Annotated in this window: 33 protein-coding genes (1 of these 33 only partly in view); 19 read left to right on the forward strand and 14 right to left on the reverse strand. The window is 45.4% G+C overall.

Annotated elements, in window-relative coordinates; genetic code table 11:
* A protein-coding gene (locus tag R8G66_29625; protein ID MDW3196573.1) for a polyprenyl synthetase family protein crosses the window boundary here: on the forward strand, positions 1-308 show its 3' end. It extends 778 nt beyond the left edge of the window; only the last 308 of its 1,086 coding nucleotides appear in the window; its start codon lies beyond the left edge, outside the window; the stop codon is at positions 306-308.
* A 7-nt stretch (positions 309-315) separates the two neighbouring features.
* Here R8G66_29625 and R8G66_29630 read toward each other — a convergent pair whose 3' ends face one another.
* Complete coding sequence (locus R8G66_29630) at positions 316-1,293, reverse strand: hypothetical protein (protein ID MDW3196574.1); 978 nt, start codon at positions 1,291-1,293, stop codon at positions 316-318.
* A gap of 290 nt (positions 1,294-1,583) precedes the next feature.
* A complete protein-coding gene (locus R8G66_29635; GenBank protein MDW3196575.1) occupies positions 1,584-2,285 on the reverse strand; it encodes a tyrosine-type recombinase/integrase in 702 nt (233 codons plus the stop codon).
* A gap of 198 nt (positions 2,286-2,483) precedes the next feature.
* Between R8G66_29635 and R8G66_29640 the strand changes: the two genes are divergently transcribed.
* From R8G66_29640 to hemB, 7 genes are all read left to right on the forward strand, one after another.
* Entirely contained in the window at positions 2,484-3,038 is a 555-nt protein-coding gene (locus tag R8G66_29640; protein ID MDW3196576.1) for an RNA polymerase sigma factor, read from the forward strand.
* The gene (locus R8G66_29645; GenBank protein ID MDW3196577.1) at positions 3,035-3,805 is read left to right on the forward strand and encodes a HEAT repeat domain-containing protein; all 771 of its coding nucleotides are present in this window, start codon (positions 3,035-3,037) and stop codon (positions 3,803-3,805) included. The genes R8G66_29640 and R8G66_29645 overlap by 4 nt, the downstream gene beginning before the upstream one ends.
* Before the next feature lies 1 nt (position 3,806).
* On the forward strand, positions 3,807-4,658 hold the full coding sequence (locus R8G66_29650) for a DUF4097 family beta strand repeat-containing protein (GenBank protein ID MDW3196578.1): 852 nt from the start codon (positions 3,807-3,809) through the stop codon (positions 4,656-4,658).
* A 172-nt stretch (positions 4,659-4,830) separates the two neighbouring features.
* The gene (locus R8G66_29655; GenBank protein MDW3196579.1) at positions 4,831-5,625 is read left to right on the forward strand and encodes a hypothetical protein; all 795 of its coding nucleotides are present in this window, start codon (positions 4,831-4,833) and stop codon (positions 5,623-5,625) included.
* A gap of 60 nt (positions 5,626-5,685) precedes the next feature.
* Positions 5,686-6,732: a hypothetical protein gene (locus tag R8G66_29660; protein MDW3196580.1), complete on the forward strand. Its 1,047-nt coding sequence runs from the start codon at positions 5,686-5,688 to the stop codon at positions 6,730-6,732.
* Positions 6,733-6,755: 23 nt separating this feature from the next.
* Positions 6,756-7,025, forward strand: a complete 270-nt coding sequence (locus tag R8G66_29665) for a hypothetical protein (GenBank protein ID MDW3196581.1) — start codon at positions 6,756-6,758, stop codon at positions 7,023-7,025.
* 7 nt (positions 7,026-7,032) lie between these two features.
* Positions 7,033-8,001 (forward strand): porphobilinogen synthase, encoded by a 969-nt coding sequence (hemB, locus tag R8G66_29670; protein MDW3196582.1) that lies wholly within the window; start codon positions 7,033-7,035, stop codon positions 7,999-8,001.
* 7 nt (positions 8,002-8,008) lie between these two features.
* On the opposite strand, the gene R8G66_29675 is transcribed toward hemB, so the two are convergent.
* The 5 genes from R8G66_29675 to R8G66_29695 form a co-directional block, all read right to left on the reverse strand.
* Positions 8,009-9,130 (reverse strand): pseudouridine synthase, encoded by a 1,122-nt coding sequence (locus R8G66_29675; protein ID MDW3196583.1) that lies wholly within the window; start codon positions 9,128-9,130, stop codon positions 8,009-8,011.
* Entirely contained in the window at positions 9,111-9,671 is a 561-nt protein-coding gene (gene scpB / locus R8G66_29680; GenBank protein MDW3196584.1) for an SMC-Scp complex subunit ScpB, read from the reverse strand. The genes R8G66_29675 and scpB overlap by 20 nt, the downstream gene beginning before the upstream one ends.
* A gap of 9 nt (positions 9,672-9,680) precedes the next feature.
* Positions 9,681-10,061: a TraR/DksA C4-type zinc finger protein gene (locus R8G66_29685; protein ID MDW3196585.1), complete on the reverse strand. Its 381-nt coding sequence runs from the start codon at positions 10,059-10,061 to the stop codon at positions 9,681-9,683.
* Positions 10,062-10,176: 115 nt separating this feature from the next.
* Positions 10,177-24,693 carry a lamin tail domain-containing protein gene (locus R8G66_29690; GenBank protein ID MDW3196586.1) on the reverse strand — a complete coding sequence of 4,839 codons (14,517 nt, stop codon included), beginning with the start codon at positions 24,691-24,693 and terminating at the stop codon, positions 10,177-10,179.
* A gap of 115 nt (positions 24,694-24,808) precedes the next feature.
* A complete protein-coding gene (locus R8G66_29695; protein MDW3196587.1) occupies positions 24,809-26,146 on the reverse strand; it encodes a DUF4249 domain-containing protein in 1,338 nt (445 codons plus the stop codon).
* Positions 26,147-26,318: 172 nt separating this feature from the next.
* Between R8G66_29695 and R8G66_29700 the strand changes: the two genes are divergently transcribed.
* From R8G66_29700 to rpiB, 4 genes are all read left to right on the forward strand, one after another.
* Positions 26,319-27,311 (forward strand): aspartate-semialdehyde dehydrogenase, encoded by a 993-nt coding sequence (locus R8G66_29700; protein ID MDW3196588.1) that lies wholly within the window; start codon positions 26,319-26,321, stop codon positions 27,309-27,311.
* 211 nt (positions 27,312-27,522) lie between these two features.
* On the forward strand, positions 27,523-28,797 hold the full coding sequence (gene glyA / locus R8G66_29705; protein ID MDW3196589.1) for a serine hydroxymethyltransferase: 1,275 nt from the start codon (positions 27,523-27,525) through the stop codon (positions 28,795-28,797).
* Between the two features lie 74 nt (positions 28,798-28,871).
* A complete protein-coding gene (tatC, locus tag R8G66_29710) occupies positions 28,872-29,669 on the forward strand; it encodes a twin-arginine translocase subunit TatC (protein MDW3196590.1) in 798 nt (265 codons plus the stop codon).
* A gap of 3 nt (positions 29,670-29,672) precedes the next feature.
* The gene (gene rpiB / locus R8G66_29715; protein ID MDW3196591.1) at positions 29,673-30,110 is read left to right on the forward strand and encodes a ribose 5-phosphate isomerase B; all 438 of its coding nucleotides are present in this window, start codon (positions 29,673-29,675) and stop codon (positions 30,108-30,110) included.
* A gap of 89 nt (positions 30,111-30,199) precedes the next feature.
* Here rpiB and R8G66_29720 read toward each other — a convergent pair whose 3' ends face one another.
* Positions 30,200-31,465, reverse strand: coding sequence for a hypothetical protein (locus tag R8G66_29720; GenBank protein MDW3196592.1), 1,266 nt, complete (start codon positions 31,463-31,465; stop codon positions 30,200-30,202).
* 251 nt (positions 31,466-31,716) lie between these two features.
* On the opposite strand from R8G66_29720, the gene rbfA reads away from it, so the two are divergent.
* The 3 genes from rbfA to R8G66_29735 all read left to right on the forward strand — a co-directional run bounded on the left by rbfA (position 31,717) and on the right by R8G66_29735 (position 36,351).
* Positions 31,717-32,091, forward strand: coding sequence for a 30S ribosome-binding factor RbfA (gene rbfA / locus R8G66_29725; protein ID MDW3196593.1), 375 nt, complete (start codon positions 31,717-31,719; stop codon positions 32,089-32,091).
* On the forward strand, positions 32,088-33,311 hold the full coding sequence (locus tag R8G66_29730; protein ID MDW3196594.1) for an FtsX-like permease family protein: 1,224 nt from the start codon (positions 32,088-32,090) through the stop codon (positions 33,309-33,311). Before rbfA ends, R8G66_29730 begins: the two co-directional genes overlap by 4 nt.
* Before the next feature lie 109 nt (positions 33,312-33,420).
* A complete protein-coding gene (locus R8G66_29735; protein MDW3196595.1) occupies positions 33,421-36,351 on the forward strand; it encodes a DEAD/DEAH box helicase in 2,931 nt (976 codons plus the stop codon).
* A gap of 18 nt (positions 36,352-36,369) precedes the next feature.
* Here the strand turns inward: R8G66_29735 and R8G66_29740 are convergent, their stop codons facing one another.
* Complete coding sequence (locus R8G66_29740; protein ID MDW3196596.1) at positions 36,370-36,741, reverse strand: hypothetical protein; 372 nt, start codon at positions 36,739-36,741, stop codon at positions 36,370-36,372.
* 3 nt (positions 36,742-36,744) lie between these two features.
* Positions 36,745-36,912 carry a hypothetical protein gene (locus R8G66_29745; GenBank protein MDW3196597.1) on the reverse strand — a complete coding sequence of 56 codons (168 nt, stop codon included), beginning with the start codon at positions 36,910-36,912 and terminating at the stop codon, positions 36,745-36,747.
* A gap of 286 nt (positions 36,913-37,198) precedes the next feature.
* Between R8G66_29745 and R8G66_29750 the strand changes: the two genes are divergently transcribed.
* Complete coding sequence (locus tag R8G66_29750; GenBank protein ID MDW3196598.1) at positions 37,199-38,431, forward strand: aspartyl protease family protein; 1,233 nt, start codon at positions 37,199-37,201, stop codon at positions 38,429-38,431.
* Here the strand turns inward: R8G66_29750 and R8G66_29755 are convergent.
* Positions 38,428-40,008 (reverse strand): glycosyltransferase family 39 protein, encoded by a 1,581-nt coding sequence (locus R8G66_29755; protein MDW3196599.1) that lies wholly within the window; start codon positions 40,006-40,008, stop codon positions 38,428-38,430. The genes R8G66_29750 and R8G66_29755 overlap by 4 nt on opposite strands.
* 105 nt (positions 40,009-40,113) lie before the next feature.
* On the opposite strand from R8G66_29755, the gene R8G66_29760 reads away from it, so the two are divergent.
* On the forward strand, positions 40,114-41,232 hold the full coding sequence (locus R8G66_29760; protein MDW3196600.1) for an NAD(P)/FAD-dependent oxidoreductase: 1,119 nt from the start codon (positions 40,114-40,116) through the stop codon (positions 41,230-41,232).
* Between the two features lie 85 nt (positions 41,233-41,317).
* Here R8G66_29760 and R8G66_29765 read toward each other — a convergent pair whose 3' ends face one another.
* The gene (locus tag R8G66_29765) at positions 41,318-42,178 is read right to left on the reverse strand and encodes a UbiA family prenyltransferase (protein MDW3196601.1); all 861 of its coding nucleotides are present in this window, start codon (positions 42,176-42,178) and stop codon (positions 41,318-41,320) included.
* A gap of 55 nt (positions 42,179-42,233) precedes the next feature.
* Here R8G66_29765 and R8G66_29770 point away from each other — a divergent pair, with 55 nt between their 5' ends.
* Both R8G66_29770 and R8G66_29775 read left to right on the forward strand, forming a co-directional pair.
* The gene (locus R8G66_29770; GenBank protein MDW3196602.1) at positions 42,234-43,334 is read left to right on the forward strand and encodes a type III polyketide synthase; all 1,101 of its coding nucleotides are present in this window, start codon (positions 42,234-42,236) and stop codon (positions 43,332-43,334) included.
* Positions 43,331-44,026: a methyltransferase domain-containing protein gene (locus R8G66_29775; GenBank protein ID MDW3196603.1), complete on the forward strand. Its 696-nt coding sequence runs from the start codon at positions 43,331-43,333 to the stop codon at positions 44,024-44,026. Before R8G66_29770 ends, R8G66_29775 begins: the two co-directional genes overlap by 4 nt.
* On the opposite strand, the gene R8G66_29780 is transcribed toward R8G66_29775, so the two are convergent.
* Both R8G66_29780 and R8G66_29785 read right to left on the reverse strand, forming a co-directional pair.
* Positions 44,020-44,607 (reverse strand): nitroreductase, encoded by a 588-nt coding sequence (locus tag R8G66_29780; GenBank protein ID MDW3196604.1) that lies wholly within the window; start codon positions 44,605-44,607, stop codon positions 44,020-44,022. The two genes, R8G66_29775 and R8G66_29780, sit on opposite strands and share 7 nt — an antisense overlap.
* Before the next feature lie 200 nt (positions 44,608-44,807).
* Entirely contained in the window at positions 44,808-52,841 is an 8,034-nt protein-coding gene (locus R8G66_29785; GenBank protein ID MDW3196605.1) for an Ig-like domain-containing protein, read from the reverse strand.
* Positions 52,842-52,868 lie beyond the last annotated feature (27 nt).

Below are 52,868 nucleotides of genomic sequence, written 5' to 3' on the forward strand. Positions count from 1 at the left end.
AATTCTATAATGATCGGAAGAATGTAATTGTTAGTTACATTTTTCAAATGTTGAATGAAAAACAGAGACAAAAACTACTAGAAATCCAGGACAAGGAAAAAGGCACTAAATTGTTAAAACAATACTTTTACCAGCTAGAAGTATGGCCGAACTTTAAGTTGGAATTTCAAGAAGTTGTTACTCAAATCGATCAAAGTATTGAAGTAATTGGAAATGAAGGAATCAGTGAATCTTGGTGCAAGAATTGTAAAAGCTTCGTTAGAGCACTTATAAAAATTGCAGAAGGAAGGCTCCATCTTCAAGTTTAGATAACCATTAATTTCCAGAGAGCTTCCAAACGTTTGGAAAGATCTTTAAAACGGCTATTAGCAAATTAATGAATACGGTTGCTGTGGATACAGCCACATTTATTTTGGTATTTACAGGATAGTTGGCAGATTCTATGATCTCCTTTACGATCTTAATGTACTCAATTTGTTTTTCGACTTTCAATTCTTTTAAAGCATTTTCATAGTATTGTGAACTCTTTGTTTTAAGGTTCATAACAATGTTTCTAATCGCCCTACTTCTTATATAACTTATAACTGGAAAACCCACCACTACGGCTAAGATGATGATTACCCACGATATGGTTAATATCAAGTCAGAGCTGTTACCAAAAGTCGCCGTTTTTAAAATTTTTAAGGTATCGTCGGGAGCATGAATCGTAAATAAGGTGACATACATGGTGCCAGCAATAAAGAAAGCATTTTGATAGAATGCAGAATTCTTTGTGATATCAACAAGCCAGTTAGTATAAGCTGGGTAGAATCTAGAATATTTTTCTATATCCGAACTTGAGAGACGAACAAGGAAATGCAACAAGTGAGCAAACAGCATGTATCCTATAATACTCAGCAGAATAGAGACAAATAAAGCTGTTAATGATGTTATTCCTAAGGCATCTATAGTTACGAATTCCAGAATGATCGATATAATCACAAAAAATGTAGCTATAGTAATTCCAATCCAGATGTTTTTTTTGGAATAAACTGCCTCTTTTAACTTACGACGTTCTGCACTTAATACAGGATCCCCAACAAAGTTTTGAAAGCCATTTTTCAATAAATCAGAGTACTGTTTAGCACAAATCATGATTGTATCAAAAATCCCTACAAGCAAGAAATATTTCAATAAGAATAGGTCAGTAGGGTAATAGAGGTTGAGAATAGAACTAAAAAACAGGAAAATTACTGACCCTGTAAATAGTAATGTATAAGAAGTTTTATCTGCAAAGGAGAAAAAGAAATTCATTCAGAACACAACTATAATCAATAGTTATCTTCAATACATTGCCTTGAAGAAGAATGGATCTCACCCCAACTCAAACAAATGCCGGGGGTGTTTCTGGGAAAGGATTTCTAGTTGCTTCTGTTTGCTGACGTGGGTATAGATCTGGGTCGTGTTAATGGAGCTATGTCCAAGAAAACTCTGGATGTATTTGATGTCTACGTCTTGTTCTAAAAGAAGCGTGGCAAAGGTGTGTCGAAACGTGTGTGGTGTAACTTTTTTCTGAATCTTTGCCTTTTGACAATACTTAGTGATCAGAAAACGAACCGATTGCGTAGATAACGGTGTGTCAAGCCGGCTGACAAAAAAAAACCAACCTGCTCGATTCGGTTTTGATATTCAGAGTGATACTCCAGTACTGTTCTCAATGTTTCCTGATTAACAATCTGGATGACTCTCTCCTTATTGCCTTTACCTCTTATTAGCACTCGTCCGGTTTCAAAATTCAGGTCAGGAACACGTAGTTTACACAATTCTGAAACGCGCAGACCAGTGGCAAATAGTAATTCCATTATGCATAGATCTCTAAGCTTTTCACCATAAGCATGGGTGGATTTCCTTTTGGCCATTTGCAATTCTTCCTTCACTAATAGAAACAGGCGTTTGATCTCTCCCAAATCCATCACAGTTGGCAATTGTTTGGGTTCTTTGATCTTAAGCTTCACTTTGCGGTAGGGGTTCACAGGAATGTAATCTTCGAACTCCAGGAAATTTAGAAAGGACTTAGAAGAGGCAATCTTTCTCTTAATCGTCCGGGGCTGAAAACTTGAGAGCTCCTGAATGTAACCTTTGATGTGGTGTTTCGTGATTTCTCGGACCAATTCTACCTTCGATTGAGACAAGAACTTTTCAAATTGGATGAGATCGATCTCATAGAATTGCAGGGTCTTGGCACTTAGGTTTTTTTCGTATCGGCAGTGGTCAAAAAAGAGTTGCTTTGACTCTTTAAGGTTCATAGGCGCTCCAGGTTTAGGTGGGCCGAATATCACGATAAATATCCATTTCCCCTAGTGCCCTACAATGGTGCCTTGTTGCTAATGGCACGGATAGCTTATCTTGTCAATAAGCGTCATTGAGGAAATTTCAAATATTTTTCCTCCCCTCTGCAACTATTCTCAAAAGTTGGAGTTTCACCGCCAAGAAAGCCAAAGAACTTGAATCAACCAAACGATAACGAGCTCATGCAGATGGTTCAGGATGGTGATCTCAGTAAGATGGGATTGCTATACGAACGCCATCATAGGTCCCTTTTTGGGTTTTTCTATCGACTGACCGATAGTGGATCCGAAAGTGAAGACCTGGTGCAGAATGTATTCTATCGGTTACTCAAGTATCGGCACGCTTTCAAAAATGATGGAAAGTTCGTGTACTGGCTGTACGCTGTGGCGCGAAACGTTTCCAAAGATGTCTACAAGAAAAAAGACCCCCTGATGCATTCGAGTGAGTTAGAAGATATAGGGGAACAGGAACCAGGAGAACAGAACGTGGAAGATCAAATCACACACGATGAACAGAAGGGCACACTAAATATGGCTCTTAAACGCCTCTCGGAAGAACAGAGAGAAGCCATTGTGATGAGCAAGTTTCAGGGTTTGAAATATCATGAAATCGCGGTGATTGCTAACTGTACAGAAAGTGCCATCAAGGCGAGGATCAGACGGGGGATCATGGAATTGAAGAAAATCATGGATAAAGCCGAGCAAGCATGAAGGAACAGATAGAAAAAAATTGGAATTGCGATATCGCCCTGGAGCACATGCTGCAGGAATTGGGTAATGGACAATTTGATGCTACGGATCTGGAAGCCATTTGTGAAGCACATCCTGATTGTGAAAAGACCATCCGGGAGTCTTACATCCTATGGCATGAAATGGATGCCATGGCCGTTCCTGAGCCCTCGGAAAACATGCGTGGTGCTTTTCTTGAAATGCTGGCCGAATTCGAAAAGGAGGAAAACTCTAAGCTTCAAAAACCTACAATCGCCATTAATTGGAACCAGGCATTCCGCTGGGCGGCTGTTTTTATCATTGGTTTGTTGATTGGATTACTGGTTCAACAGACACCCACCAACAATGTGCAGTTAGCGGATGAAAGTCCTGAAGTTTCTAAGCTTCTTGCGGTGAGTAATCCCACAACGGACCGTCTCCTGGCTATTCAGCAGATCAAAGAAATCCGTAATCCGCAAGATCCTGTTATCGAGGCCCTGAATGAAACGCTAATGAAGGATCCCAATGTCAATGTTCGATTGAGTGCCATTGAAGCAATGGTCCATTTCATTGATCATCCTAAGGCTCGGACTTCTTTAGTGGCTGCCCTGCCTTATCAGGATTCGCCGATTGTTCAACTCACGCTGGCACAATTACTGATCAACCTTCATTCGGACCAAAGCCTGGACGAACTGAATACCCTGATCAATTCCGCAGACCTTGATCATGACGTCAAACTCCATTTGAAAGAGACTTTAAACACATTATAACATGAAATTTCTACTAAGCACTTTTGTATTGTTTTCGATGGCGGTGTGTCTGGGACAAGATATGCCCGATCAACAAGCATTTGAAATTGATGTAAAAAACCTGGAAACGCTCAACCTACATAACCTTCGTGGGGATGTAGAAGTAAAAGGGACAGACACCAAAAAAATACGGGTGACGATCAAACGGCAATTAGACGCCAGAAGGCAAGCACTCATTGATGAGGCCAGGTCACAGTATTATTTTGATACACTGACCCGTGGAACTGGTATCTATTTTGTCATGCAATCGCCCCATCTTGATTTCAAGATTGACCGGGATGGATTTGGCTACTACAACTCACGCAATAGCTGGACCTGGAATGATCGCGAGTCGGTGAGTTACCGATTTGATATCACGGTTGAATTTCCGAAGCACATGAACCTCAATGTTTCCAGTCATCACGATGGGTTAAGCATTGAAGAAGTAGATGGAAACTTATATGCCAAGAGTCATCATAAGGACCTGTTTGCACAGGGAATTGGAGGAAATGCCATGTTAAAATCCCATCATGGTGACATTGAAGCCAGTTTTTCTAAAAACCCCAGTGATGAGTGTCGATTCAAAACCCATCACGGAGACATAAAAATCACTTATCAGGATAAGTTTTCAGCTGATGTCAAACTGAGCAGTCATCACGGAGAATTCTTCACAGAATTTGACTGGGAGCCTAAGCCGATGCGAGTCATCAAGGAACCATCTTCCAAAGGCACCAAGTACAAAATAGGTGATGGTACGTATGTGGCAATTAATAATGGTGGTCCACTGCAACAGTACAGCACCTGGCACGGGGATATTTATCTGGTCAAAAATTAAGAATACCGCAAAGGATTTTTCTGGAGACCTTCATTCTCACCCCAGCCCCTAAAGGGTGTAAAAGGCACTCTCCCTTAAGGGAATATAAGGGTCATTATTACAGGTTACCATGTAATTGAAAAATCTTTCACTAAACGTTTTAGCAATAATTGAATCATTAAAAGTATTAAACATGAAAAAGCAGATTTGGTTAGCAGTCGTTTGCTTGATAACAAACCTGGGGGTATTCGCTCAGGAAGAGCAAGAATTCACCGTTCCATTAAGTGATCCGGGAAAACCTGGTACCCTGGTGGCTAGTATGCATCGTGGTTCCATACGTGTAGAAGGTTACAATGGCAAAGAAGTGAAAATCAAGGTGGTTACTGCAGAAGAAGATGAGGACCGAGATACAAGAAGGAGTGGGCTTAGAAGAATCCCCAATGCGGCCGCTCAGTTTGACATTGAAGAAAGAAACAATGTGGTCACCATTTCTGGTATCAAAAGCAAAAGAGTGGATTTCATGATCATGGTCCCTGAAGCATTTTCACTGAACCTGAAAACGCACCACGATGGCTTCATTGGAGTAAAGAATGTGAAAGGCAATATTGAAGCCGACGGGCACCATGAAGACATTGAAATGTCTGGCATTTCTGGCTCAGTTGTTGCTGACACCCATCATGGTGAAATCACAGTAGCCTTTGATGACGTGGAAAGAGGTACACCCATGGCTTTCAGCACGTACCATGGTGACATTGATATCACACTGCCCGACGATGTAAACAGTTCGGCCAAAATCAAGACCACCAAAGGAGAGGTCTATACGGATTTTGACCTGGACCTGAAAGTGGAAGTAACCAACGTCGATTCCAGGCGAGGAGAAGGCACTAAAATTCAGGTAGGTGGATGGTTAAAAGGAGACCTGGGTTCCGGTGGAGCAGAATATATGTTCAGCAGCTACCACGGAGATGTCATCATTCGAAAGAATTGACATCAATAGGTGAAATAGAAAGCAGGCATATGCGTACATTTATCGCTTCAAATGTGCCCTATGCCTCGATTCTTTCCTCTACTTTTCCTCTTTTCTTTGGCGGCATGCCAAAGTCCTGAGAATACATCCATCAACTTTTCTTTAACGGAACAGCAAAGTGGTACCGACGCTTTGTTGATCGCCATGTCGATCCTGGATGGAGAAACCGTTTGGATGAGTGGCACCCAATCAACGTTCCTTCGTACAATGGATGGCGGGGAATCCTGGGAGTTGTTCTCACACCCTGAAATAGACACGTTTCAGTACCGGGACATTCACGCGTTTGATGACGAATCCGTGGCACTGTTGTCGATTGGAGAAGGGGCCAATTCACAAATTCATTTGTACTCGGAATCAGCGGGCTGGAAAGTGACATATGTCATGGACCATCCGAATGGATTTTTGAACAGCATCGATTTTTGGGATGACCAAATTGGGTTGGCATACGGAGATTCATTTGACGGCAAGCCATACCTGATGAAAACCGAAGATGGCGGCCATACCTGGAGCAGAATTGATCCTGAAGTATTGCCAGATGCGGAAGAAGGGGAAGGCGGATTTGCTTCCAGTGGAAGCTGTATTTCGGTTCAGTCGGGTGGGCTAGCCTGGATTGGAACAGGAGCCGGTGGAAGTGCACGGGTATTGAAAACGACCGATTATGGCGAAAGCTGGGCAAGCTATGAAACACCGATCATCAAAGGAGATGCGGCAGGTATCACCTCCATACATTTTCGTAATGACAATCATGGCCTGATTGCCGGAGGAGACCTGGCAATTACTGATATTTATACCGAAAATTTAGCGTTTAGTATCGATGGTGGCCAGAGTTGGGTGTTGACCGAACAACCAGAAACTACTGGGGCCTTTTACGGCAGCGATTTGATTAGCATGAAAGGAAAAACAGTGGTGGTGGCTTGTGGCCCCAAAGGGGCAGATATCACTTTTGATGCCGGCCTTACCTGGAATACCATTGCTACCGATAATCTTTGGGTAGCCGACCTGCATGCAGATGGTTACGGCTGGTTGGCAGGTAGAGCTGGGAAGATCTTGAAGCTTGAACTAAACTAGCCACTTCTTCGTAGTTTTGTTATATGGCAGAGAATGAGAAAAGGAGACTTTCACAACTAGAGGAACAACTGAGTAATACATTAAGTGCAGTCGACTCACTTCATGCAGATGTAGCAACATTTAAAGAGTATGCGGTAGAAAACAATAAAGTGGTCAATGGCATGCTCAATAAAATGGATGAGACTCAAGACATGATAAAAGACATTGTAACCGAGATGGTCGCAGAAAGAAAACAAAGAAATCTGGAAATCGATACCATCAACAGAAGACTAGATCGACTAGAAAATCAGTAAGCCCCTCATGAATCGCAGACCCAGAAGGAACCGCCAATCGGCCGCCATACGAGACCTGGTACAAGAAACACAAGTCACCACCAACGATCTGGTATTTCCCCTCTTTCTTTTAGAAGGCAATAATAAAAAATCAGAAGTGGCTTCCATGCCCGGCATCTACCGACATACCCTGGACCTGATGCTTCCTTTGATCGAGGAATGTCTGAAAGCAGGCATCAAGGGTTTTGACGTCTTCCCGGTAGTAGAAGAAAAACACAAAGATAAGACTGCTACCAATAGCTACGATCCTAATTTCTTCTATCTCCAGGCATTGAAAAAGATCAAGCAGGAATTTCCTGAAGCCTGGGTCATCACCGACGTAGCCATGGACCCTTATAGTTCCGATGGACATGATGGGCTGGTTGAAAATGGTGAGATCCTGAACGACGAAACGCTGGAAATACTGGCCAAAATGACACTTGCCCAAGCGGATACAGGAATTGACATGATCGGACCTTCTGACATGATGGATGGCCGGGTCGGATACCTTAGAGAAGCTTTGGATGATGCAAGGCACAAAAATGTCGGAATCATATCCTACACTGCAAAGTACGCAAGTGGCTTTTACGGCCCTTTCCGTGATGCATTGGATTCTGCGCCTAAGTTTGGCGACAAAATGACCTATCAAATGAATCCGGCCAACAGGTCCGAAGCATTACTGGAAGCAGAATTGGATTACAACGAAGGAGCAGATATTTTGATGGTGAAGCCAGGATTGCCTTACCTGGATATCATTGCCGACCTGAAAAGCCATTTCCCCATTCCCATTGCGGCTTATCACGTTTCGGGAGAGTACGCCATGATCATGGCTGCCGGAGAAAAGGGGTGGTTAGATGCAGACCGTACCATGTTGGAAAGCCTGACTAGCTTGAAAAGAGCCGGGTCCGATATTATCCTGACGTACTATGCATTGGAGTTCGCGAAAAGACAAGCGTGATTATCGACTAGCGCTTATTTCTTCCTGGTTTTCGTCCTCGACTTGCAGATGATTTCCTACTTTTTGGATTGGTGTTTGCCTTGTCTTCTTCCAAAAATTTCTTGCCTCTTGCTCCTTTAAGCGCCATGATTTCTTTGGCACTCAAATGACGCCAGTTACCGCGTGGTAGATCTTTTTTGGTTAGGTTGCCAAACATGACCCGGTCCAGCCTTTGTACCCGGTATCCTAACTTCTCAAAGATCCTCCGGACAATGCGATTTCTTCCGACATGGATCTCTATCCCCAGGATTTGGGCGTCATCGCCCACAATTGCCAGTTCATCTACAGGAGCAATCCCGTCATCAAGCTCTACCCCTGCTACAACTTTGTCAAAATCTTCCGCAGTGATCGGTTGGTCCAATTCTACCTGATAGATTTTTCGGATACGCTGACTTGGGTGGGTCAATCTTCGGGCCAGTTCCCCGTCATTAGTAAACAGCAGCAAGCCAGTGGTATGTCTGTCTAACCGACCTACTGGATAAATTCGTTCTTCACAAGCATTGTCCACCAAATTCATCACCGTTTTTCGGTCATGGGTGTCTTCCATGGTCGTGATGAAATCTTTCGGTTTGTTCAGCAATACGTACTGTGTTTTCTCAGGACGAAGTGTCTTGCCTTTGTACACTACCCGATCCTTGGGACCAACTTTCAATCCCATTTCCCGAACCACTTCCCCATTGACTTTAATCAGTCCTGATTGGATCAGTTCATCTGCATCACGCCGAGAACAAATGCCTGCGTTAGCGATGTAGCGATTGAGTCGGATCGGTGCATTATCAGTTTTTGGCTTAGGGTCAGCTGACTTTGACCTTGCTCCTCCGGGTCTTGGTGTGGGCCTTGGACGACTTGATTTGTTGTACTCATCATCCGGTCTTGACCGACGTTTAAAACCACCGGTTTTTCTTTCTCCACGTGCAGGCCGGGAGTCTTCCGTTTTATTGTATCGATTTCCCGAACCGGGTTTTGATCGGTTAGGACGACCATCCTCGGGTCCTTTCGAGCGATTTCCCGGACCTGATTTAGGTCTATTGGTGCGGTTATCGTTGGATCTATCGGGTCTTTTCCCGCCTCTATTCGGTTTCCTCTCCAATGCTATTCTCCTCCATTTTGAAATCCTTCGGAGTAGGCAGCTCTTTCAGATCGTTGATCCCGAAGTAATCCATGAACTTTTTGCTGGTACCATACAGCAATGGTCGACCAATGGCTTCGGACTTTCCTTTGATCTCAACCAATTCCTTTTCCAACAACTTTTGAACGGCATAATCGCAATTCACCCCACGTATTTGCTCCATTTCACCCTTAGTCATGGGTTGTTTGTAAGCAATAATGGCTAACGTTTCCAGCGATGAATTGGAAAGTCGTTTTTTGGATTGCTGTTTTAGTAGAATCCCGATACTTGCCTGATAAGCGGGTTTCGTCAGAAACTGATATCCGCCTCCACTTTTCACCAATGAGAAAGAAAATTCATCTTTTTCGTATTTCTGGGTCAGGGACTCAATGGCCTCCAAAATGTCTTTGACCGGAATATCCGCATCAAACATTTCTTTCAAACAGGCCGTAATTTCTTTTTCTGTAATAGGTTTTGGAGAGCAGAAAACCAATGCCTCCACATGATGTGAGAGAAAATCCATTGAATGACCTTACTTCTTCTTATTGAGTTTGGCCTCTATGGAATGCATGGTGTGTGGTACCGCCTTCAATCGCTCTTTGCTGATCAGTTTTCCCGTATCCACACAAATGCCGTAAGTACCGTTTTTGATTCTTATCAAGGCATTTTCCAGGTTATTGATGAATTTCTGCTGACGAGCGGCCAACTGACTGAGTTGCTCTTTTTCAGCTGTATCTGCACCGTCTTCCAGGGTTTTTACATTTCCATGGGTAAAATCCGTGCCTTCATCACTACTTCTGGTCAGAGACCGCCTCAGAACTGACAATTCATTCCTTGCTTTATCCAGCTTTTGATTAATCAAAAATTCGAATTCAGAGAGTTCTTCAGGAGAATATTTGTTTTTTTCAGCCATGACGAGTACAGTTCTATGGTTCAAAAAGTGGTGCAAAAGTAACGATTCGAAAGCTATTTAGCTAGTTGATTCGAAATACAAAGTTTATAGATCAGTAAACAAGGTACGATCAAGGTCAAAAATCCCTGCCTACCACGACGGTTTCTTTGATAATTTCCGACTGGCCATTGCTATTGAATACTTCGAAAACAACTACATAATAACCTACCCTAACCACACCACCATCAACACCGGTACCATCCCAACGGATAAACCCATCTGCCGCCAGGGAGACGCCCCTAGCCAGCTCTTTCACAAAACGGCCATTCTGATCAAAGAGTGTGATGTTGGCGAAATTGCCCGCGTTTTCGAATTCGTAATTGATTGTCGTAAAGGAATTTGTTCCACTTCCAGGCACAAATACGCGAGGTTCCGCTTCAACCGGATCATTGAACGCTGACAAGTCCAATGATTGGCTATTAGCCGCTCCAGGTGTACCAAAATTCACTGTACTGGCTGCTGAATTCCAATTATCAGCACCATTCGGAGCATCAAAAGAAATGCGCTCAAGCGTAACACCATCTACAGATCGCAGCAGATCACTATGAAAGTCTGCATCATAGAAAAGTGAATCCTGATCATTGCCCAACGCATCGATGAGATAAACATCGCCAAAGTCATTGGCATAGGTCGGTAGATCGTCAATTTCAATCAAGTTTTCCGTAGGTGCATCAGGGAAATCCAACTGCAAACGAGCTACATCTTCGGTAAATGCCAGATAAGATTGCGGTGAAATGATCAAGTCATCATCGGTGATGATACGATCCTGTGTAGCATTACCAAGAGACCAACCTTTCAAAGAAATAAATTGATCGGTCGTATTGTACACTTCTACAAAATCAACACCATCATCCAGTGGGTTAAATAAGATTTCACTCAATAAGATCTGGGAAAACTCAGCCTCAAAAGGTAAGACTAACTCAGCGGTATTGGCCCGCACTGCGTTCCCAAGACAATCCTGCACCAATACTGCGGTCACCGTATATACCACCCCCCTTTCCAATGGTTGATTCAAGGAGAGGGTGACGGATGTAAGATCACCTTCAACAATGGTGGTATTTCCTACTTCAATTCCTCCGGAAATCTCAATGACAGGTTTCAGTGTGGGAATCAGCGCTTCGTCAAATTCAACCAGTATAGAGTCCGCATTGATGGCTATGGCATTGATCAGATTAGGTCCAAAATTGTCGGGAATATCTTCTCGGATAGAATTGGTCAATCCCGGCGTTCCCCCAGCCTCAGCTATGCTACTGCCCCAATTATTGGAAATGCCGCATGGATTGTTGGTGTCACGCATTTCCAGGGAATAACCCCCGTCGCTTTTATCGGTATCATGCCAATCAGCCAGATAATCTATTTGAAAGATGAGTTCTCCCCGGTAAATCAAGGACAATTGCTCGCCACTGTTACTCAAACCAGGGAAGCTACCTACGCCATTCACATTTACTCCACTGAAATCAGCTATTCCTGAAGTACTCACCAATACCTGATATTCTCCAGGAAGGATCGCGCCACCGATAGGAGCAGAAAACCCAGAGCCATCCTGAATCAACATTTCGTTCAAATCCAGAATACCTTCAGAACGGTTGAAAATCTCCAAATACTCACGATTAGGTAAGCCCACTTCAGGATCAGGATCAGACATGATCTCGGTAATGATGATGTCATTGAAAGTAGGTGCAATCGCCTGTAGAAACACAAAGGTCGTATCATTCATGACGTTGCCAGAGCAATCCGCAATGTTGGAGACAGCAAAGTCAATTTGCTGTAATGCAGAAGTCTCCTCATTAAAAGTCAACTGTAACTCTTTTAATGTTTCATCATAACTTGATGCCTCAATGATTGCCGCTTGACCAGCGGCAAAATCTAATACTGATGCAGCTAACATCTCCTCCGAAAAGGTTATCGTCAATTGACCTGAAGAAAAAATGCTTTCGACGATGGTCGGCTTTTCTGTTTCGACGGTGATATTATTGGCCATACCTGGAGTTCCTCCAATCTCCGAGGTAGAGGCCCCCCAGCTATTAGCTGGTGAGCAGGCACTATTCCGATCAATCAGCTCCAGGCTGTAACCGCCACCATCGCGATCCGGATCGCCGTACCAGCTATCTTCATAATGAATTTGATCAATGACCAGGTTCCCCGAAGTTCTTAATACAACAGAATCTTCATCATTAGTAAAGCTGATCAGATCGCTAACGCCTACTACGTTAAATCCAGACATCAAATCCAGGTCACTTTCATCGACGATGGCTACATATTCATTTGACTTCAGAAAATAAGTTTCAAGTGTGGATGTGGCATTCGCTTTAGACAGGATCAGGCCTTGCAAGTCTACAATGGAATCCGAGGCATTGAAGAGTTCAATGTATTCTACTTCGGGTAAACCTACGGCTGGACTTGGATCAGCCATGATCTCATTGATGATCAGGTCCCCCGGTTGCGGAGCTGCAGCGATTGTGAAAGTCAAGGTTATGTCTACCATTGCATTTCCTCTACAATCAGTAAGGCCACTGATCTCCAAGTCAAACATCTGACCCATGTCAAGTTCTCCGGAAAAAGTAATGGTCACCGATTCACTTGCAGGAGTTACCGTAGCAATGGTCAACCCATTCGTAATCGAGAAGGCTGATGATACCATCGTCGACTCATTCATCTCTTCACTGAAGGTCAGGGTGATGGTCTCATCTTCCAATGAACTGGAAGCTACGGTTGGAGGATCGGTTTCGGGAACAAGAGAATTGGCTAAACCAGGTGTTCCACCAGAAGTATCTTCAGAAGCAGCCCAGTTGTTTTCATCGGTACAGCTACTTTCCGGATCAATTAATTCTAAACTGTAGCCACCATCATCCCTGGTCTCATCACCATACCAGCTGCTTTGATATTCAACCCGATCGATGATTTGATCGTCCGCATCTTTCAGGACAATCGAATCAGCGTTGTTAGAAAAGCTGATCAAATCCGACACACCAATTGTGGTGAAGCCCGTCATCAAATCCAGGTTATTTTCATCGACGATCGCTACTTGTTCATTTGAGCCCAAGAGATAGGTTCCTATCGTTGTTGATGAGCTTTCCTTCGACAGGATCAAGCCTTGCAAATCGATGATAGAATCAGATACATTCAACAGCTCGATGTATTCTATTTCAGGAAGGCCAACCACCGGACTCGGGTCGGCCATGATTTCGTTGATCCTTAAATCTCCAGGCTGAGGAATTGCAGGAATGGTAAAGGACAAGGAAACATCCGCCATCGCATTTCCTCTACAATCAGTAAGGCCACTGATCTCCAAGTCAAAGGTCTGACCCATGTCAAGATCTCCCGAAAAAGTAATGGTCACCGATTCACTTGCAGGGGTTACCGTAGCAATGGTCAACCCATTGGAAATGGTAAAAGCACCGGACACAATCGTCGACTCATTCATCTCTTCACTGAAGGTCAGGGTGATGGTCTCATCTTCCAATGAACGGGAAGCTACGGTTGGAGGATCGGTTTCGGGAACAAGAGAATTGGCTGAACCAGGTGTTCCACCAGAAGTATCTTCAGAAGCAGCCCAGTTGTTCTCATCGGTACAGCTACTTTCCGGATCAATTAATTCTAAACTGTAGCCTCCATCATCCCTGGTCTCATCACCATACCAGCTGCTTTGATATTCAACACGGTCGATGATTTGATCGTCCGCATCTTTCAGGACAATCGAATCAGCGTTGTTAGAAAAGCTGATCAATTCCGACACACCAATTGCGGTGAAGCCCGTCATCAAATCCAGATTGCTTTCATCGACGATCACTACTTGTTCATTCGAGCCCAAGAGATAGGTTCCTATCGTTGTTGATGAGCTTTCCTTCGACAGGATCAAGCCTTGCAAATCGATGATAGAATCAGATACATTCAACAGCTCGATGTATTCTATTTCAGGAAGGCCAACCACCGGACTCGGGTCGGCCATGATTTCGTTGATCCTTAAATCTCCAGGCTGAGGAATTGCAGGAATGGTAAAAGTTAGCATTGTGTCAGCCATTGCATTTCCTCTACAATCAGTAAGGCCACTGATCTCCAAGTCAAACATCTGACCCATGTCAAGTTCTCCGGAAAAAGTAATGGTCACCGATTCACTTGCAGGAGTTACCGTAGCAATGGTCAACCCATTCGTAATCGAGAAGGCTGATGATACCATCGTCGACTCATTCATCTCTTCACTGAAGGTCAGGGTGATGGTCTCATCTTCCAATGAACTGGAAGCTACGGTTGGAGGATCGGTTTCGGGAACAAGAGAATTGGCTAAACCAGGTGTTCCACCAGAAGTATCTTCAGAAGCAGCCCAGTTGTTTTCATCGGTACAGCTACTTTCCGGATCAATTAATTCTAAACTATAGCCTCCATCATCCCTGGTCTCATCACCATACCAGCTGCTTTGATATTCAACCCGATCGATGATTTGATCGTCCGCATCTTTCAGGACAATCGAATCAGCGTTGTTAGAAAAGCTGATCAAATCCGACACACCAATTGTGGTGAAGCCCGTCATCAAATCCAGGTTATTTTCATCGACGATCGCTACTTGTTCATTTGAGCCCAAGAGATAGGTTCCTATCGTTGTTGATGAGCTTTCCTTCGACAGGATCAAGCCTTGCAAATCGATGATAGAATCAGATATATTCAACAGCTCGATGTATTCTATTTCAGGAAGGCCAACCACCGGACTCGGGTCGGCCATGATTTCGTTGATCCTTAAATCTCCAGGCTGAGGAATTGCAGGAATGGTAAAAGTCAGGGAAACATCCGCCATCGCATTTCCTCTACAATCAGTAAGGCCACTGATCTCCAAGTCAAACATCTGACCCGTATCCAGATCCCCGGAAAAAGTAATGGTCGCTGATTCACCTAAAGGGGTTACCATGGCAATAGCCAACCCATTGGAAATGGTAAAAGCACCGGACACAATCGTCGACTCATTCATCTCTTCACTGAAGGTCAGGGTGATGGTCTCATCTTCCAATGAACTGGAAGCTACGGTTGGAGGATCGGTTTCGGGAACAAGAGAATTGGCTGAACCAGGTGTTCCACCAGAAGTATCTTCAGAAGCAGCCCAGTTGTTCTCATCGGTACAGCTACTTTCCGGATCAATTAATTCTAAACTGTAGCCACCATCATCCCTGGTCTCATCACCATACCAGCTGCTTTGATATTCAACACGGTCGATGACTTGGTCGTCCGCATCTTTCAGGACAATCGAATCAGCGTTGTTAGAAAAGCTGATCAATTCCGACACACCAATTGCGGTGAAGCCCGTCATCAAATCCAGATTGCTTTCATCGACGATCACTACTTGTTCGTTCGAGCCCAAGAGATACGTTCCTATCGTTGTTGATGAGCTTTCCTTCGACAGGATCAAGCCTTGCAAATCGATGATAGAATCAGATACATTCAAGAGCTCGATGTATTCTATTTCAGGAAGGCCAACCACCGGACTCGGGTCGGCCATGATTTCGTTGATCCTTAAATCTCCAGGCTGAGGAATTGCAGGAATGGTAAAAGTTAGCATTGTGTCAGCCATTGCATTTCCTCTACAATCAGTAAGGCCACTGATCTCCAAGTCAAACATCTGACCCATGTCAAGTTCTCCGGAAAAAGTAATGGTCGCTGATTCACTTGCAGGGGTTACCGTAGCAATGGTCAACCCATTGGAAATGGTAAAAGCACCGGACACAATCGTCGACTCATTCATCTCTTCACTGAAGGTCAGGGTGATGGTCTCATCTTCCAATGAACGGGAAGCTACGGTTGGAGGATCGGTTTCGGGAACAAGAGAATTGGCTGAACCAGGTGTTCCACCAGAAGTATCTTCAGAAGCAGCCCAGTTGTTTTCATCGGTACAGCTACTTTCCGGATCAATTAATTCTAAACTATAGCCTCCATCATCCCTGGTCTCATCACCATACCAGCTGCTTTGATATTCAACCCGATCGATGATTTGATCGTCCGCATCTTTCAGGACAATCGAATCAGCGTTGTTAGAAAAGCTGATCAAATCCGACACACCAATTGTGGTGAAGCCCGTCATCAAATCCAGGTTATTTTCATCGACGATCGCTACTTGTTCATTTGAGCCCAAGAGATAGGTTCCTATCGTTGTTGATGAGCTTTCCTTCGACAGGATCAAGCCTTGCAAATCGATGATAGAATCAGATATATTCAACAGCTCGATGTATTCTATTTCAGGAAGGCCAACCACCGGACTCGGGTCGGCCATGATTTCGTTGATCCTTAAATCTCCAGGCTGAGGAATTGCAGGAATGGTAAAAGTCAGGGAAACATCCGCCATCGCATTTCCTCTACAATCAGTAAGGCCACTGATCTCCAAGTCAAAGGTCTGACCCGTATCCAGATCCCCCGAAAAAGTAATGGTCACCGATTCACTTGCAGGAGTTACCGTAGCAATGGTCAACCCATTCGTAATCGAGAAGGCTGATGATACCATCGTCGACTCATTCATCTCTTCACTGAAGGTCAGGGTGATGGTCTGTTCTGCTAGCGAACTGGAAGCTACGGTTGGAGGATCGGTTTCGGGAACAAGAGAATTGGCTGAACCAGGTGTTCCGCCCGAAGTATCTTCAGAAGCAGCCCAGTTGTTTTCATCGGTACAGCTACTTTCCGGATCAATTAATTCTAAACTGTAGCCTCCATCATCTTTGGCCTCATCACCATACCAGCTGCTTTGATATTCAACCCGATCGATGATTTGATCGTCCGCATCTTTCAGGACAATCGAATCAGCGTTGTTAGAAAAGCTGATCAAATCCGACACACCGATTGCGGTGAAGTCCGTCATCAAATCCAGGTTATTTTCATCTACGATGGCGACTTGTTCATTTGATCCCAAGAGATAGGTCCCTAGCGTCGTTGATGAGCTTTCCTTCGACAGAACCAAGCCTTGTAGATCGATGATGGAATCAGATACATTCAAAATCTCGATGTATTCTATTTCAGGAAGGCCAACCACTGGACTTGGATCGGCCATGATCTCATTAATTCTTAAATCTCCAGGCTGGGGAATTGCAGGTATGGTTAGCGTAATGGTGGTATCTACAATGGCATTGCCAATACAATCGGTAAGGCCACTGATCTCCAAGTCGAACGTCTGACCCGTATCCAGGTCTCCGGTAAAAGTAATAGTCGCTGATTCACTTGAAGGAGTTACAGTGGCAATAGCTAACCCATTCGTAATCGAGAAGGCTGATGATACAATCGTAGACTCATTCATCTCTTCACTAAAAGTCAGGGTGATGGTCTGTTCTTCTAGCGAACTAGCAGCTATGGTTGGGGGATCGGTTTCAGGAACCAGAGAATTGGCTTCACCAGGAGTTCCTCCTGAAGTATCATCAGAAGCAGCCCAGTTATTTTCCTCTGCACAGCTACTTTCCGGATCAATTAATTCCAGGCTATATCCTCCATCATCCCGGTCTTCATCTCCGTACCAGCTGCTTTGATACTCAACCCGGTCGATGATTTGATCATCCGCATCTTTTAGCACTATTGAATCGGCATTATTGGAAAAGCTGATCAAATCTGACACACCAATCACCGTAAAGCCTGTCATCAGATCCAGGTTGCTTTCATCTACGATGGCGACTTGTTCATTTGATCCCAAGAGATAGGTCCCTAGCGTCGTTGATGAGCTTTCCTTCGACAGAACCAAGCCTTGTAGATCGATGATGGAATCAGATACATTCAAAATCTCGATGTATTCTATCTCAGGAAGGCCAACCACCGGACTAGGATCGGCCATGATTTCGTTGATCCTTAAATCTCCAGGTTGGGGTATAGCAGGAATGGTTAACGTGATGGTGGTATCTACAATGGCATTACCAATACAATCGGTGAGGTCACTGATCTCTAAGTCGAACGTCTGTCCTGAATCAAGATCTCCGGAAAAAGTAATGGTCGCTGATCCGCTTGAAGGGGTTACCGTAGCAATGGTCAACCCATTCGTAATCGAGAAGGCTGATGATACAATGGTGGACTCATTCATCTCTTCACTAAAAGTCAGGGTGATGGTCTGTTCTTCTAGCGAATTGGAAGCTACGGTTGGGGGATCGGTTTCAGGAACCAGAGAATTGGCTTCACCAGGAGTTCCTCCTGAAGTATCATCAGAAGCAGCCCAGTTATTTTCATCTGCACAGCTACTTTCCGGATCAATTAATTCCAGGCTATATCCTCCATCATCCCGGTCTTCATCTCCGTACCAGCTGCTTTGATACTCAACCCGGTCGATGATTTGATCATCCGCATCTTTTAGCACTATTGAATCGGCATTATTGGAAAAGCTGATCAAATCTGACACACCAATCACCGTAAAGCCTGTCATCAGATCCAGGTTGCTTTCATCTACGATGGCGACTTGTTCATTTGATCCCAAGAGATAGGTCCCTAGCGTCGTTGATGAGCTTTCCTTCGACAGAACCAAGCCTTGTAGATCGATGATGGAATCAGATACATTCAAAATCTCGATGTATTCTATCTCAGGAAGGCCAACCACCGGACTAGGATCGGCCATGATTTCGTTGATCCTTAAATCTCCAGGTTGGGGTATAGCAGGAATGGTTAACGTGATGGTGGTATCTACAATGGCATTACCAATACAATCGGTGAGGTCACTGATCTCTAAGTCGAACGTCTGTCCTGAATCAAGATCTCCGGAAAAAGTAATGGTCGCTGATCCGCTTGAAGGGGTTACCGTAGCAATGGTCAACCCATTCGTAATCGAGAAGGCTGATGATACAATGGTGGACTCATTCATCTCTTCACTAAAAGTCAGGGTGATGGTCTGTTCTTCTAGCGAATTGGAAGCTACGGTTGGAGGATCTGTCTCTGGAACCAGGGAATTGGCTGCCCCGGGTGTTCCACCCGAAGTATTATCGGAAGCAGCCCAGTTGTTTTCATCCGTACAGCTACTTTCCGGATCAATTAATTCCAGGCTATATCCTCCATCATCCCGGTCTTCATCTCCGTACCAGCTGCTTTGATACTCAACCCGGTCGATGATTTGATCATCCGCATCTTTCAGCACAATCGAATCGGCATTGTTGGACAAGCTGATCAGGTCTGACACGCCAATTGCAGTGAAGCCGGTCATCAAATCCAGATTGCTGTCATCGACAATCGCTACTTGTTCATTTGAACCCAGCAGATAAGACGTTAATGTTGTTGATGTGCTCTCTTTTGATAAGATCAAGCCCTGCAAGTCAATGATCGAATCCGATACATTCAAGATCTCGATGTATTCTATCTCAGGAAGGCCAACCAACGGACTTGGGTCAGCCATGATCTCGTTGATCCTTAAATCTCCAGGTTGGGGTATAGCAGGAATGGTTAACGTGATGGTGGTATCTACAATGGCATTACCAATACAATCGGTGAGGTCACTGATCTCTAAGTCCAACGTCTGACCCGTGTCCAGATCACCGGAAAAAGTAATGGTCGCTGATTCGCTTGAAGGAGTTACCGTGGAAATAGTCAACCCATTGGTAATCGAGAAGGCTGATGATACAATCGTGGACTCGTTCATCTCTTCACTGAAGGTCAGGGTGATGGTCCGTTCTGCTAGCAAACTCGATAATACAGTTGGAGGATCGGTTTCGGGAACCAGGGAATTGGCTGTACCCGGTGTTCCGCCCGAAGTATCATCGGAAGCAGCCCAGTTGTTTTCATCCGTACAGCTACTTTCCGGATCAATCAATTCTAAACTGTAGCCACCATCATCCCTGGCTTCATCGCCGTACCAGCTACTTTGGTATTCAACCCGGTCGATGATTTGATCATCCGCATCTTTTAGCACAATTGAATCGGCATTATTGGAAAAGCTGATCAAATCTGACACACCAATCGCGTTGAAATCCGTCATCAGGTCCAGGTTGCTGTCATCGACGATGGCGACTTGTTCATTCGAGCCGAGTAAATAAGACGTAAGTGTAGTAGATGAGCTTTCCTTCGACAGAATCAAGCCTTGCAAATCGATGATGGAATCAGATACATTCAAGAGCTCGATGTATTCTATCTCAGGTAGTCCTACCACAGGACTAGGATCAGCCATGATTTCATTGATCCTTAAATCTCCGGACTGAGGAATTGCAGGAATGGTAAAAGTTAGCGTTGTGTTGCCCATCGCATTTCCTCTGCAATCGGTAAGGTCGCTGATCTCCAAGTCAAACGTCTGACCCGTATCCAGATCACCCGAAAAAGTAATGGTGGCTGATTCGCTTGAAGGAGTTAGCGTAGCAATGGTCAACCCATTCGTAATCGAGAAAGCTGATGATACAATCGTGGACTCATTCATTTCTTCACTGAAGGTCAGGGTGATGGTCTGTTCTTCTAGCGAACTAGCAGCTATGGTTGGGGGATCGGTTTCGGGAACCAGGGAATTAGCTGCACCGGGTGTTCCCCCCGAAGTATCATCAGAAGCAGCCCAATTGCTTTCATTGGAACAATCACTGAGTGCCTCAATCAATTCGAGGCTATAACCTCCATCATCTTTGGCATCATCGCCGTACCAGTCCGATGAAAAGGTCAGGCTATCCACCAATTCATCATTGATGTTGCTCAGTACCAGTAATTCACCAGCATTATCCAGACTGAAAAGTCCATTAACCTCAAGAACATTATATGCCGCAAATAGGTCCGCATCTCCAGCATCTATGAGCGCAACAGATGCGCCACTCGCCAATTCGTATGCTTCTAACCTCAGTGTATCCGTGTCATTGGAAAGTCGCAATGAAGCCAAATCCAGGGTGCGATCTGAGGTATTTAATACTTCGATGTACTCCGCCTCTGGCAGTCCGACTACCGGACTCGGATCTGCCATGATCTCGGAAATGACCACCAGGTTTTCGGTGATGATCTCCGGAGGCGAATAGGTAAAACTTAAAGTATTGGACGCAGTGAAGTTCTCATTCAAGTCGGCAATATCCTCCACAGTCAAATCATAATCTGTTCCCGAAACCAACGCTGTAAAAGTCAATTGGACCGTAGAATCATTGATGAATGTCAGGGATTGAGGGTTCCCAATACCTGTGATGGAGTATTGAATAATCGATGAAGCAGCTTGTGATTCAATCGGCTCATCAAAGATCACCTGAATGATGTTTTCCAGTTTGCTGTCCACCTGAGAAAGTGAAGGCGATTGCACATCATAGCTGAAGGTTTCCGTATGATCAGGCAAGCTGCGCCCAAAACGATCTGAAATATTTGTCCAGTATAGATTGACCTCACTGTTCTCTGGCAAAGCTTCCGAAAGTAATAGCTGGATCCTTGTCGCATCATCGGGATCGATACTTATTAAATCCGGGTTTTCACCATTGACCTCACCATTCGCGCTTAAGAAATCAGTGAATTCAGTTTCAAATTGCAGATCAATCGTCAGTGCATTCAGAATATTGACAGCCGTCAAATAAGTCTCAAAAGTCAGGTCCAGGGACGTAAATTGTAAGCTATTTCCTGCATCGCTAGTGATATTGCTTAAGCTGAGCGCATAAGTGGTTTCTGAAATCACACCTTCGATTTCAATCTCTGCTGTATTTGTTCCAATGTCCGTCACCGTTTCGATGGTCAATTCTCCCAAAGCATAATTCGAAGCTTCATATGCAGCAGCGGACATGGATTTGCTGTAGGTGATTTGTACGGTAGAATCTGTGGTGAATTGAACTCCTGAAATCCTGGGAGTCAGTGTATTCACCGTCGTTTCAATTGCAGCACTTAACGAATTTCCAGATTGATCTTGCCAGGCAGCAATGGTCAAGTCAAGCGCTTCATTTTCCGCCAGTGCCGCTGCAAAAGTCAATTCCAGATCCACACTATCCGGCCCTCTCAATTCAAACGAAATAGCACTTTGCAAATCCGTTGAAAAATTGGCAGCACTCACAGAGGCCAAAGACAGCTGCTCACTGGCCCGAATGATCACCTGAGTATCGCTCACCTGATAAATCGAATCTACCGAGGGAGCCTGGGTATCATAAGTGAAATCAACATTGCGATTGGTGGTGAAAACATTGCCATACAAATCCCCAATTTGGGTGTACGTCAGGGTCTTTTCTTGTTCCGGCTCAAACTCATCCGCAAAAGTCAGTGTAACTGTAGCCTCATCGAGTGTTGCTGTAATGGGCATCTCATCATTTTCCAATTCATAGTTGTTCAGGTTCGTTGCGGAATTGGTCTCGAGGGCCTCATTAAAAACCAGTTTTAGCTGAGTGGCCGAACCTACAGTGAGAGATTCCAATGAGGGATTATTGGTATCGTATCGGAATGAAAAAGCAGGCGTTGCCAAGGTTTCAGCATCATCACTGGTCAATACATTTTCAACATACAGCAGCAAATCCTGGTTGTCATCCATGGCCGCAGCAAACACCAATCGAAATGTCTTGTCATCTGAACCTGTTAGTACACTTGAAGGATTTCCGACATCTTCGAGCAGGTAGTGAAGGGTATTGGTGGCGCTGGAACTAGAAGGTGTTGTGGTGAACGTGATTTGCAGGATGTTTGATGAGACGGCATAAACGGAATCTATCTGATCCTGGAAAGTAAATGCTTCATTGGTAGCAGCCAGTTCATTGTTTGAGGTATCAGCTAAATTATCATAAGTAAGCGTATAAGAAGTCCCTTCCTCAAAATCTGTTTCGAAAGCCAACAGCACACGATTAGCTGCGGAATCCTGAAGGATCGCGCTCTCAGGCTCGCCAATACTTTGATCCATCATATAATTCGATTCATCCTCGGCAATGGATTCATTCAAAGGTTCATTGAAAACCAGAAAAACAGATTGGTCTGTGGCAAGGACCAGTTTATCCAGCACCGGAGGAGTAATGTCGTAATAGAATGCCGTAGAAACATCTGAAAGCGCATTGCCGGAACAGTCAGTTATGCCGGAATACGTAAGGGTGTAAGTGGTTTCACTCACTAAATCAGTATTCACGGTAACATCCACCACCAGATCAGACGCAAAGTCGACCGAAGCAATGGTAAAGCCTGATAAACCAAATGAAGCAGTGGTGACGGAACTGGATTCCAGGGGCTCCGAGAAGGTGGCGCGAATAGTAGTTGTCCCTGTCGTGGTAACACTGCTCACCGTTGGCGCAACAGCATCAGGTGTGATGTCATAAACGGAGTTCTGTGCTCCCGGCGTTCCACCGTCAGTGGCTCCGGATTCAGCAAAATTTAATTGACCATTACACGGCAATTCTGGATTTACTTGTTCCAGGGTCGTGCCATCCGCAGGAGCCGACGTATAGGTCAGGTTGTCAATGATCGTGCCGCTGGCATCTGACAATACCACATCATCGCCGCTGTTAGTAAGAGCCCCAAGGTTAGTAACCACAATTACATCCCCAAAATCAGTAAACAAGCCTTCATCCTCATCGTCGGAAATGATCACATAGCTATTTGGTCGTAAGGTAAATGCGCCGAACTGCTCCGATGCACTTGGGCTATTGTCATCGGAAATTCCCCAGTTTTCGAGGTTAAAATATTGATTGGTGGGATTGTACAACTCAATGAATTCCGCTTCCGGCAATCCCCTTGAAGGTGTTTCGTCAATCAGTAGCTCGTTGATCACCACATCACGAAACCCAGCGGTAGCAAATTCTATGTATTCGAAAGAAGTCTCAGAATCAGTTGCAATCACATTGCTGTTTTCATCCTCCACGTTATTAATCGTCACGGAGTAAGAGGTTCCGTTGGTAAGGGTAGCCACAGTCAAAGTCACCTGGCTATTATCGGTCGTGCTTCGCTCCGCATTAGAAACCGAGACTCCATTGTCAAAAATGTAATTCGAGGTGGTTTCAGCGGTCGTTTGATCTACGTTCTCGCTAAAATCAATGACCACTTCTGTCGTAGAATTCCCCGTACCGGAAACGATGGTTGGAGGGTCAGTATCAGGAGCTGCAGCAATAGAAATATCATCAAAGAAATAGCCATCGGCATTCCCGGAAGAGTAATCTATGAATATACCCGCGAAAGCGCTGGATATGTAAGTGTCATCTGTTACCGCCCCAATTTGAGTAAAAGTGGTTCCTCCGGAGACGTCTGCACTTAATATCCAATTCCCCGAACCATCTCTTGTAACCTGAACCCTGATAGACCCACTTGATGATTCCGTGACATTTTCTGTCCCACCGGCTGCGCCATCAATTAACTCCGTGAGACTACCATTGTCTTCACGATAAAAACTGATTTCATCTTGTGTATTGCCTATTCTTACGATGTAGCCAGAGATATTCCCGGATTCTGGTGTACTATTTTGATCTGCAACGAGATAGAAGAATACTTCATTACTCCCCGAAAGCCCAGTCGAAGAAAAGCCTTCCCATCGAAATAAAAACTCCCAGGTCGTATTGTTAATTAGCGTAGAGGCTGTGAACAAATGGGAATCATCGGTTTTATCATCGAACAGTTGTAATTCGCCGGATGATACCTGGAACTCTATGTCATCTCCACTCCAAACCGTCCCGGAAGTAAAATCTCCGTCATCAAAGGAGTCATCCACCTGTGATAGGGCAATAAAGGAACAGAGGAGCAGTCCCAAATAAAAGGACAATCGATGCATAGAATGGTTGTGAGGTCAGCTGATAAAATTAGCATATTTCGCAGCATCTACATATTAAGGATTTGCTAAGGCTAAATACAAGACAATTGAGGCTATTTTCGAAGTGTAGAAATGACTAATCATCCCATACCGCAGGCCTTTCTACAGTACCGTAAGTTGTGCAATCACTACACAAGAAATGCGCAACGGAAACCTGATCTTCCGCGGGAGACATACTGGTGATCCTGAGGTTCGGGGAACAGCGAGAATTCATCGCAAATTCTAATGCTGACCAATCATAAGTTCTGGTGGTAAAAAAGGTGGTATCCCCATCTCTGGAAATGATAAAGTCTTCTTCGATGATCAGCACATTAAATGTCGTCTCACCTCGGGAATAACAATTGATATCGTTAAAATCCAACCCCCCGGGATCCGGAAGAAGTGGATGCGGTTCGCAAATCCATTCCTCAGTCTGTATGCCTTCATCAAGGAATTCATGATAGCTCAGCCTCTTTTTGACTTCTGTCACACCAGCCACTTCAAAATAACCCAGCACCAAATCCAGTGGATTGTCTACATTCTTAATGTTGCTTGGCATGGTTCCGAGTTGCTCGTCTGATAAGCTACCTTGTGACTCATTGGATTCACGCAGTTGTTTAAAATAAGTGTGAGCATTGTTGGAGATGGTCAACTGCCTCACTGCAATGATGTACTGATAAGCCAACTCACGAGCAAATTCGCTTATGAAACGGACCCTGAACTGAAAGATCCTGTTTTCGATAAGTCCTCTGGTAGTGGCAAGTAATGGAGATGTTGGATAACCTACCCGATAGCAAGTGCCCAGCGGCTGGGGCCTTTCAATCAGCTGAAAATTGTCCCCACCACCCATCCAGTCAAATTCAGAGGGATAGGGCACAGGTACTTCATAGCTTTCTACGTAATCGTAGCGAAAACTATGTGGCTCTTCCGCATCAGACTGAGCGTCAACAAAAATCTGGACGCCTGTAAAATCATTGCCATTCAGATCCTGCACTGGGATAGAAGTGTATTCCGCATAAACGCTATCGATGGGGACCGGATCACGCAATAACTCCGGGTCAGATAAGAATTCCTGGCCATCCGGCAATACGATTGATAATCGATAGGTCTGTCCTGGAATCCCCGCATAATTGGGATTGGTCACATAATGCCCCGGCGTGGTTTCTCTCAATACAACCCTGTTTCCCGAGGCTTCAATAAATGCCACTTCGGCATCAGATCCCGCCAAATTGAGATTCGTATCCAGAGGAAAAGTATAGCTCAAGTTGACAAAATGCTCTCGAGCTTCATTGGTGAGTGACGCATCAACTACTAGTTTTCGATCAAATCCAATGGATTGGAAGTCGAACGGCTCGACACAAGCCAATATTAGGATGAATAGACAGGGTAAAAATCGTTTTAGCCTTAAGCTGAAAGAAGGGTTGATTTGTATCATCGGTCAAAATTGGTCGGTGATCTGAATAGGTAACAGTTGCTGCTGATTTGCCCCTTATCAAAATTAACCGATGAAAATGGAACCAAAAGCATGTAACTCGGTTTCGTTGAACAAGCAAAATTGGTAGTTTTGCGGCCACCCCACGAATTTTTAAAGCAAATTCTTACATAAAATGAAACTGGCCGTTGTTGGTGCAACCGGTCTGGTAGGACAAGAGGTGCTACGAGTACTGGAAGAAAGAAATGTTGAATTCAGTGAATTGATCCCTGTGGCTTCGCCGAGATCAATTGGAAAGACGATTACCTGTAAACAGAAAGACTGGACAGTAATCGGCATGGATGACGCCATTGCAGTCAAACCGGATGTGGCTATTTTCTCTGCCGGAGGAGGCACTTCTAAAGAGTGGGCTCCAAAATTTGAAGAGGCGGGTACCATCGTCATCGATAACTCTTCTGCCTGGAGAATGGATCCTGACAAAAAACTCGTGGTTCCTGAAATCAATGGGAAGGACCTTCGCATCGATGATCGTATCATTGCCAATCCGAACTGTTCCACCATTCAAATGGTATTGGCCCTGGCGCCATTGCATGAACGTTACGGGATCAAGAGAATCGTCGTTTCTACTTATCAATCTGTGACCGGAACAGGTAAAGATGCAGTCGATCAAATGAATAATGAGCGCAAAGGAGTGGACGGACCTATGGTGTATCCCCATGCGATAGATCAGAATGCTTTGCCTCACATCGATGTTTTCTTCGATAATGGCTATACCAAGGAGGAAATGAAAATGGTCAATGAAACCAAGAAGATCCTCAATGACTACAGTATCGAAGTGACTGCTACTTGCGTACGTATTCCCGCTGTAGGTGGACATGCCGAGTCTGTGAATATCGAATTCAACGAAGATTACGATCTAAAAGAATTGACAGGCATACTAGCCGAAACTCCAGGCGTTGTAGTGCAGGACGATCCTGCGAACAATGTGTATCCTATGCCGATCACCGCACATGGCAAGGATGAAGTATTCGTCGGCAGAATTCGCCGGGATGATACCCAGCCTAACACGGTAAATCTCTGGATCGTAGCAGATAACCTCAGAAAAGGTGCTGCTACAAATGCGGTGCAGATTGCCGAATACATGATGGAGAATAGTCTGGTATTCTAAGGAAAGTTAATCTCCGAAGTTCTCAGAAATAAGCATACATGGATCCCGGCCCGATGGTCGGGATTTTTTTTTAGGAAAAACTATCCATCGAATGCATTGTCCTTGTAAAAAACAGATGAATTTGATGTTATCTGTAGCATATTTTACAATCAGCAAGAAGGACATAATAAAGAGTTATAGAATCTTAAGGATTTGGACCTAATTTTGGCCCATGCAGCGAGATCAACAATTGTTCGATCTGATCGGTCGCGAAAATGATCGTCAGGTCAATGGTTTGGAGCTTATAGCTTCTGAAAACTTTGCTTCCTCTCAAGTGATGGAGGCTCAAGGTTCCGTACTTACGAATAAATACGCAGAAGGACTCCCCGGAAAGCGTTATTATGGAGGATGTGAAGTTGTTGACGAAGCGGAAAATCTGGCTAAGGAAAGGATCAATGAACTTTTCGGTGCCACCTGGTCCAATGTTCAGCCTCATTCAGGTGCTCAAGCCAACGCTGCTGTCATGCTGGCGATCTTAAAGCCAGGAGCAAAAATTTTGGGTTTTGACTTATCTCATGGAGGTCACCTGACCCATGGTTCACCCGTGAATTTCTCAGGAAAGCTTTACCAGCCATCTTTCTACGGTGTGGAAGAAGCAACCGGCCTGATCAATTATGATACCGTAGAAGCTACAGCGGCCAAAGAAAAACCAGAGCTGATCATCTGTGGAGCTTCTGCTTACAGCCGCGACTGGGATTATGCCCGATTACGAGCAATTGCCGATGAAAATGGTGCGTTGTTACTAGCAGATGTATCTCATCCTGCCGGTTTAATCGCACGTGGCTTGTTGAACGATCCGCTGGATCATTGCCACATCGTGACGACCACTACGCATAAAACACTTCGCGGACCGAGAGGCGGATTGATCATGATGCGGGAGGATTTTGAGAATCCTTTCGGACTGAAAACACCCAAAGGCAAGACCAGAATGATGAGCAGTTTGCTCGATTCGGGCGTATTCCCAGGAACACAGGGTGGTCCGTTGATGCACGTTATCGCTGCTAAAGCTGTGGCTTTTGGTGAAGCATTGAGTGACGAGTACATGTCCTATATCCTACAGGTGAAGAAAAATGCTGCAGTAATGGCACAGGCTTTTGTCAGCAAAGGCTATAAAGTGATCTCTGAAGGTACGGACAATCACATGATGTTGATCGACCTTCGATCTAAAGATGTCTCCGGGAAAGAAGCGGAAGCAGCACTTGGTCAGGTCGATATCACGGTCAATAAGAACATGGTTCCTTTCGACGACAAGTCACCATTCGTGACTTCCGGTATCCGAACTGGTACGGCTGCGGTTACTACCCGTGGATTGAAAGAAGCGGACATGGAGAGAATCGTTGAACACATCGATGAGGCGCTCATGAACAGAGAGGATGAAGCCAAGTTGAAAGCAATCCGCACTGAAGTCAATAACTGGATGAAAGATCGTCCTTTGTTTGTAAGCTAATCTAAGTGGAAAGACGTCTGGCATCCGAAGATCAAACTCCTGCTCCTTTGGATCAGGAACCCGAAGAAGGTGAAATGTCGTTCCTCGATCACCTTGAGGAACTTCGTTGGCACATCATTCGATCACTGGTTGCAATTGTGGTTTTCGCAATCGCAGCTTTTGTGTCCAAGGACATTGTCTTTGGCATGGTCATTTTGGGACCTTCAAAAGCCGACTTTTGGACTTTCCGAACCCTGTGCGAGTTATCTTCCGCGATAGGTGTTGATGCGTTTTGTATTGAGGAATTGCCCTTCATCATTCAGAGCCGTCAAATGACCGGACAGTTCATGATGCACATCACGTCCTCTTTTGTCATTGGACTGATCATCGCCTTTCCCTATGCCTTTTGGGAGATCTGGCGGTTTGTGAAGCCTGGACTTTATCCTAGAGAGCGTAGAGCAGCACGTGGAGCGACCTTCTATGTGAGCATTTTGTTTGCCTTAGGTGTACTCTTCGGATACTTCGTGATCGCACCGATCTCCGTTTACTTCCTTACGAACTACCAGATCGACCCGTCGATCCTAAATGAGATAGATATCATCTCTTATGTTGGGCTAGTCTCGACGCTTGTGCTGGCCTGTGCATTGCTGTTTCAGCTTCCTGTGTTAGTATTTTTCCTGACCAAAGCCGGTCTGGTGACTCCCGCATTGATGAAGCAATACCGCAAACATGCCATCGTAGCGATCTTGATCCTTGGTGCCATCGTGACACCCCCCGATGTATTTAGCCAGGTGCTGATCGCTATCCCGCTTATTCTCTTGTACCAAATCAGTATACTGATCTCAAAAAGAGTTTTGAACCGCGATTCTTCTGAAGAACTTTCAACAACCTGACCCATGCCACCTAAAAAAATAGCCATCGGCGGAGATCACGCCGGATATTACTACAAAGAAAAACTAGTCGCCTCCTTACGAGAAAAAGGATACGAGGTAGAAGATTTTGGCCCTTTCAGCGCTGATTCTGCGGACTATCCTGATTTTGTGCACCCGGCCTGCACTTCTATTGAAGAAGGTAAAAATGAAATGGGCGTACTCATTTGCGGAAGTGGGCAAGGGGTTGCGATCACAGCCAATAAACACCAAGGCATTCGTGCAGCCTTAGTATGGGATAGAGACCTGGCAAAACTTAGTAGACAACACAACAACGCTAATGTCATTTGTTTGGCAGCGAGGTTTGTGGGTTTTGAATTAGCCGAAAGTATGGTCGATGCATTCCTGAATGAGGCCTTCGAAGGCGGACGCCATGAAAGAAGGGTGAATAAGATCAGCTGCTAACCTTCGACAGGCTCAGTTTCGAGAGACTTAATTTGGCAGCCTTAGTTCAACGGGTTCAGTTCATCTAGCTCAGTTCGCTCTTCACGAGGTTACCGAACCCTGTAATAACTAGACCCACGGCGTTCGTAGCGGGCTTCTAACTGTGGGAATCTGAAGAAAAGCTTACTGACTACTCCCAGGTCATCAATGATGACATCCGGGTCGCTCGCAAGCAAGTTGTCGTGGATTCGGGCTGCCGGCTGATAATAGTCCAACTTTCCCAGCCATCGATTACTTAGCTTTTGGTCGAGAAATGGGGATCCTATCTGATACGTCTGGTATGGTCCCAGGCCACTTCCGAAATAAAGCAACTTTTCCTGCTTCTGTTCCGCAGGCTGAGGTAATTCCAAATTAGTTTGATGGAATGGTAAATAAGGATAAACCAATAATCCGATAACCAGTAAATATGGCACAGTTAGCTGATAAAGTGGTTTACGGAGCAGCAAGACATAATGGGATAAGAAAAAGCTCAATGCCGGCACAAATAAAATCAACTGCGAAGACCCCAGCTCCACACTCACTAACATGGCCAGCATCCCTCCACCGATTGTAAGGAGCATCACTTGCTGAATTTTAGTCTGGAAGTTGGCGTATTTCCCTTTCGATAATACTGATAGGATGGTCAACAAACTCAAAAACAAGAAAAACGATCCAGCAATTAACAAGGGAACAATACCGACATTGTAACTGCGAGCATTCAAAATACCTCGTAACAGGTAACTATCTATAAATGCCCATTGTGCGCCGTACCAATAGAAATAACAAAACGAAATGATCACCGGCACCACCAACCCATAGAAAAACAACATGAGTCTTCTGGCTGCAGGAGAGGAAAAAAGGAGCAAAGAAGACAGCATCACTACGAAGTACACCACCGCAGGCAGATAAAACAGCATAGCAATGCCTAAATACAATCCTGCGTAAAGAAAGAGTTCATCTTGTACCTCATTGTCAATCCTGCGAAAGATATTGTTGAGGGACAACAATATGAAGGTAAGGCTCATCAACTGCGGAGACAAGGCATAGGCATCAGGAATGGCAGATGCTACCAGTATGTAAAAAAACGCAGGGAAGTAATTATTCTCCTTGAACGCACCATTTCGCAACAAGATGATGTTCAATATACTCGCCTGGATCATGACAATCAGGGTCGCCAGGATCTGATGACTTAGCCAGGACCTTCCAAAAAGGACATCTACAAACTTGTAAGTATAAGCGGCCAGCGGACCTGTATAATCGAAAGTTTCGCTGTACATGCGAAATCCCTCACCAAGCCTTTCGCCGAGCAGCAGCCACTTGAACTGCGTTTCAAGCATAGGAAAACCCTGCCATACACCTACACTTCTGACCGCAATCAGTATGAGAAAGATGACAACCAGTAGGTAGGGATCGTTTACTTTGAAAAACCGGAGCAATGGGCTAAATCCTATTTCCCGGCGAAATTAACCCTACTTTGTGACCTTTTATAAAATAAAAATTGAAGTTGTTGGGTCAAGTGTGGCTTCTCAAATGTAAGGCCGACCGAAATCGGGATGAATGGGATGAGAAATCCCACTAAATTTGGGGCATGGATGGAAAGCGGCAGAACAAGTATTCACGTCAGATCCTCAAAGACCTGACCGAGATCTTCCAGAAAGACCCAAGGCATTTTTTCGGTAATGCATTCGTCACTGTTACGGATGTAGAGGTATCTCCTGACCTAAGCCTGGCCCGGGTGTATCTAAGTGTTTTACCAGTGACTGATGCTGATGGGGTTTTTCAACGACTGGATGATGTAAAAAGTGAAGTGCGAAAACTACTGGGTAACAAGATCGGCAAGCGCATCCGTAAAATTCCGGAACTGGCCTTCTTCCATGATGATACCGGCGAACAAGCTTCCAAAATGGATAAACTGATCAATAGCCTGGTGATCCCGCCAGAAAGCAAAGACGATCAGGATTGAATATCTCCCTTTTCATAGCGAAACGTTATTTTCTCTCTCGTAAGAAGAAAAATTTCATCAATGTGATCTCGACGATCTCCATGTTGGTAGTGGGTATCGCAACCATGGCATTGATCATCGTACTTTCTGTTTTCAATGGGCTGGAAGGGCTATTGCGATCGATTTACAGCGATTTTGATCCTGAAATCAGAATCACTGCGACAGAAGGTCGGTCATTCGTATTCACTGATAGTCTTTCTCAGGCGATCTATGATGTGGAAGGTGTGGCAATTGTCACAGAAGTGATCGAAGATAATGTGCTTATCAAATATGACGATGCACAACGTGTAGTTCGCATGAAAGGAGTTTCAGATAATTTCCTGCAACAAAATCGCCTGGACCGAACCCAGGTTTCGGGAGAGTTGGTATTGGTTTATAATAATGTAGGCTATGCCATTGTTGGCAAAGGCATTCAGCTGGACCTAAACATCAACCCATCCGACGAGTTTCGCACTATTCAGGTATACTATCCCAGGGATATTGGCCCCGGAGTGGTCAACCCTGAGCGACTGACGACCGTCCGCCACATCCTGCCCGGCGGCATTTTCTCGGTGGAAAAACATTACGATGACAACTACATGCTCGTTCCGCTGGCCTTTGCCCAGGACTTGCTGAGATACGGCAATAAGCGAAATGCACTGGAGATAAAGGTGGATGAGCTGAAAAACTTACCTGAAACCAAAAAAAGGCTATCAGATGCATTGGGCAACCAATATACGGTCCAAACCAACGACGAAATACACGAAGACCTGTACAAGGTTTTGAAGATTGAAAAGTTCTTTGTCTTTGTCACTTTTTCCCTGATCATCGGCATTGCTTCTATCAATATCTACTTCGCTTTGATGATGCTCGCCATCGATAAACAGAAAGATATTTCCATCCTGGCCGCACAAGGCGCCGATGCTTCTCTGATCCGGAAAATCTTCCTTTGGGAAGGGGGATTGGTCGCGCTGGTGGGCGCTTTTGTCGGGCTTACTTTGGGCGTATCGATCAGCTACATACAGCAGGAATTCGGGATCATCTCCATGGGCATGCAAACAGCGATCATGGAAGCCTATCCAGTCAAAGTAGAATGGTTTGATGTGATGACCACCTGCATTTGTGTAGTGTTGATAACTTTTTTGGCCTCCTTCCAACCTGCCCGCCTGGCAGCAAGAAAAATCTCACTTAGAGCACTTTAGGTCGGCCTGAGGTTGTGGATTTCCGGCAGCCGGCAAAAGCTTTACTTTTCCTTAATATAATTTCTCTTCAAAATATGATAGATTCGGAGTTTGCTTCTTTAAAAATTTTATGAAAGTAGCCCCGGAACAGCCGTTCAAATTGATCTATTCGTTATTTGATCACGAATACCTGGGTTACATTTTCGAATCATTTGTTATTCAGTTAGACGGGAAGGGACAGCTGACCTTCTCTCATCAAAACATTTCTTCTAAGAATGCGGCTGAGTTCAACTCCGGACTGGACGAGAACGATTACAAGCTGATCAAGATCATGGACAACATGCAGCAGGACAAAGTGATCAAGCACTTTACCAAGAAGAAAATCAAGCCGGATCAGTTCTTCCTGAAAACCTATGACAAAAAGGTTGGGGACGAAACCTTGCAGCGAGAAATCCACAATTACCTGGAAAGAAGAAGGTCGGAGATTTTACCCCTCCTCGCGGGAAAGATGCTGTTTGAAATGGGATCAGATGGTGAGCCTGCCTGGCGGGAGATCAAGATCCTGGAAGAAAAAGCGACAGTGCTTTTTCACTTCCGAAAAAACGAGGACAACACACATTATTTCCCGACCATCAAACTAAAAGGAGAAAAGCTGGAATTTCGCCACAACGGGAGCTACATCGTGTGCAGTGAGCCCGCGTGGATCGTAGTAGATAACCAACTGTTCACCTTCGAAAAAGAAATCAGTGGTGGCAAGATCAAACCTTTTCTAAATAAGAAATTTATCCTGATCCCGAAAAATGTTGAAGAAACGTACTTCCAAAAGTTCGTAGCGCCCCTTGTGGCCTCTTTTGACGTCTATGCCAAGGGATTCGACATACAGACGGAAAGCTACGAGCCCAAACCAGTACTTACACTTTCGGAAGTACAACAAGCGAGTTCCAAGCCCATTTCCTTGTTTGACGAGCAAAAAGAGGAAGATAAAAACCGGGAAAAGAAAGTACTGATCGAACTTCAGTTGGGTTATGGTCAATATCAATTCCGTGCAGATCAGCTGAAAGAAGTAAGTGTCTCCTTGGAGAAAAATGGTGAAGACTATACGTTCCATCGAATTCGCAGAAAGCTAGAGGTTGAAAAATCGATCCTAAAGCAACTCGGTGACAGTGGTCTGGTTGTTCGGAATTCAAGAGCCACCATGACTGAAGGGCAAATTTTTGCCTGGCTCAATGAACAGCGCAATCTGCTTCGGGAACTTAACATCGATGTTTGTCAGATTCAAAATAATGGTAAGGTCTACTTCCTGGGTGAATCTTCCATTGACATCAAGATCGAAGAAGGTATTGACTGGTTCGATATCAAAGCCGTGGTACGGTTTGGCAGCTACGAAGTGCCCTTCAAAACCATTCGGAAACTGATCCTCCAGAAGAAAAATGAGGTTCGACTTCCCAACGGAGAAATAGGCATCATTCCTGACAATTGGATTGAGCAATACAGCGATTTATTTGCGTTTTCGAGTGATGAGAATGACGAGAACATCCGACTGGAAAAATATCACCTGGCGCTCGTCAATGAGTTGAAAGAAAACAACGCGGCCAGTGTTTCTATCACGAGAAAGCTGAACCGCCTGTTAGATTTCAACGAAATAGAGGAACAGGTCATCCCTTCTGATTTCAAAGGAGACTTGAGGCCTTATCAGCAAGCAGGCTTCAACTGGTTGCGGTTTCTCGATGAATATGCATTTGGCGGATGCCTGGCCGATGACATGGGTCTGGGTAAAACCGTGCAAACCCTGGCTATGCTGCAGGATACCTGCGAACAGCATCCGGGCACTACGTCCTTGCTGATCATGCCCACGTCCCTGATCTACAACTGGGAAATGGAGGCCAGTAAGTTTACTCCGAAACTCAAAATCCTGAAATACACGGGCTCCAATCGGGTCAAAGATCATGCACAGTTTTCAAACTATGATCTGGTGATTACCAGCTACGGCATCACTCGCCTGGATGTTGAGATCCTGGGAGAGTTCTACTTCAATTACATCGTGCTTGATGAATCTCAGGCCATCAAAAATCCGGAATCGATCATTGCCAAGTCTGTGAAGGAATTGAAATCCAGACGGAAATTGATCCTGAGTGGTACGCCTATCGAAAACAGTACCATGGACCTGTGGTCCCAGCTTTCATTTGCCAACCCGGGACTGCTGGGTTCCAAGAACTATTTCAAAACGGAGTATTTGCTTCCGATCGAAAAGCGCAACGATGAGAAAAAGGTAAAGCGGCTCAATGCCATGATCAAACCTTTCATCCTGCGCCGGGAAAAGTCTCAGGTGGCAACGGATCTCCCGGAAAAAGTGATCAATGTAACTTATTGTGATCTTTCGGATCAACAACGTGAGGTCTACGAAAGAGAAAAGAATCAATACCGCAATAAGATCCTCGACCTGATTGAGACAGAAGGACTGAAAAACTCACAGTTCTTATTGTTGCAAGGGCTTACGAAGTTGCGTCAGATCGCCAATCACCCGGTACTGACGGATGAAACCTATCAAGGCGATTCTGGGAAATTCCAGGATGTGGCTTACATGATCGAAAATGCGCTTCGTGGCGATCACAATATCCTGATCTTTAGCCAGTTTGTGAAGCATCTCAAGTTGGTGGGTAAATACCTCAACGACCAGCAGATCCCATACGCGTACCTGGACGGTAGTGTAAAAGATCGCAAAGATCAGGTCATGAAGTTTCAGGAAAACGAAGACATCAATGTCTTCCTGATCTCGCTAAAAGCAGGTGGACTAGGACTGAACCTCACAAAAGCAGACTATGTGTTCATCTTAGATCCCTGGTGGAACCCTGCCATAGAAGCTCAGGCCATCGACCGGGCGCATCGTATCGGGCAGAAAAACAAAGTCTTCACTTACAAATTCATCGCTCGAGATACGGTAGAAGAAAAAATACTGATCCTACAGCAAAGCAAACTCAAGCTGGCCCAGGAACTCATTTCAATTGAGGAAAGCTTCGTGAAAAGTCTGAGCAAGGAAGACATCACGAAGTTGTTTGATTAAATATTACCTCAAACGAAGTTAGTCTTCTGACCATTCGGCCAAGTCGTCAACCGGTCTTGGTAATCTTCCTTCCAGCCATTTTGCAAGTGTCCCTGGTTTAAATTCTTTATCAGTAGTTTCTATCACCCATGATAAAAACTCGTCGGGTCCACCGTTCATATAGGGAGGAGGCGAAACGGGATAAAAAATTGTCGGAAGTCTCTCATTCAACGATAAGTAGTTGATAACATGTCCCAGTTCCTGAACAACATGCCATGCCAACGAATGCTTGATATCTAAAGAGAATTTGATCCACCAAAGCCCATCATCGCCACCAAAAGAAATAGGTTTCTGCAGGGATGGTACCCTTTCTAAGTAATCAATGATTGTTTTAAATGCTCTTTCGTCCATTGTTTAAAGTTGAATTGATTGATACTTTAAAGCCGTATCGACAATTTCTTCGGGAGAAAGTTCATCATGATATATCAAATCAGAAACCCCTGGATGCCGAACATTTCTTTCCAGAAGTTCAATCCAACCGTCAATTTCTGCTTCTGATCCTTCAATTTGAATGATCTTCACTACTAGTTCGATAAGCGCTTCTCTGTTCATTCTGATATTTCCAACTAAAGAATAAACGTCCCAAGAGGACAATTCCAACAGGAATTTACCTTTTGTCAGCCCGCTGGTGAATTCTAGCGGGATTATTTACAAGTACGTAAGCCCAGAACTTGTTAAGCTCGTTTCTCGTTTTTAAATTTATAGACACACGCATTCCAAATACCCGAGGAATGAATCTGATGTTAGGGTAGTTCTTCTTTTACTTGTTAAGATCAATACCCAACCAAAAATTTGAGATCGTGGCCCTATGAAGAGGTTTTTGCTCATATCACTCATCTGCCTATTTGGCTTATCTGCTTTTTCTCAGCAGACCATAGGTTTTGTTTTTCCCAAAAAGAAGCAGAAAAAAGTCTCCTTCAAGTTTGAGATGTATAACAACTTGATCGTGATCCCGGTCTCTATCAATAACTTCTTAAGCATGAAGTTTATTGTGGATACGGGTGCAGAAGCTACCGTACTGACAGAAAAAGCCTTTGGAGACCTGGTCGGGCTTAACTACGTGCGAGAAATCCATATTGCTGCTCCGGGGATCAGAGATTCAGTGGAAGCATATGTGGCCACAAATGTAACATTGGGCCTTCCTGAAGATATTAACGGCGAACAAATGAGCATGCTCGTGCTCAAAGAAGACTATTTAGGTCTGAAAGAAAATTTAGGTGATGAGATCTACGGCATCATTGGGTATGATATCTTCCGAAGGTTTGTAGTTGAGATTGATTATGATGAGCGCAAACTCACTTTGCACAATCCAAGAAAATACAAGCCTCGCAAGTATTTCGAAGCAATTGACATCAGCCTGGACGATACCAAACCTTACATTCGCTCAAATCTGACCAGTGATAATGGAAACGGTAATTCTGTTAAACTCATGGTGGATACTGGAGCAAGTCATGCGCTTTTACTTGATGTGCACAACACTGATGACTTACAAATGCCTGAAGAAACCATTACCGCACGCCTGGGCCAGGGGCTCGGTGGCGAAATTTCAGGAATGGTCGGCAGGCTCAACAAATATGAGATCGGTCGCTACGGTTTTGATGAGGTGCTCGTCTCAATTCCTTATGAAGGATCTTATAGCAACGCGATCAAAAGAGGCTCCAGGCATGGGACTGTCGGCGGTGAATTGTTGAGTCGGTTCAACCCAACATTTGATTATTTCAATGGCAAGCTGTACCTGGCGAAAAGTAAAAATCACAGTAGAAACTTTGAGTTCGATATGAGTGGTATTCACCTGGGAGTGAAAAAAGAATTTCTTGATTCTTTGGTTGTGAAACACCTGGAAGATGATTCTCCTGCCGCCGAAGTGGGCATTGAAGTAGGAGATAGGGTCTTGAATATCAACGGACGAAACCTGAGCAATGCCAAGCTTTCTGATCTGAACGCCTTGCTTCGCAAAAAAGATGGGATGAAAATCAGAATGAAACTGTACCGTGACGGTGCTGTGTATCGCAGAAAGTTCCGACTTAGGCGAATGATCTAGCGAAAACGGACTAGGTAGACTGTCGTGTCTCGATATGGCATTAAGTATCGAACCTGGTATTCCTCTCCTTTAAGTAAGTCTTCCCGAACTAGATACAAACCGTCAAATTCCTTATTCTCAGTCCGACGAATAACTCTTTTGCTTTCTCGTGTCGTATAAAAGGCGCTGGTGTAGCTGATTCTCGTGTCTTTGTAAATAAAGATCGGATGATCTTCCGCCACTTCAGTTAATTGAATTCCTCGTTGTTTATACTCCTGCATGGGTGAATCCTGTGCTCGTAAAGGATGCACACTGAAGTCAAAAACAACTCGTATTAAAAGAAAACCGGTCATGATCAAGAGCAATCTCCACTTTTGCAATTTCAGAAAACCATAGATCAAAAACGGCATTAAGCAGGCAACCATCAGACTGGCAATCATCGCTCCATCAGGCACCTGTTTGGTAAGAATAAAAGGATAACTAACAGTCGCCGTAAAAAACAATCCCAACACGACCAGGCCAATAACCTTGAAGGCTTTGTCCCTGCCAACATGTGTCGGAGCAAGATGAAACGCATAAAGCAGCACGATAATGATAAAAGGGTACAGCATGTAGAGATACCTGGACCCGGTTTCAGGAGAAAGCCAGTACAACAAAATATTGGTCAGAGAAACCCAAAAGCTGAACCGGATCAATCGATGGGAGCGGAGCTGATCCCAAAAGCTTTTTCTCCACGCAAATAGCAACAGGAAACCTGCGGGTAAAATATTTTTCAACGTCTCAAGTGGGAATAACACCAAATGCACTAAAAATCGCTGTGCATTGAATGTTCCTACGGCCGTCTTATCCCGCGATTCTGTCCAAAGCGTAGTAATGTATTGGCTCACCTCTCCATATGGGGTGTAGCTCCAGGCGAACCATCCAATGATCGCGGCAAAAGCAACGATGCCTAACAAATGGCCTGCACTCCAAAGCTTTTTTAATCGATAGCCGTCCCATAAAGCAATCAACAAAGTGATGGCCAGGAATACCAGCGATGGCAGCCCTTTGGTCAATAAACCAATGGCCGCAAAAACGTACCCAAGGAAAAACATCCACGCAAACTCTCCTTTTTCTCTGAGGAAAAAGATCAGCACAATTCCCGCGTAAGTGATCAACGAATAAAAAAGATCTATTTCACCCGAAACAACGGTCAGATAATACAAGGCATCGGCCATGGTCAGGACCAGCAACGCAGCATGGACGCCAAATGAAAAATTGACATACTTATCTCCTACCCACCAGGTTATCACACCCATCAACAGGAAGGAAACTACACCGAAAAACCGTATGGTCCACTCCGAGAAGTCCCCAAAAATCGTATGAGAGAAAAGAATGACCCAATTCCAGATAGGTGGTTTCTTAAAATAAGCTTCCCCGAATTGCGTGGGGACCATCCATTGATCACTCAAATACATTTCCAGTGCAATCAAAGCCCTTCGCGGCTCTTCCAGAAACAAAGGATAACTCCCCAGATTGATGAACAAGGCCAAACCAGCGAGCAAAAACAAGCCAAGCGGGATAGCGATCTTTTGATGTTGATGGAATTCGGGAAGCATAGGACTTCACAAAGCTAGATGAAAATAAAGATGGGTTAATCTCTTACGATCGAATTGGTACATCAATGATTATTATTGTTCCCGAAAAGGGGGATATAAATTAGAATGAAAGATGTCATCATAGTTGGGGGAGGGTTGTCCGGGTTATTCAATGCCATCCTGCTTTCTCGTGCAGGATTGGAAGTGACCTTGATTGAGAAAAAACGCTATCCCTTTCATCGGGTCTGTGGCGAATACATTTCCAACGAAGTGATTCCCTTTCTGGAAAAGCACGATTTGTTTCCGCATGAGCTGGAGCCGGCAAGCATGGAACAGTTTCAATTGACCTCTATTGGTGGTCGAAAAATGCAAATGGCACTGGACCTGGGTGGTTTTGGTGTAAGTCGATACGCATGGGATGAATGGCTTGCTAACCTGCTAAAAAAAGAAGGGGTTGACATTAGAGAAGGAGTTTCCGTCAACGAAATTCAATTTCAGGAAGATCACTTTCATTGTGAACTTGGGACGGGAGAAGTGATGCAGGCGCAATTCGTGATCGGCGCTTTCGGTAAACGTTCCACACTTGACAAGCAACAAGACCGGGCCTTCATGACGCGAAAGTCACCTTATTTAGGAGTAAAGTACCACATCAAATCGGATTTTGATGATAAAACAGTGGCCCTTCACAATTTTAGAAACGGCTACTGTGGTATCAATAAAGTCGAGAAGGACCGGTACAACCTCTGCTACCTGACTCATCGGGACAATGTGCGGAAACATGGCAACATTCCCGAAACGGAACGCAGGGTACTTCAGGAGAATCCTTACTTGAAAGACATTTTCCGCAACAGCGAATTCCTGCTAGAGAAACCCGAAGTGATCAACGAAATCACCTTTGAGCAAAAAGAACCCGTACACAACCACGTTCTGATGTGCGGTGATTCGGCAGGGATGATCACACCTCTTTGCGGAAATGGTATGGGAATGGCCATTCATTCTGCCAATATGTTGACGAAAATTATCCTTAACCATTGGTCAGACACAACTCAAAGAAGATACCTGATTGAGGAGGAATACACCCAATCCTGGAAATCAGCCTTTGAGAAACGACTATGGGTAGGTAGAAAAATTCAAGACTGGTTTGGACATCCGTTTATGTCCGCCTTTGCCGTGCTGGCTGGACGCACCATTAAACCCATATCCCGAGCTTTGATGAAACAAACACACGGGGAGCCTTTTTCATAAAGTACACATCCTGCCTTGTCCGGCAGGCGGGCGAGAGCCTCAGTGTGACTTTAAAATAAGAGACAAAGCTGGAATAAGGCAAATCTCAATACCCCAACCACCAAACCAAAAAGAAGGTGATGAACGCGAGAGAGGAGATGCCATTTAGTCGCATGGTATTGTCAAAGTTGGCGTTAGATTGATCTTTCCGGACCTGAAGGTACCACCAGCCAAAAAACAAAAGTACCGGACCTGAACAAGCCAGATAGATATACACCAGACTCACACTTTGAAAGGTCAGGAAGTACCAAAGGAATCCGGCGGTAGCGGTGGTAAAAAGTAATCCCGTGAAATGAAAAGTCCCCAGGATCCCCAATTTTAAGCTGATGGTCTGATCTCCTCTTTTTTGGTCTTCCTCGTGCTGGTAGACCTGGGTCATTGGATACGAACCAAATAGCAACAATGTACTGATCGACCCTGCCAAATGATAAGACATTGGCAGTGAAAAAGGATCAGTCCCAGTCAAAGCAACTACAACCAACAGCAGCGTAAAGTAACCCTGAAAAACACCAGTGATGAGCCAGCCCAAAACCGGGTACTTTTTGATGCGGATCATCGGATGACTGTAGGCGCGTGATACCCCGATGTAGATCAAAATCATGAACCCAAAAGGGACGGACAAAAAAAAGCTTAGTCCAAGCGCAACTAAATCCATGATAGTGACGACCAAGTAAAGCTCTTGTGTAACTTTAGGTGGCTTTTTGAGTCCACCAATGCTGTCTTCATCTTTATCAAAATAAGAGTTAAAGCCATTGGAAGCCGGATAGACCAAAAAGTGCAGGATCACGAAAACCATCAGGAAATTGACATTCATGGGCGCCTGGCATACTGCTACCGCGAATAGAAATACAGGAAGTAAAAAAAGGGAAAAAGGGAATCGGAGATGCAGGAGGGTAGATCTTTTCATAGCAGCAGAATTAAAAGTATGGTAGAATTTTCATTTGTCCTAGGGAATCTGATCCATGCCTACTAGAATACATGCCATTGGTACTGCTGTACCTTCTTATCGATGCAACCAAAAGGAGCTAGCTACTTTTATGACCCGGCATTTGGACCTGGATAAAAGACAGTCTCGTAACCTTCATATCTTGTTTGCCACTAGTGGTATCAAACATCGATATTCTGTCGTTCCCGACTATGCCGCTGAGATGGAGGACTACATGTTCTTTCCAAAAAATGCCGCATTGGAACCCTTTCCCACCACCTCCGACCGGATGGAGCTTTACCGGAAAGAGGCATTGGGACTCGCTGAGGCGGCAGTAGTCAATTGTTTTGATCAGGTCGAGGATCATTTATCATCCGTCACCCATTTGATCACAGTCAGTTGTACGGGCATGTACGCTCCCGGGCTCGACATTGACCTGGTTGAACATCTTGGATTGAACACTGACGTAGAACGTACATCAATCAACTTCATGGGATGCTATGCCGCCTTCAATGCCTTGAAAGTAGCCAATCACATCGCGGCTCATGATTCCAGTGCTAAGGTGCTTATCGTGACGGTTGAGTTATGCAGTTTGCATTTCCAAAAGTCGAAAGACGAAGACATGTTGTTGTCCAATGCACTGTTTAGTGATGGTTCCGCATCGGTCCTGGTAGACTCAACTCCAACAAACAAGACCCATCTGGTCATGGAACATTTCTATAGTGACCTGGCCCTTGAAGGCAAAGATGAAATGGGATGGTTCATTCGTGATGTGGGTTTTGAAATGAAACTGACCGCTGAGGTCCCCGAGGTGATCAAGACTGGAATTGGTGAACTGACGTCCAAATTGCTCTCCAAAGTCTCAGATCACCACATCGAACATTATGCGATACATCCAGGAGGTAGAAAAATCCTGGAAGTCATTGAGGAGGAGCTGCAGATTCCTTCGGAAAAGAATCAAGCTTCCCGTCATGTGCTGGGCGAATACGGGAACATGTCTTCGCCCACCGTCCTTTTTGTCCTCAAAGAATTAATGGCCGGATTAAATGCCTCCAATCATCAGGAAGATATCCTGAGTTTCGCCTTCGGACCTGGTCTGACGCTGGAAAGTATGTTACTAAAAGTGATCTCCGTTTGATTGATTTAAGCCAGCGATCGGATGAAGAGGAATTGATGGACGACCTGCTCTGTGAAGGTCCTGTTGTTGACCAGACTTTAGCAGAACTAGATGTCATTAATCGGTTGCTAGGTGGCAATCAGATCAGTATACAGGCTTTTAAGGAGCTACTTAAAAACAGAACCGAACCCATCCATTTGGTAGATCTGGGATGTGGTAGCGGGGACTTGATGAAGGTCATGGCAGACCTTTGCCGAAAACGAGGGATCAAAGCCACTTTTACTGGATTTGATGCGAATCCCAACATTGTCGCATATGCCAAAAGACATACGAAAGATTACCCCGAAATATCCTATCAGTGTTTAAATATACTTAGTGAAGCATTTCGTGAAATTCAGTGTGACGTGATCCATGCCTGTCTGTTCTGTCATCATTTCACCTCGGCGCAACTTTCTCAACTATTCGGGACATTTAAACAAATGGCAAGCGAAAAAGTCATCATCAATGACCTGCACCGACACCACCTTGCGTATTATTCCATCAAATGGTTGACGGGCTGGTTTTCAAAGTCAGATATGGTCAAAAACGATGCAGCAATGTCTGTTGCCCGAGGTTTCAAACGAAAGGAACTTGAAGCAATACTGAATCAGGCAGGAATCGAAACAGCTCAATTATCGTGGGCCTGGGCCTTCCGATGGAAATTGATCTACTGAACCCACTTCACCTTGTCAGCGATCGGCTTTCTGCGTCCTTGTGGCCAATCTCCTTTTGGCATCCCCAAATAAAGAAATCCCAACAGCCGATCATCCTTACCCAAGCCAAAAAATGACTTGGCTTCATCGTAGTAAGTGACACCACCCGAACCCCAATAGCATCCTACCTGATAAGCCGTTGCTGTCAGGTACATATTTTGAACCGCGCACGCTACCGCTTCTACTTCTTCCACTTCTGGGAATCGCAGCTTCAATTCGCGTTTCATCCCGATGGAAATGATGTGTGAAGCAAGCAATGGTTTGTTGGCCAGTTTTTTGAATTTACTCTCGTCGAAATTCCCTGCGGCGGTGGCCTTTTCTTTGTAGAGTTCCGACTGAAAAGTGGCCAGCTTCCGGATGCCTTCACCTTTGAAAACCACAAAACTCCACGGTTCTGTCAAACCATGCGTCGGTGCCCAATTCGCATTCTCCAACATTTCATTGATCACTTCGTCGGGAACTGATTCTCCTGAATATTGAGGTGGATAGATGGATCTTCTGTTCCGGATCAAGCGATTGATTTCTTCGGTATTAAAGGTCATATTGCTGTGCGTTCTTATGTGGCATCAAAAGTACTTCAAGCTAGATAATCAACGCTCACATTCAATCTTAGAAAACCTATCCCTTTGCCAATTGCCTGAGTTAAAAAAGGAAGGTTAGTTATAATCAGAGATTAGAAGAAATGAAAAACCCCGACAGCCAAACACTGTCAGGGTTGTATTTTAGAAATCCTCCGTTTCTCTTATCTGCTAATCATAACTCTGTAGGTGATGATGGTTGGGGCCGGGCTTTCTGGGTCGTAGAAACGCACCAGGTACATGCCCGGATCTAACAGGTCTACTTCCAGTTGCATCTCCTGATTGAAGCCTTTCCTCACATCCTCTTCATGCATCACTCTACCCTCCAGGTTCAGGATCTGCACCTTCACCTGATCACTCATCAGCTTCTCATAGCGGATGTTCAGGTACTTGTCCGCAGGATTCGGATAGATGTCAAGGTCCTTGAAGTACTGACGGTAGAAGCCCAAGGCCTCGATCAACTCGACCGCAATTCCATCTTCGGTAACTACCGCCTCCAGGGTGAACTCATTGTCTTCTATGCCTCCCGCACCTACGGTGAACTCAATCGTCGTGCTTGGGTCCATCGGGATTCCCGGGTACTCAATGTTGAGGAAGTACGTATCATCAGGCAGGTTCTCAAACGTCACCTGACCATTGTCATCCGTCTCCTTGTACACCACCAACTCAAACTCTTCGTCATCGTTCTCCGGACGACCACCACTCGCTCTTCTTCTTCGACGCAACGAACAGCCCGCTCGCTTCACCTTACGTCTGGCCTCTATACGGTTACCGTTCTCATCCTCCCCGTCTTCGGCAAAGTCACTCACTACTTCCATGTTCACCACACCTCCATTTGGGAGAATCGGTAGATCCGGTGGATTCTGTTGCATCGTTAGTGCTTCGGAGACCACATCTCTCAAGAACAAGGTGTCCGCTTGCTCCCACAAGAACTCACTCCTGTAGTACGTCGGTAGCAGGTCTGGTACGTTCTCTGCCTTCACGCCTATCAGGTAGTCGCCCAGTACCACATCTGTGAACGCAAAGCCGTCTGCGCCTACAGTCGTCGTGCCCACTGAGTCAAATCGCATCTGGGTCTTCAAGATCTGCAACAGGTCCGCCGTTCCCTCCGTAAGGTTCAGCGTCTCTTCTGTCTGTGTGTCGATATAGGTCGGCGTGAACATCACCGAAGTGGTCGCATTGATCACCTGTGGATGACTCTCATATTCCCCTAGCGTGGGTAGAAGCAAGTTCTCTACCGTCAGCTTATAAGCACCCATGTTCTCGTAGTTGATGTCATTGATGTCAATGGTGCCGGCTGTCGCATCATCTACCTTAATTGTGTCAAGTGTCGCTGGACCTTTGTACTCCCACTGATACTCATTGGCCGTCCCGGTTACCCTCAGGTCTATCGTGTAGTTACTGCCCTTCCCAATCGCCTCATTCACATTCTCTGGTCCAAACTTCGCCTGGTTCGAATACGTGAACGTCGTGATATTGATGTGCGGCTCCAGATCTCCTGGTTGAAGCGCATTTCTGTCTACATTCAGCGTCTCCAGGTTTGGTAGCCTCGTCATGTCTGGGATCTTCGTCAGCGCATTGTTCGCCAGGTTAACCGTCCTTAAGTTCGCTATGTCTAAGATGTCTCCTGGAAGCTCGCCTGTCAGCTGACCTGCTCTGAATTGTGCTGCTGACAAGTTCAGCCCTACCACCCGGGAGTTCTCTACTTCAACGCCACTCCAGTTCTGTACATCGCCAGTCCAGGCCTGCGTTGGGGACCAGTCCCCATCATTGCCTCCTGTCGCTTCCAGGATATTCAACAGCGCCTGTGAGTCTCTGGCCAGTGAACTCACCCTTAAGAACAACCGCGCACTCGTCAATTCTAATCCGGTTACCAATGTGTTGGTCACCTTCACTAACAGGATGCGCTCATCATCTTCCTCTATCGAGGGAATCGTGAACGAATTACCAGATACCGATACGCCATTCAGATCCGTGATCAACGTCTCTGCACCTGTCACTTCATCTACCTCGTACCATTCGTAGGTATTGCTCGATCCCGTTATCGTTCTATCCACCGTGTAGCTCGTGCCTATTTCCTGTAAGGCCCTTACTTCTTCCAGCACGATCCCCTGGTTATCGTAGTTCACATTCGTCGCTGCACCCACCAGGTTCTCTAAGTCCCCAAACTGAATGAAGTTGCCCGATACATCCAATGTCTCAAGGGAGCTCATTGAGGTTAGGCCGCCTACACCTTGCAGTTCATTATTGCTCAAGTCTAAGGAGGTCACTTCGCCAAGGCCAGTAGTGAGCGGCGCTATCGTGCCATGAAGGTTGTTGTTACTCAGGTTGATGCCCGTTACTCTTGTCGCATCCACACTCAGGTTCTCCCATGTGCGCAACCTTCCCGTCAGCCAGTTGTTATTCCTTTCCCAGTTCGCTCCGTCGGTCGCGTTATAGATCGCTACCAGTGCCAGGGAGTCTCTCGATGTGCCTGGGTCCGTGGCTGTAAGTACCGTCACCGTATTCGAGTAATCTGAGATATCTCCACTCGTATACTGTACCCGCACCCTGTAGTAGAACCTCGTGTTATAATCCAATGAGCTGATCACTTCGCTTAATTCTCCCTCGGTATCAAAGTCCCCATAGATCGAAAAGGTGAAGCTGAAGTTCTCATCCTCACTTACATCCAATAGGTACGTCTGTGCTCCTCCGTCTTGTGCTGACCAGTTCGCCGTAAAGCTACCTGTGGTAATGTCCGTAGCGGCCAAAGCCGTTGTTGCTGCTGGTAAGATCCGTAATTCATCCGTCGTGGCATCCGTACCCGTCAAATTAGACAGGTTCGTGGCAATTGCGATGATGTCATAGGTACCCACATTCAGTTCTGGGAACGTATTCGCAGCCAGCGTCCAGGTTCCATCCTCGTTATTCGTAGCCCCATATTCTGTCCCTTCTACCGTCACCTTGATCTCCGCATCATTGTCATCCACCGTTCCCGTCAGTTCTGGGCTTCTATCAAGGCTCTCTGTTGTGTTGATCGTGATCACAGGAGTGGTAGCAGTTGACTGGTCGATTGTCAGTTCATCCGTTGAAGCATCCGCACCTGTATTACCAAATGTATCCGTGATCGTTACCAATACATCGTAAGTGCCTCCGGCAAGGTCGGCCAGCGTTCCTGCTGGAAGGGTCCACGTGCCATCTCCATTGTCCGTGCCCGTGTAGTCCGTGCCGTCTATTGTTACCGTAATGCTCGCTACTCCATTCGCTTCGATATAGGTTCCATTCAATTCAGGGCTGACAATACTCGTCGTTAAGGCTGTTACCGTCACTGTTGGTGCGGTCGTATCCACGATCAACTCATCTGTTGTTGCATCCGTACCCACATTGCCTGCTAAGTCCCTTGCCGTGGCGATCACCTCATACGTGCCATCCGTTAAGGCCACAATCGTTCCTCCAGCCAACGTCCACGTGCCATCTCCATTGTTCGTAGCTGTATACGTATCTGTTCCAATCGTAACTTCAATCGTGGCATCATTGTCATCCACAGTACCTGATAGTTCAGGACTTGCCTCATTGGTACTCAAACTGTTCACCGTAATCGTTGGTGCAACTTCATCTTCATCCGTTACCGTGATCGTCAGGCTCGCATCCGAAGCATTGGCTAAAGCATCAATTGCGGTGATGGTTACTTCATAAACATTATCTCCATCCGAATCTGAAGGGGCTTCAAAATCCGGAGCAGTAGAGAAAGAGACTGTTCCATCTGAGGCGATCGCAAACAGACTTGCGTCTGCTCCTGAAGTAACCGACCAGGTAACCGTTTCATCTGCTGTATAAGTGGCTACCGTTGTATTATTTTCTGCTACCGATGGCGTTAAGTCACCTGAAATCACCGGAGCGATTTCATCCACATCCGTTACTGTGATTGTTAATGCCTCATCTGAAGCATTACCCGCAGCGTCTGTAGCCGTAATCGTCACTTCATAGACATTGTCACCATCCGCGTCCGAGGGTGATTCAAAATCCGGAGCAGAAGTGAAGGAAACTAATCCATCTGAAGCGATGGTAAACAGACTTGCATCTGCGCCAGAGGTAACCGTCCAGGTAACTGCTTCATCAGCGGTATACGTTTCTCCTGTTGTGATATTCTCTTCCACCGATGGTGTGAAATTACCCGAGATCACCGGTGCAATTTCATCCGCATCCGTTACAGTTACCGTCACAGGAAGGTTCGTTTCATTGCCTGATCCGTCTGTTGCTGTAATCTCTATCTCGTAAACATTGTCCCCATCTGCATCTCCAGGGTTTTCAAAGTCCGGGGCTGTGTTGAATATCAAAACTCCAGTACCGCCATCAATGTCGAACAGCAATCCATCCGTACCTGTCATCGACCAGCTTACTGTCTCATCCGCAACATAAGTCTCAACAGCGGTGGTATTTTCGGCTATCGACGGAGTATCGCTGCCTGAAGTAATCGAAGGACCCGAAGTATCAATGATCAATTGATTGGTAGTTGCATCTGTACCGGCATTTCCTGCTGCATCAGTAGCCGTCGCCACAACATCATACGTCGCTTCTGCTAATGCGGCAACAGTATTATCAACTAGTGTCCATGTGCCGTCGCCATTGTTCGTTGCACTATAAGCCGTGCCATCTACCGAAACTGAAATCGTTGCCGTATTATCATCTATCGTTCCAGTCAGTTCTGGAGTGGTATCCGAGGTAGTTAAGGCATCAACCGTAATCAGCGGTGCCGTCGCGTCTACCACCAACTCATCAGTCGTGCCATCCGTTCCCACATTCCCCGCTGCATCCGTTGCCGTCGCCACAACATCATAGGTCGCTTCTGCTAATCCGGTCACTGTATTATCGAACAGTGTCCATGTGCCGTCGCCATTATTGGTCGCTGTATACGCCGTGCCATCTACCGTCACCGAAATTGTTGCCGTATTATCATTTACCGTTCCGGTAAGTTCTGGGGTTGTGTCTGCCGTCGTTAGGGAATTTACCGCCACCGTTGGCACTACTTCATCGAAAATGATGTCCAGGTCTGCCGCCGTGTTGTCATTGCCAGCTCCATCTGCTGCCGCTGCCGCTGGAATCGAGACATTGACGGTGGTTTCTGAAAGTAGCGGGGTGATATCAAATGTATAGGTCTGACCATCTACATTCACGAAATTGCTCAAGGCACCATTCGTAGGAGCCACATCTATTGCTGTGAAACCCGTTACCACTTCCCCAAAGTCTACCTGAATGCTGAATGGATTGACATTCGTTGGGCTTCCTGAAACACTGGTGATCACAGGTGTTGGAACAAGTTCATCAACATCTGTCACCGTGACTGCTACCACCAGATCCGCCGTATTACCACCGCCATCTGTTGCCGTAACTGTCAAATCATAGATATTATCTCCACCTGAATCTCCTGGAACCTCAAAGTCTGGGGCACCATTGAAAGTAAGATCTCCGCCTGTATTGATCGTAAACAATGAGGCGTCTGTTCCTGATACTGACCAGGTCACAGTTTCATCCGTCGTATACGTTTCTACTGTAGTCGTGTTTTCCGAAATCGACGGACTGGCGGAACCACTCGTAATGACTGGGTCGATCTCATCTACATCCGTCACCGTAATTGCTACAACCAGATCCACAAAGTTTCCTGTACCATCTGTGGCTGTCAATGTCAAATCATAGGTATTATCTCCACCCGCATCTCCTGGAACCTCAAAGTCCGGGGCACTGATAAAGGAAAGGTCACCACTCGTATTTATCGAGAATAAAGACGCGTCTGTTCCTGATACCGACCAGGTCACTGCCTCGTCAGCAGTATACGTTTCTACTTCTATCGTGTTTTCAGCGACTGAAGGACTGGCAGAACCACTCGTAATGATTGGATCGATCTCATCTACATCCGTCACAGTAACTGCTACTACCAAATCTACAAAATTTCCTGTGCCATCCGTGGCGGTCACTGTCAAATCGTAGCCATTATCTCCGCCTGCATCTCCTGGAACTTCAAAGTCTGGGGCACTGATAAAGGAAAGGTCACCACTCGTATTTATCGAGAATAAAGACGCGTCTGTTCCTGATAAGGACCAGGTCACGGCTTCATCTGCGGTATACGTTTCTACTGTAGTTACATTCTCGATAACAGATGGTGTCGCACTACCCGAAGTAATGACAGGGTCGATCTCATCCAAATCCGTCACTGTAACCAGTACTACCAGATTCGCGACGTTTCCTGCGCCATCTGTGGCTGTCACTGTCAAATCATAGCCATTATCCCCTCCAGAGTCACCTGGGACCTCAAAGTCCGGGGCAACATTGAAAGTAAGATCACCGCCTGTATTGATCGTAAACAAGGAAGCGTCTGTACCTGATAACGACCAGGTCACGGCTTCATCTGCCGTATAGGTTTCTACTATAGTTACATTCTCGACAACCGTTGGTGTGGCACCACCCGAAGTAATGACAGGGTCGATCTCATCTACATCCGTTACAGCAACTGCAACAACCAGATCTACGAAGTTTCCTGTGCCATCCGTGGCTGTCACTGTCAAATCATAGGTATTATCCCCACCCGCATCACCTGGAACCTCAAAGTCTGGGGGACTGAGGAAGGAAAGATCACCACTCGTATTTATCGAAAATAAAGACGCATCAGTTCCTGATAGTGACCAGGCTACGGCTTCATCCGCTGTATAAGTCTCTACAGTTGTTACATTCTCCGCAACTGATGGTGTTCCGCTACCCGAAGTAATGACTGGATCGATCTCATCCAGATCCGTCACCGTAACCAGTACAACTAGGTTCACGACGTTTCCTGCGACATCTGTGGCTGTCACCGTTAGATCATAGCCATTGTCTCCACCCGCATCACCAGGGGTCTCAAAGTCCGGGGCACTGTTGAAGGAAAGGTCACCACTCGTATTTATCGAGAATAAAGACGCGTCTGTTCCTGATAACGACCAGGTAACCGCTTCATCCGCCGTATATGTTTCTACTGTAGTTGAGGGCTCCTCAATTGATGGGGTGGCTGAACCAGACGTTATACTCGGATTACTTGTATCAACAGTCAATTCATTCGTGGTTGCATCAGAAACCTGATTACCTGCCGCATCTTCTGTTCGGGCGATCACGTCATACGTACCATCTGCAACTCCTGTAAATGTGAAGTCCCAATCACTGGTCGTCTGATTGGCGGTAAAGAAATTCGCTCCGCCATCAATAGAAACCTCCACAATAACAGAGCCGCTTGCTGCATCGAATGTTCCGGATACCAGCGGGTTATCATTATTGGTCACCAATACATTGACCGTGGGAGTGGTGGGAGGAGTTTTATCAAAATTCACATCCCCTCCAGCAGTAATTGCGGTCACCTGTGTACCCGCATTAGACGCCAAATCAGAAAAGTCAATGCTAAAAGGTACCGTACCTTCCGCGTCAGTCCCTGCTGTAACATAAGCTGCCTGCCATGTGGTCTCATCAGCATCGGAAAGATCATTTATGGCAGCGATATTCCCGAAAATCGTGACTGTCGGTATGTTGATGTCTTCACTGGCCGTGAAAGAGAGGGTAATGACCTGGCCTGGAGAAGCCTGATTCGCATCAAAGGAATTATCAGAAGCAATGGAAACGGTAGGCAACGTAGGTAATTCGGTATCCTTAACAACTACCGTTGAGGCTTGTGTCGCCGGATTTCCAGCCACGTCTGTTACATCTGCTGTGATGGTGATGTTGCCCTCTGCTAATCCTGAGACATTCACAAAATTAGCAGTCCACGCGCCACTTCCTGCGATAGGAGAAGCTACCACTGTGGAACCACCATCATCAAATGTGACTGTTACTGTTTGGCCATCTTCTGCTGTTGTAGTACCGTTAACAAATACTGAGGATTCTTCAATAAAGTTGATAAAATCATCTGTTGCCACTGGAGTAGTGATCGTAATGGTAGGAGCAGCCATATCGATAGAGAAATTATCCGCTTCGTCATGTGTAGCCAAGATATTCCCCAGGGCATCCTGAGCAGCAGTGACCCGTACATCAACATCTGCTAAGTCCTGATCTGCATCTGTCACAGTATAGGTCGCTGCGTATTCTGTTAGGCTATTCCAGATTCCAGCACTAAAGGATAGTGATGCTGATGGATCCTCGACCGGGAATGAAATCACAGGGTCATTGCTTCCTGAATTATCCATGTCTTCACTGAAAGTGATCACAAGATCAAGCTGAGAGGTGCCATCAAT

This window comes from Cytophagales bacterium (genome assembly GCA_033344775.1).
In the GTDB taxonomy this organism is placed as follows: Bacteria; Bacteroidota; Bacteroidia; order Cytophagales; family Cyclobacteriaceae; genus JAWPMT01.

Coding starts and splice junctions, on each gene's coding strand:
- R8G66_29630 (MDW3196574.1), bottom strand. CDS start 1,293: ATGAATTTCTTTTTCTCCTTTGCAGATAAAACTTCTTATACATTACTA.
- R8G66_29635 (MDW3196575.1), bottom strand. CDS start 2,285: ATGAACCTTAAAGAGTCAAAGCAACTCTTTTTTGACCACTGCCGATAC.
- R8G66_29645 (MDW3196577.1), top strand. CDS start 3,035: ATGAAGGAACAGATAGAAAAAAATTGGAATTGCGATATCGCCCTGGAG.
- R8G66_29650 (MDW3196578.1), top strand. CDS start 3,807: ATGAAATTTCTACTAAGCACTTTTGTATTGTTTTCGATGGCGGTGTGT.
- R8G66_29655 (MDW3196579.1), top strand. CDS start 4,831: ATGAAAAAGCAGATTTGGTTAGCAGTCGTTTGCTTGATAACAAACCTG.
- R8G66_29660 (MDW3196580.1), top strand. CDS start 5,686: ATGCCTCGATTCTTTCCTCTACTTTTCCTCTTTTCTTTGGCGGCATGC.
- R8G66_29665 (MDW3196581.1), top strand. CDS start 6,756: ATGGCAGAGAATGAGAAAAGGAGACTTTCACAACTAGAGGAACAACTG.
- hemB (MDW3196582.1), top strand. CDS start 7,033: ATGAATCGCAGACCCAGAAGGAACCGCCAATCGGCCGCCATACGAGAC.
- scpB (MDW3196584.1), bottom strand. CDS start 9,671: ATGGATTTTCTCTCACATCATGTGGAGGCATTGGTTTTCTGCTCTCCA.
- R8G66_29685 (MDW3196585.1), bottom strand. CDS start 10,061: ATGGCTGAAAAAAACAAATATTCTCCTGAAGAACTCTCTGAATTCGAA.
- R8G66_29690 (MDW3196586.1), bottom strand. CDS start 24,693: ATGCATCGATTGTCCTTTTATTTGGGACTGCTCCTCTGTTCCTTTATT.
- R8G66_29695 (MDW3196587.1), bottom strand. CDS start 26,146: ATGATACAAATCAACCCTTCTTTCAGCTTAAGGCTAAAACGATTTTTA.
- R8G66_29700 (MDW3196588.1), top strand. CDS start 26,319: ATGAAACTGGCCGTTGTTGGTGCAACCGGTCTGGTAGGACAAGAGGTG.
- glyA (MDW3196589.1), top strand. CDS start 27,523: ATGCAGCGAGATCAACAATTGTTCGATCTGATCGGTCGCGAAAATGAT.
- tatC (MDW3196590.1), top strand. CDS start 28,872: ATGTCGTTCCTCGATCACCTTGAGGAACTTCGTTGGCACATCATTCGA.
- rpiB (MDW3196591.1), top strand. CDS start 29,673: ATGCCACCTAAAAAAATAGCCATCGGCGGAGATCACGCCGGATATTAC.
- R8G66_29720 (MDW3196592.1), bottom strand. CDS start 31,465: ATGCTTGAAACGCAGTTCAAGTGGCTGCTGCTCGGCGAAAGGCTTGGT.
- rbfA (MDW3196593.1), top strand. CDS start 31,717: ATGGATGGAAAGCGGCAGAACAAGTATTCACGTCAGATCCTCAAAGAC.
- R8G66_29735 (MDW3196595.1), top strand. CDS start 33,421: ATGAAAGTAGCCCCGGAACAGCCGTTCAAATTGATCTATTCGTTATTT.
- R8G66_29740 (MDW3196596.1), bottom strand. CDS start 36,741: ATGGACGAAAGAGCATTTAAAACAATCATTGATTACTTAGAAAGGGTA.
- R8G66_29750 (MDW3196598.1), top strand. CDS start 37,199: ATGAAGAGGTTTTTGCTCATATCACTCATCTGCCTATTTGGCTTATCT.
- R8G66_29755 (MDW3196599.1), bottom strand. CDS start 40,008: ATGCTTCCCGAATTCCATCAACATCAAAAGATCGCTATCCCGCTTGGC.
- R8G66_29760 (MDW3196600.1), top strand. CDS start 40,114: ATGAAAGATGTCATCATAGTTGGGGGAGGGTTGTCCGGGTTATTCAAT.
- R8G66_29765 (MDW3196601.1), bottom strand. CDS start 42,178: ATGAAAAGATCTACCCTCCTGCATCTCCGATTCCCTTTTTCCCTTTTT.
- R8G66_29770 (MDW3196602.1), top strand. CDS start 42,234: ATGCCTACTAGAATACATGCCATTGGTACTGCTGTACCTTCTTATCGA.
- R8G66_29780 (MDW3196604.1), bottom strand. CDS start 44,607: ATGACCTTTAATACCGAAGAAATCAATCGCTTGATCCGGAACAGAAGA.